The 56,044-nt window shown below is 66.0% G+C and carries 51 protein-coding genes, 7 tRNA genes, 1 pseudogene and 1 riboswitch (1 of these 60 cut by a window edge); of the genes and pseudogenes, 22 read left to right on the plus strand and 37 right to left on the minus strand.

Going from position 1 to position 56,044, the window contains the following annotated elements:
* Nucleotides 1–333 (minus strand): annotated as a pseudogene (locus AC1D1A_RS15105) (sulfonate ABC transporter substrate-binding protein); the annotation flags it as partial.
* A gap of 642 nt (nt 334–975) precedes the next feature.
* Between AC1D1A_RS15105 and AC1D1A_RS15110 the strand changes: the two are divergent.
* On the plus strand, nt 976–1,293 hold the full coding sequence (locus AC1D1A_RS15110; protein WP_476948059.1) for a recombinase family protein: 318 nt from the start codon (nt 976–978) through the stop codon (nt 1,291–1,293).
* 379 nt (nt 1,294–1,672) lie between these two features.
* Here the strand turns inward: AC1D1A_RS15110 and AC1D1A_RS15115 are convergent, their stop codons facing one another.
* The 7 genes from AC1D1A_RS15115 to AC1D1A_RS15145 all read right to left on the minus strand — a co-directional run bounded on the left by AC1D1A_RS15115 (nt 1,673) and on the right by AC1D1A_RS15145 (nt 9,616).
* The gene (locus AC1D1A_RS15115; RefSeq protein ID WP_476948060.1) at nt 1,673–2,557 is read right to left on the minus strand and encodes a PaaX family transcriptional regulator; all 885 of its coding nucleotides are present in this window, start codon (nt 2,555–2,557) and stop codon (nt 1,673–1,675) included.
* Nucleotides 2,558–2,720: 163 nt separating this feature from the next.
* Entirely contained in the window at nt 2,721–3,203 is a 483-nt protein-coding gene (locus AC1D1A_RS15120) for an acyl-CoA thioesterase (RefSeq protein WP_476948061.1), read from the minus strand.
* A gap of 18 nt (nt 3,204–3,221) precedes the next feature.
* Entirely contained in the window at nt 3,222–5,612 is a 2,391-nt protein-coding gene (locus AC1D1A_RS15125) for a bifunctional salicylyl-CoA 5-hydroxylase/oxidoreductase (RefSeq protein WP_476948062.1), read from the minus strand.
* A 14-nt stretch (nt 5,613–5,626) separates the two neighbouring features.
* Entirely contained in the window at nt 5,627–7,312 is a 1,686-nt protein-coding gene (locus AC1D1A_RS15130; RefSeq protein WP_476948063.1) for an AMP-binding protein, read from the minus strand.
* Between the two features lie 54 nt (nt 7,313–7,366).
* Nucleotides 7,367–8,239: an acyl-CoA thioesterase gene (locus tag AC1D1A_RS15135; RefSeq protein WP_476948064.1), complete on the minus strand. Its 873-nt coding sequence runs from the start codon at nt 8,237–8,239 to the stop codon at nt 7,367–7,369.
* A gap of 5 nt (nt 8,240–8,244) precedes the next feature.
* On the minus strand, nt 8,245–8,727 hold the full coding sequence (locus AC1D1A_RS15140) for a cupin domain-containing protein (protein ID WP_476948065.1): 483 nt from the start codon (nt 8,725–8,727) through the stop codon (nt 8,245–8,247).
* Between the two features lie 34 nt (nt 8,728–8,761).
* Entirely contained in the window at nt 8,762–9,616 is an 855-nt protein-coding gene (locus AC1D1A_RS15145; RefSeq protein WP_476948066.1) for a fumarylacetoacetate hydrolase family protein, read from the minus strand.
* A 149-nt stretch (nt 9,617–9,765) separates the two neighbouring features.
* Between AC1D1A_RS15145 and AC1D1A_RS15150 the strand changes: the two genes are divergently transcribed.
* From AC1D1A_RS15150 to AC1D1A_RS15195, 10 genes are all read left to right on the plus strand, one after another.
* Nucleotides 9,766–10,164, plus strand: a complete 399-nt coding sequence (locus AC1D1A_RS15150; RefSeq protein WP_476948067.1) for a RidA family protein — start codon at nt 9,766–9,768, stop codon at nt 10,162–10,164.
* 389 nt (nt 10,165–10,553) lie between these two features.
* Nucleotides 10,554–11,579: an Lrp/AsnC family transcriptional regulator gene (locus AC1D1A_RS15155; RefSeq protein ID WP_476948068.1), complete on the plus strand. Its 1,026-nt coding sequence runs from the start codon at nt 10,554–10,556 to the stop codon at nt 11,577–11,579.
* A 190-nt stretch (nt 11,580–11,769) separates the two neighbouring features.
* Nucleotides 11,770–12,825, plus strand: coding sequence for an ABC transporter permease (locus AC1D1A_RS15160; protein WP_476948069.1), 1,056 nt, complete (start codon nt 11,770–11,772; stop codon nt 12,823–12,825).
* Between the two features lie 47 nt (nt 12,826–12,872).
* Nucleotides 12,873–14,024 carry a sugar ABC transporter substrate-binding protein gene (locus AC1D1A_RS15165; protein WP_476948120.1) on the plus strand — a complete coding sequence of 384 codons (1,152 nt, stop codon included), beginning with the start codon at nt 12,873–12,875 and terminating at the stop codon, nt 14,022–14,024.
* An 8-nt stretch (nt 14,025–14,032) separates the two neighbouring features.
* Entirely contained in the window at nt 14,033–15,586 is a 1,554-nt protein-coding gene (locus AC1D1A_RS15170) for a sugar ABC transporter ATP-binding protein (protein ID WP_476948070.1), read from the plus strand.
* A gap of 23 nt (nt 15,587–15,609) precedes the next feature.
* Nucleotides 15,610–16,623 carry a succinylglutamate desuccinylase/aspartoacylase family protein gene (locus AC1D1A_RS15175; protein ID WP_476948071.1) on the plus strand — a complete coding sequence of 338 codons (1,014 nt, stop codon included), beginning with the start codon at nt 15,610–15,612 and terminating at the stop codon, nt 16,621–16,623.
* Entirely contained in the window at nt 16,620–17,837 is a 1,218-nt protein-coding gene (locus AC1D1A_RS15180) for an amidohydrolase (RefSeq protein WP_476948072.1), read from the plus strand. The genes AC1D1A_RS15175 and AC1D1A_RS15180 overlap by 4 nt, the downstream gene beginning before the upstream one ends.
* 177 nt (nt 17,838–18,014) lie before the next feature.
* Nucleotides 18,015–18,245: an arginase family protein gene (locus AC1D1A_RS15185; protein WP_476948121.1), complete on the plus strand. Its 231-nt coding sequence runs from the start codon at nt 18,015–18,017 to the stop codon at nt 18,243–18,245.
* 88 nt (nt 18,246–18,333) lie between these two features.
* Complete coding sequence (locus AC1D1A_RS15190; RefSeq protein WP_476948073.1) at nt 18,334–18,567, plus strand: hypothetical protein; 234 nt, start codon at nt 18,334–18,336, stop codon at nt 18,565–18,567.
* 701 nt (nt 18,568–19,268) lie between these two features.
* Complete coding sequence (locus AC1D1A_RS15195) at nt 19,269–20,486, plus strand: aminotransferase-like domain-containing protein (protein ID WP_476948074.1); 1,218 nt, start codon at nt 19,269–19,271, stop codon at nt 20,484–20,486.
* 260 nt (nt 20,487–20,746) lie between these two features.
* On the opposite strand, the gene AC1D1A_RS15200 is transcribed toward AC1D1A_RS15195, so the two are convergent.
* Together AC1D1A_RS15200 and AC1D1A_RS15205 are read right to left on the minus strand one after the other, a co-directional pair.
* Entirely contained in the window at nt 20,747–20,887 is a 141-nt protein-coding gene (locus AC1D1A_RS15200; protein ID WP_476948075.1) for a hypothetical protein, read from the minus strand.
* Between the two features lie 702 nt (nt 20,888–21,589).
* Nucleotides 21,590–21,671 (minus strand) — tRNA-Leu (locus tag AC1D1A_RS15205).
* Nucleotides 21,672–21,876: 205 nt separating this feature from the next.
* Between AC1D1A_RS15205 and AC1D1A_RS15210 the strand changes: the two genes are divergently transcribed.
* Nucleotides 21,877–22,482, plus strand: a complete 606-nt coding sequence (locus tag AC1D1A_RS15210; protein ID WP_018772478.1) for an ANTAR domain-containing response regulator — start codon at nt 21,877–21,879, stop codon at nt 22,480–22,482.
* Between the two features lie 143 nt (nt 22,483–22,625).
* On the opposite strand, the gene pyk is transcribed toward AC1D1A_RS15210, so the two are convergent.
* The 11 genes from pyk to hisI form a co-directional block, all read right to left on the minus strand.
* The gene (gene pyk, locus AC1D1A_RS15215; RefSeq protein ID WP_476860263.1) at nt 22,626–24,128 is read right to left on the minus strand and encodes a pyruvate kinase; all 1,503 of its coding nucleotides are present in this window, start codon (nt 24,126–24,128) and stop codon (nt 22,626–22,628) included.
* A 69-nt stretch (nt 24,129–24,197) separates the two neighbouring features.
* Nucleotides 24,198–25,655 (minus strand): glutamate synthase subunit beta, encoded by a 1,458-nt coding sequence (locus AC1D1A_RS15220; RefSeq protein ID WP_476851529.1) that lies wholly within the window; start codon nt 25,653–25,655, stop codon nt 24,198–24,200.
* Nucleotides 25,648–30,264, minus strand: coding sequence for a glutamate synthase large subunit (gene gltB, locus AC1D1A_RS15225; protein WP_476948076.1), 4,617 nt, complete (start codon nt 30,262–30,264; stop codon nt 25,648–25,650). The genes AC1D1A_RS15220 and gltB overlap by 8 nt, the downstream gene beginning before the upstream one ends.
* 268 nt (nt 30,265–30,532) lie before the next feature.
* A complete protein-coding gene (lgt, locus tag AC1D1A_RS15230; protein ID WP_476948077.1) occupies nt 30,533–31,879 on the minus strand; it encodes a prolipoprotein diacylglyceryl transferase in 1,347 nt (448 codons plus the stop codon).
* Nucleotides 31,880–31,882: 3 nt separating this feature from the next.
* Nucleotides 31,883–32,704, minus strand: a complete 822-nt coding sequence (gene trpA, locus AC1D1A_RS15235; protein ID WP_476948078.1) for a tryptophan synthase subunit alpha — start codon at nt 32,702–32,704, stop codon at nt 31,883–31,885.
* Nucleotides 32,701–34,065 (minus strand): tryptophan synthase subunit beta, encoded by a 1,365-nt coding sequence (trpB, locus tag AC1D1A_RS15240; protein WP_243179091.1) that lies wholly within the window; start codon nt 34,063–34,065, stop codon nt 32,701–32,703. The genes trpA and trpB overlap by 4 nt, the downstream gene beginning before the upstream one ends.
* Nucleotides 34,066–34,192: 127 nt before the next feature.
* A complete protein-coding gene (trpC, locus tag AC1D1A_RS15245; RefSeq protein WP_230009238.1) occupies nt 34,193–35,011 on the minus strand; it encodes an indole-3-glycerol phosphate synthase TrpC in 819 nt (272 codons plus the stop codon).
* Between the two features lie 2 nt (nt 35,012–35,013).
* Nucleotides 35,014–35,301: an HGxxPAAW family protein gene (locus AC1D1A_RS15250; RefSeq protein WP_230009236.1), complete on the minus strand. Its 288-nt coding sequence runs from the start codon at nt 35,299–35,301 to the stop codon at nt 35,014–35,016.
* Nucleotides 35,302–35,414: 113 nt separating this feature from the next.
* Entirely contained in the window at nt 35,415–36,119 is a 705-nt protein-coding gene (locus AC1D1A_RS15255; protein ID WP_476948079.1) for a Trp biosynthesis-associated membrane protein, read from the minus strand.
* Nucleotides 36,119–37,696, minus strand: a complete 1,578-nt coding sequence (locus AC1D1A_RS15260) for an anthranilate synthase component I (RefSeq protein ID WP_476851521.1) — start codon at nt 37,694–37,696, stop codon at nt 36,119–36,121. Before AC1D1A_RS15260 ends, AC1D1A_RS15255 begins: the two co-directional genes overlap by 1 nt.
* A gap of 122 nt (nt 37,697–37,818) precedes the next feature.
* Nucleotides 37,819–38,262, minus strand: coding sequence for a phosphoribosyl-AMP cyclohydrolase (hisI, locus tag AC1D1A_RS15265; RefSeq protein ID WP_476948080.1), 444 nt, complete (start codon nt 38,260–38,262; stop codon nt 37,819–37,821).
* 177 nt (nt 38,263–38,439) lie between these two features.
* Between hisI and AC1D1A_RS15270 the strand changes: the two genes are divergently transcribed.
* A complete protein-coding gene (locus AC1D1A_RS15270) occupies nt 38,440–39,084 on the plus strand; it encodes a TIGR03085 family metal-binding protein (RefSeq protein ID WP_028277041.1) in 645 nt (214 codons plus the stop codon).
* A gap of 108 nt (nt 39,085–39,192) precedes the next feature.
* On the opposite strand, the gene hisF is transcribed toward AC1D1A_RS15270, so the two are convergent.
* The 15 genes from hisF to AC1D1A_RS15345 form a co-directional block, all read right to left on the minus strand.
* Nucleotides 39,193–39,969, minus strand: a complete 777-nt coding sequence (gene hisF, locus AC1D1A_RS15275; protein ID WP_026536975.1) for an imidazole glycerol phosphate synthase subunit HisF — start codon at nt 39,967–39,969, stop codon at nt 39,193–39,195.
* Between the two features lie 84 nt (nt 39,970–40,053).
* On the minus strand, nt 40,054–40,896 hold the full coding sequence (hisG, locus tag AC1D1A_RS15280) for an ATP phosphoribosyltransferase (protein ID WP_028277039.1): 843 nt from the start codon (nt 40,894–40,896) through the stop codon (nt 40,054–40,056).
* A gap of 104 nt (nt 40,897–41,000) precedes the next feature.
* Nucleotides 41,001–41,264 (minus strand): phosphoribosyl-ATP diphosphatase, encoded by a 264-nt coding sequence (locus AC1D1A_RS15285; protein WP_018772463.1) that lies wholly within the window; start codon nt 41,262–41,264, stop codon nt 41,001–41,003.
* Nucleotides 41,265–41,430: 166 nt separating this feature from the next.
* Entirely contained in the window at nt 41,431–41,916 is a 486-nt protein-coding gene (gene ribH, locus AC1D1A_RS15290; RefSeq protein ID WP_476948081.1) for a 6,7-dimethyl-8-ribityllumazine synthase, read from the minus strand.
* Between the two features lie 45 nt (nt 41,917–41,961).
* The gene (ribA, locus tag AC1D1A_RS15295) at nt 41,962–42,624 is read right to left on the minus strand and encodes a GTP cyclohydrolase II (RefSeq protein WP_476873133.1); all 663 of its coding nucleotides are present in this window, start codon (nt 42,622–42,624) and stop codon (nt 41,962–41,964) included.
* A 46-nt stretch (nt 42,625–42,670) separates the two neighbouring features.
* Nucleotides 42,671–43,384: a 3,4-dihydroxy-2-butanone-4-phosphate synthase gene (ribB, locus tag AC1D1A_RS15300; protein ID WP_476851517.1), complete on the minus strand. Its 714-nt coding sequence runs from the start codon at nt 43,382–43,384 to the stop codon at nt 42,671–42,673.
* Nucleotides 43,381–44,067: a riboflavin synthase gene (locus AC1D1A_RS15305; protein ID WP_476948082.1), complete on the minus strand. Its 687-nt coding sequence runs from the start codon at nt 44,065–44,067 to the stop codon at nt 43,381–43,383. The genes ribB and AC1D1A_RS15305 overlap by 4 nt, the downstream gene beginning before the upstream one ends.
* A complete protein-coding gene (ribD, locus tag AC1D1A_RS15310) occupies nt 44,067–45,182 on the minus strand; it encodes a bifunctional diaminohydroxyphosphoribosylaminopyrimidine deaminase/5-amino-6-(5-phosphoribosylamino)uracil reductase RibD (RefSeq protein ID WP_476948122.1) in 1,116 nt (371 codons plus the stop codon). Before ribD ends, AC1D1A_RS15305 begins: the two co-directional genes overlap by 1 nt.
* A 131-nt stretch (nt 45,183–45,313) precedes the next feature.
* Nucleotides 45,314–46,012, minus strand: a complete 699-nt coding sequence (gene pnuC, locus AC1D1A_RS15315) for a nicotinamide riboside transporter PnuC (RefSeq protein WP_476857167.1) — start codon at nt 46,010–46,012, stop codon at nt 45,314–45,316.
* A 94-nt stretch (nt 46,013–46,106) separates the two neighbouring features.
* A riboswitch (FMN riboswitch) is annotated at nt 46,107–46,257 on the minus strand.
* Nucleotides 46,258–46,443: 186 nt separating this feature from the next.
* The gene (rpe, locus tag AC1D1A_RS15320) at nt 46,444–47,100 is read right to left on the minus strand and encodes a ribulose-phosphate 3-epimerase (protein ID WP_476860255.1); all 657 of its coding nucleotides are present in this window, start codon (nt 47,098–47,100) and stop codon (nt 46,444–46,446) included.
* Nucleotides 47,101–47,166: 66 nt separating this feature from the next.
* Nucleotides 47,167–48,768: an RsmB/NOP family class I SAM-dependent RNA methyltransferase gene (locus AC1D1A_RS15325; protein ID WP_476948083.1), complete on the minus strand. Its 1,602-nt coding sequence runs from the start codon at nt 48,766–48,768 to the stop codon at nt 47,167–47,169.
* Nucleotides 48,765–49,685, minus strand: a complete 921-nt coding sequence (gene fmt, locus AC1D1A_RS15330; RefSeq protein WP_476857165.1) for a methionyl-tRNA formyltransferase — start codon at nt 49,683–49,685, stop codon at nt 48,765–48,767. Before fmt ends, AC1D1A_RS15325 begins: the two co-directional genes overlap by 4 nt.
* Nucleotides 49,682–50,254 carry a peptide deformylase gene (def, locus tag AC1D1A_RS15335; protein WP_230011447.1) on the minus strand — a complete coding sequence of 191 codons (573 nt, stop codon included), beginning with the start codon at nt 50,252–50,254 and terminating at the stop codon, nt 49,682–49,684. The genes fmt and def overlap by 4 nt, the downstream gene beginning before the upstream one ends.
* Before the next feature lie 108 nt (nt 50,255–50,362).
* Complete coding sequence (locus AC1D1A_RS15340) at nt 50,363–51,208, minus strand: cytochrome (RefSeq protein ID WP_476948084.1); 846 nt, start codon at nt 51,206–51,208, stop codon at nt 50,363–50,365.
* Nucleotides 51,209–51,294: 86 nt separating this feature from the next.
* A tRNA-Val gene (locus tag AC1D1A_RS15345) sits at nt 51,295–51,366 on the minus strand.
* 380 nt (nt 51,367–51,746) lie between these two features.
* On the opposite strand from AC1D1A_RS15345, the gene AC1D1A_RS15350 reads away from it, so the two are divergent.
* The 6 genes from AC1D1A_RS15350 to AC1D1A_RS15375 all read left to right on the plus strand — a co-directional run bounded on the left by AC1D1A_RS15350 (nt 51,747) and on the right by AC1D1A_RS15375 (nt 52,781).
* A tRNA-Gly gene (locus tag AC1D1A_RS15350) sits at nt 51,747–51,819 on the plus strand.
* Between the two features lie 46 nt (nt 51,820–51,865).
* Nucleotides 51,866–51,936: transfer RNA gene (locus tag AC1D1A_RS15355), tRNA-Cys, on the plus strand.
* A gap of 39 nt (nt 51,937–51,975) precedes the next feature.
* Nucleotides 51,976–52,050 (plus strand) — tRNA-Val (locus AC1D1A_RS15360).
* A gap of 56 nt (nt 52,051–52,106) precedes the next feature.
* Nucleotides 52,107–52,179, plus strand: a tRNA-Gly gene (locus AC1D1A_RS15365).
* 38 nt (nt 52,180–52,217) lie between these two features.
* Nucleotides 52,218–52,292, plus strand: a tRNA-Val gene (locus AC1D1A_RS15370).
* A gap of 219 nt (nt 52,293–52,511) precedes the next feature.
* A complete protein-coding gene (locus AC1D1A_RS15375) occupies nt 52,512–52,781 on the plus strand; it encodes an antitoxin (protein WP_476948085.1) in 270 nt (89 codons plus the stop codon).
* A gap of 174 nt (nt 52,782–52,955) precedes the next feature.
* On the opposite strand, the gene zapE is transcribed toward AC1D1A_RS15375, so the two are convergent.
* Nucleotides 52,956–53,993 (minus strand): cell division protein ZapE, encoded by a 1,038-nt coding sequence (gene zapE / locus AC1D1A_RS15380; protein WP_476851509.1) that lies wholly within the window; start codon nt 53,991–53,993, stop codon nt 52,956–52,958.
* A 226-nt stretch (nt 53,994–54,219) separates the two neighbouring features.
* Here zapE and AC1D1A_RS15385 point away from each other — a divergent pair, with 226 nt between their 5' ends.
* The 3 genes from AC1D1A_RS15385 to ybaK all read left to right on the plus strand — a co-directional run.
* The gene (locus AC1D1A_RS15385) at nt 54,220–55,137 is read left to right on the plus strand and encodes a sulfurtransferase (RefSeq protein WP_476948086.1); all 918 of its coding nucleotides are present in this window, start codon (nt 54,220–54,222) and stop codon (nt 55,135–55,137) included.
* Between the two features lie 70 nt (nt 55,138–55,207).
* The gene (locus AC1D1A_RS15390; RefSeq protein ID WP_243179191.1) at nt 55,208–55,681 is read left to right on the plus strand and encodes a SufE family protein; all 474 of its coding nucleotides are present in this window, start codon (nt 55,208–55,210) and stop codon (nt 55,679–55,681) included.
* A 27-nt stretch (nt 55,682–55,708) separates the two neighbouring features.
* Nucleotides 55,709–56,044, plus strand: partial view of a Cys-tRNA(Pro) deacylase gene (gene ybaK / locus AC1D1A_RS15395; RefSeq protein WP_476851506.1) — the 5' portion only. It continues 162 nt past the right edge of the window; the window shows 336 of its 498 coding nt (coding positions 1–336); the start codon lies at nt 55,709–55,711; its stop codon lies beyond the right edge, outside the window.

A 56,044-nucleotide genomic window follows, 5' to 3' on the forward strand; every position in this document is an offset into this window, starting at 1 on the left:
CGCGGCCGGGCCGGCGTTGAACACCTGCGTGCTGAGCTTGGTCGCCCCGAGGTCCTTGGCGATGAACCCCTTGTTGACACCCACCAGGGCCGGAGCGTGGGTGATGTTGCCAAAGTAGCCGAGCCTGAGCTCCGTGGCCGGGCCGGCGTCCGCCGCTGCCGCTGCGGGGGCGGTTTCGGGGTTGCGGGACAGCGAGGATGCAACTGCTGCGCTGGCACCGATCAGGAGCACAAGGGCGGTGATGAGAGCGATCTTACGACCGCGGGGACGCTTGGCGCCTTGGGAGTCTCCCGCAACGATGCGGGTGGACCCTGGCTGGTCTTTGGATGTCATGGAAAAGTCCTTCAGAGAATGGGGGGATCCGAACGGGTCCGTGGCCGCTGTCCGGATCAGGGCGCAACGGCCGGGGACCGGGTGGTCACATGCCGGGACATGGCATGACACTACGGATCCGGCCCGATCCCAAGCAACGGCCGACGACACCAGGGGTCACCGGCGGAAATAGGAGGTAATCGAGGGACACGGGACGTCACGCCGCGCCTATTCTGTCACTGCGCCTCGGCCTGCGAAGGCCGCTCCGGGGCGGGAACCGTGGCCGCCCAGCAGCTCGACGGCCGCATCTAAAGCAAAGAAGTACCCGGGCAGACGCGCTAGGAAGCAGTGCGTAACCCCGGCGGAAGCACGCAGGCGTCTGCCGCCGTCCCGGGACACACGGGCTCCCTCGCGATGAAGGTCGGCAGTCCGCACAGCACGAGTGCAATCGGCACTGCTGCTCCTGGAGTGTGTTGACTGCGGCGACGAGCAACGACAGCGGAAGCTGTCAGAGGTTGACACGGCGCTCGTCAGCCGGTCCCCTACCGGGACACCATCCGACCGCACAGGCGCTGCGAGAAATCGGATACGGATACAGGAAACCTGGATTCGCGCATCCCCCGCCCCGCAAACTGTCCCGCTCAGGTTGGTCAATCGCGACAGTTGCACCAGCCCGCGCAGAACTTAGGCTATGTCCGGAATTTCACCAACGAAAAGGACCCGGCCGCGGCGCGCATGGCGCGTACGGGTCTGGGTGCCCCCGAGGGCCTGATCAATCGTGACCACGGTGCGGTCGGAGGGAACACAGAACGGCCCGCACTGCGGGAAATCCTACCGGCTGTCCGTCCCGGTGAGACTCTTCCCGTCACCAAGCCCGATAGGATCGCCCGGCCCTACCCGATGCTCAAGAACATCATCGAGGACATGACAAGAGGTTCCCAGGCGTTCCGGCTGCCGACCGGGATGAACATGAGGGTTTGATCCCCAAGTCTCAGCAAGTCATGCAGTTCCAAGCGCTCCCCGCCATGAATGAGTAAGCAGCAACACCGCTGTCCAAGCCAAGAGAAGGAGCCGCCAGACCGCAACAGCCCCAACAAAAATGGGCCCCGCAAGGGCCCCACAAAGGAGATTTATACACATTCAGCGGCCCCCAAGCCCCTGAACAGGGAAAACACAGTGCCCGAGGGACTCAAACTGCATTCCAGCCCCTGCCAACACTGGGCTCCCCCGGAAACTTAGGGAATCCAGCCCGATCCGGCACCAGTACGACCCGGCCCGACGCCTGAAGTTTGTACTTTGTACACACCCCGAATTCATAGCCTCCAAAGCCCAAATCTTCAAGCGGTCCGCGCCGGGGCAACTAGGCCACAGCTGGGTCGAGGGCTCCGGCAATGAGCTCGTGGGCGTGTGCCTCGGCCAAAGGCGCGGCCAGACGATGCACGAAGTGAAACGTCCGGCGGACTGCAGGCCCGTGCCACTCCGGGGGCAAATAGTCGGCCGGCAGGTTCGGGTCGCGGTACGGGAAGCGCCGCCACATGGTCAGCATGGGAACGTAGTAGCGGAAGGCGTCGCGCCGCAGTTCTTCCGTGGATCCCGCGAGCGCTGCCTCGGGGTCATCTCCCACAAGTTCAGACCATTGCTGCTCCGCGCCTTCGTAGACCTGAAGGAACTCGGTGAATTGCTCGTCGAGTTCCTTCAGGTCCCACCATTCGGAGATCTTGGGCCGCATGGGACCGTCGAAAATGTAGTCGCTGCGAAACAGATCCACGAACTGGATGAGCCCGCTGACGGTCAGGCGTTCCTTGGCTTGTTCCAGCTTCCGCGCGGGAGCGATCCAGACGCCCGATGCCACCGAGCCGAACCCCAGCCCGGACAGCTCCGAGCGCAGCTGGTGCCTGCGGTTACGCATGGACTCCGGTACCGAGAAGACCGCCAGGACCCACGTGTCCACGGGAGCCGGCTGCTCCGGCGCGAAGATTCTCCGGTCCCCTTCCCGAAAGACGTCGCTGATCGATTCCGAGATCTTGTACTTCGCAACGCCGCCCTCACGGACGCTCTTGAGGACACCTTTGGCTTTGAGCCTCGACACCGATGACCTGACACCCGGCGCGTCGTAGCCGAGCGTCCCCAGCATGGAAATCAGCACGGAGACCGGCAGCGCGTCCCCAACATCCCGGCCATACAGACCGAAAATGGTGACGATGAGTTGCTGGTGGCGAACCGGGGGTGCCGGGACGGCGAGCATTGAAGATTCCTCATTTCCGCGCCACAAGTCACGGCGCCATTGATGTTCATCATAGGGGTGGGAACTGTCCCATCCGTTCATGATCATGCCCAGGGCGGAGCTCAACTGAGGCTGCGGGCCGCCGGGACCCGAATGGAAACCGAGGTCCGTCCGTCGCGCCGCGCTACGGGCCCCGCAAAACGCGGACGAAATGCTCTGGCCAGGGCTGCGCAGTGGTGGCTCCAGCGGGAACGTGCGCAGTGGTGACCGTACCGAAAGCCGCCACAGCTCCGCTGTCCGAGGAGCCCACGTCGGGAGTATGACGATCGATGGCGTCCGGTTCGGTAGTGCCGCCTGCCTCGCTCCGAACCTCGAACGCCATGGTCAGCGAGGTTCGGCCGAGGGCTTGGATTTTCAACGTTGCGGTGACGCGCTGGCCGAACCACAGCTTGGCCTTGTAATTGACCACTTGCTGGACGCGGGGTGCAACCGGAAAGTACTCCGTCAGCTGCAGGTTCCGGAACAGCTCTGCCTCGGCAGCCTCAACCCAGCGCAGGACGGCCGAATTGTGCTGGTGGCCGGAGGCGTCAGTGTCCACCCATTCCACCGTGCGGTGGATGGTTGCCTGCGGATATTCCGGATGCCCCCGCGTCTCAGTGTGATCCATGATTCTCCTAGTGGACGACTACTTGGCCAGCACCGACGCGGCGGCGGACGCGGGCGTCCAGCGCAGGTGGGTGGTGGCTTCTTCAGCGTCCGGTTCCCGCAGCAGGGACAGGCGCGGACGTACGGCGTCGGTGCGGGAGCTCGGTGGCTTGCGGCGTCCTGCGCGGAACTGCGGAATCCACTGCGCGCCGGGGCCCTGATATTCCTGTTCAGCGGCGGCGTGCAGGGTCCACTGGGGGTCGTACAGGTGGGTGCGGCCCAGGGCGATGAGGTCTGCGCGGCCGGCGAGGAGGATGGAGTTCACGTCGTCGTAGCTGGAGATGGCGCCGACGGCGATTACAGCCACGCCCGCGGGGGCGGCGACTTCATGCCGGATCCGGTCAGCGAACGGCGTCTGGTAGCTGCGTCCGTAGGCGGGCTTCTCTTCCGTTGCCACCTGGCCCGTGGAGATATCCAGACCGGCAGCGCCGTGGGTGACGAAGGCCCGGGCAATCTCAACCGAATCGTCGGAGGTGTTTCCGCCCTCGATCCAGTCGGTCGCCGAGATGCGCACCGTCACAGGCTTGGCTGCGGGCCAGGCCGCGCGGACGGCGTCGAACACTTCCAGCGGGAACCGCAGGCGGTTCTCCAGGCTGCCACCGTATTCGTCTGTCCGGCGGTTGGACACCGGCGAGAGGAACGAGGAGAGCAGGTAGCCGTGGGCGGCGTGGATCTCGAGGAGGTCGAAACCTGCCTGCTCAGCCCGGAGCGTCGCGGCGACGAACTCTTCCTTGATGGCTTCCATGCCTTCACGATCGAGTTCCACCGGGGTCTGGCTGTCGGGACCGTAGGGCAGCGCTGAGGGGCCAACTGCCTGCCAGTTGCCGGACTCGAGGGGCTCGTCGATGCCCTCCCACATGAGCTTGGTGGACGCCTTGCGGCCGGAATGGCCAAGCTGGGCGCCGATCTTCGCGGTGGAGCGGGCGTGGACGAAGTCCACGATTTCCTTCCAGCTGTCGCGCTGGCCGTCTGTGTAGAGGCCGCTGCAGCCGGGGGTGATGCGGCCTGCCTCCGAGACGCAGACCATTTCCGTCATGACCAGGCCGGCTCCGCCAAGCGCCTTGGAACCGAGGTGGACCTTGTGGAAGTCGCCCGGAATGCCATCCACCGCGGAGTACATGTCCATGGGCGAGACCACGATGCGGTTCTTAACTTCCAACTCACCGATGCGGAAAGGCTGGAACATGGCCGGGGCGGTCTCTGCAAGGCCGTGGGCGCCTGCGAAGTTCCGGTCCACTGCCTCCGCGAACTCGGGGTCGCGAAGGCGCAGGTTTTCCTGAGTGATGCGCCGGCTGCGGGTCAGCAGGTTGAAGGCGAACTGCGTCGGCTCTTGGTCCTTGTACTGGCCGATGCGCTCGAACCATTCCAACGAGGCCTGGGCGGCACGCTGGGTGGACGCCACCACGGGCCGGCGTTCGGCCTCGTAGGCGGACAGCGCGGACTCGACGTCCGGGTGTTCGTGGAGGCAGGCCGCCAGGGCGAGGGAATCCTCCATGGCGAGCTTGGTGCCGGAGCCGATGGAGAAGTGCGCGGTGTGGGCGGCATCACCCACCAGCACCACGTTGTTGTGGCGCCAGCTCTGGTTGCGCACGGTGTTGAAGTTCAGCCACTTGGAGTTGTTGGACAAGACCGCGTAGCCGTCCAGTTCCTCGGCAAAGATCGAACAGATTTTGGCGATTGCTTTTTCGTCGGATACGCCGGGAGGAAAGACATCAGTGGCGGTCTCGTCGAAGCCGGCCGCCCGCCACACGTCCTCGTGCATTTCGACGATGAACGTGGAGCCCTCATCCGAGTACGGGTAGCCGTGGATCTGCATGACGCCCCACCCGGTTTCCTTCACAAAGAACTTGAAGGCTTCGAACACCTGGTCCGTACCGAGCCACATGTATTTGTTGGTGCGCGGGTCCAGATCGGGTCCGAAGGAGTCGGCGTACTTGGCACGGATCTGTGAGTTGACACCATCCGCGGCCAGCACGAGATCGTAGTTGGCTTCGAGTTCCTCGATATCCGGCGCCATGGTCTGGAAGCGCAGGTCCACGTTGAGCTCGGCGCAGCGGCGCTGGAGCAGCTCGAGCAGTTCCTTGCGGCTCATGGCGGCGAAGCCCTGGCCTCCCACGGTGATCATTTCTCCGCCGAAGTGGATGTCGATATCGGACCAGCGGGCGAACCGGCGGCCCATGTAGTCCGCCACCACGGCGTCGGCGTTGCCGATGCCGCCAAGCGTCTCATCGGAAAATACGACGCCGAAACCAAAGGTGTCGCTCGCAGCGTTCCGTTCCCAGAGGGTGATGTTGTGTGAGGGGTCCAGCTGCTTCATCAGTGCTGCGAAGTACAGGCCACCGGGGCCGCCTCCAACGATTGCGATTTTCATGGTTGCGCTCCTTCTCAAGCCTGGCTTTGGCCGGCGGGGGTAAGTTCTTGGGTTTCGCTCGTGGTATCGCCGCCGAGGAAGCTGTCACGGAGCTTGAAGTGCTGCAGCTTGCCGCTGGGATTGCGTGGCAATTCAGTGACGAACCGGATGTCCCGCGGATATTTGTACGGGGCGATGGTCTTCTTGACGAAGTCCTGGATGTCCTTGCGCTTTCCGGCGTCGCCTGTGACGCCTTCGCGCAGCACGATGAACGCGCAGACGATGCTGCCGCGCTCCGGGTCCGGGACGCCGATGACCGCGTTTTCCACCACGTCCGGGTGCTGGTCAATGGCGGATTCAACCTCCGGCGCACCGATGTTGTAGCCGGAGGAGACGATCATGTTGTCCGAGCGGGCCTGGTACGTGAAATAGCCGTCCTCGTCCTTGATGAACGTGTCCCCGGTAACGTTCCAGCCGTTGACGACGTAGTTCGACTGGCGTTCGTCATCGAGGTAGCGGCAGCCGGTCGGGCCAATGACCGCCAAACGGCCAACCTGCCCGGGGCCGAGTTCGTTGCCGTCGTCGTCGAGGATCGTTGCCCGGTAACCGGGAACTGCCCGGCCCGTGGTCCCGGGCCGGATGTCGTCGCCCGCTGCAGAAATGAAGACGTGCAGCATTTCGGTGGCGCCGATGCCGTTGACCAGACGCAGGCCTGTGGCCGCGTGTACGGCGTGCCATGTTTCCTGGGACAGGTGCTCGCCGGCGGAAACGGCGATGCGCAGGCTGCGGAGCAGTTCGCCGCGGTTCTCCTTCAGGATTGCCCTGTAGGCGGTGGGCGCCGTGAACAGGATGGTCGCACCGGCGGCGGCCGCATTTTCGGCCAACTCCACCGGCGCAGCGCGTTCGGTGAGCAGGGATGACGCACCGAACCGCAACGGGAACACCACCAAACCGCCCAGGCCGAACGTGAAGGCGAGCGGCGGCGAACCGGCGAAGACGTCGTCCGCCGTGGGCTGCAGGATGCAGCGGGCAAACGTGTCGGCGTTGGCCAGGATGTCCCGGTGGAAGTGCATGGTCACCTTAGGCACACCGGTAGTGCCCGACGTCGGCCCCAAGAGGGCGACGTCGTCCGCGGACGTGTCCACTGCCGTGAACTTCCCGCTCTTGGACTCACAGCGCGCGGTGAGATCGGCGTCGTCGCCGAATGCGTTTTCCGCTCCGTACGTTAGGACAGCGATGTCGTCCCCAGCGGCCGCGGCGAGCTCGTCCACAAAGCGGTAATCGGAGATCGCAACCACCGGCTTGGTGAGCTGGATCAGCGTAGCTACCTCGCCGGACCGCAGCATGGGCATGGTGGTGACCACCACCGCGCCCGCTTTCAGGACGCCAAGCCACGCGGCCACCATCCACGGGTTGTTCGGGCCTCGCAGCAACACGCGGTTGCCCGGGACCACGCCAAGGTCCTCCGTGAGGACTTGGGCTACTTGGTTGGCGCGCTGCTGCAACGCTCCGTACGTCCAGACTGTGCCATCAGGCGTCCGGAGTGCCGGGCGCTCCGGACCGTGTTCAGCGACGGCGTTGTCGATGAGCACGGCCGCTGCGTTGAGCCGCTCGGGGTACTGGAGTTCGGGCAGGGTGAACTCGAGCGCCGGCCAGGTGTTGGTAGGCGGAAGGTGCTCGCGCGTGAACGTGTCCACGTGGGCCGATGTCGTCATTGTCATGGCCGTTCCTTTCAGTGGTGCGTTGTTGAAGCTGCGGATGATGTTTTCAGGCGATTAGGCACCGGCACGGATCATGCCTTCTTGGGCGACGGTGGCGATGAGCCTTCCTTGCCTGTCGAAAAACCTGCCCATGGCCAGTCCGCGATTGCTCTGGCTAGAAACCGCTTCCTGGGCGTAGAGGACCCAGTCGTCGGCGCGGCCATCGCGGTGGAACCACATCGAGTGGTCGAGGCTGGCGGTGGCAAGGCGCGGGCTGGACCAGTTGAGTCCATTCAGGCGCAGGAGCGGTTCCAGAATGGTGTAGTCGCACACGTATGCCAGCGCGGCGCGGTGGAGGTCGGCGTCGTCGGGCAGGCTGTCGAAAGCCTTGACCCAAATGGCCTGCTGTGGCACCGAACCGCCCTCAACCTCAACATAGAGCGGCCCGGGAACATGCCGCATGTCGAAACTACGGCCTGTGGACCAATAGTCCGCGGCCGGGCCGGCGATTCCGTCCAGCACGTCTGCTGCGCTGCGCAGCGAGTCAGGTTCGACGGCGGCAGGGGCCTCAGGCTGGAAGTCCGGACCCTCCTCGGGAACCTGGAAGGAACCCATCGCCGCGTACACGGGCTTGCCGTTTTGGAAGCCGCGGACGGTGCGGGTGGAGTACCCGCGACCATCGCGCAAGCGCTCCACTTCGTAGCGAACGCTGGAACCGACGTCGACAGGCCGCATGAAGTAGCTGTGCATCGAGTGCAGATGCCGGTCAGCGTCCACCGAGCGCATCATGGCCGCGGCCGCCTGGGCCACCATGTCCCCGCCGTAAGCCTTGGGCCACGGCACATACTGCGTGCTTGCCTCATACGCTTCATCGTGGACCTCCGCGGCCACCGGCGTAAGGTCGACCGCCCGGAGGAAGGTCTCCGACGTCAAGGTTCCAGTGATCATGGCGGCTATGCCCTGCGGTAGTCGGCGAGGGTTTCGTCCGCAACGTCCTCGAGATTGACCACGAGGTTCTCGGGAGTGCGCGCGGTGAGCCACACAAGCTCCTCGGTGACGGACATGTTGGCCTCAACGTGCGGCATGAACGGCGGCACGAAAACCCAGTCCCCGTCTTTCATGTCGATGAAGTCCTGGTAGTTCTCGCCGAAGTAGATGCGTCCGTGTCCGCGCAGCACGTAGCCGCCAGTTTCGGCCTCGCCGTGGTGGTGCGGCAGCGAGCGGTAGCCGGGAGTGTTGGAGACCTGACCGAACCAGATTTTGGTGGCTGGCGTGTGCTGGATGCTGACGCCGGAGACGCGGATGCAGTCGCCGGACTGGGCGGTGTTGGTGTCTTCTGCACCGGCGCGGGTGACGACCGGAACTACTTTGCCGTCAGCCTGGGCGTAGATGGAGTTGTCGCCTTCAAGGCTGTATTCGGTGGCCGTTTGGCTCATGGTGGTCTCTCCTTCGAAGTGGTTGGTGCTGTTGTCAGGCGTTTGCGGTGACGGGTGTATGGATCCGGAACAGGTTTTCGAGCCTGCCGATCCCGTCAATCTCGGTGGTGAGGATATCGCCGTCGTTCAGGAAGCGCGGCGGGGTCATGCCCATGCCGACTCCCCCGGGCGTTCCCGTGAGAACGAGGTCGCCCGGACGCAGGATGGTGAACTGCGAAATGTAGGAAAGGAGCTGCGCCGGCCTGAATACCAGGGTGCTGGTGTTCCCTTGCTGCACAAGCTCCCCGCTGACGTAGCCGCGGACTTCGAAGTCACCGTCTGCTTCGTCCGCGGTCAGCAGGACCGGGCCCACCGGTGTGGTCCGGTCGAAGGCCTTGCCTTGGAACCACTGCAGGGTCCGGTTTTGCCAGTCGCGCATGGAGACATCGTTGGCAACGGTGTAACCGGCAATTGCCGCGCGGGCCTGGTCCTCGTCGGCGCGGAACAGCTCAGAACCAACGACCACGGCGAGCTCAGCTTCCCAATCGACGCGGACGCTGCCGTGGACTTCCACAGCGTCCGAGGCGCCGATCAGGGTGTCTGCATACTTCGCGAAAAGTGTGGGGTATTCGGGAAGCTCGCGTCCCATTTCCTGGATGTGGTCGCCATAGTTCAGTCCGCAGCAGATCACTTTGCCCGCCCGTGGAAGGAGGGGGCCGAAGTCTGCGTCGGCGCCGGAAATGACGACTAGATCGGTCGCAGCTGCAGCCCTTTCCACGATGGTCCGCCACTCCGGCTGGGCGAGTAGCGCACCGACGTCGTTGGCCGGCAGCGCCAGGTAAGAATCGGCGCCCGTGGCGAGCGCCGCCGTCGTACCTCCGCCGGCTGTCCGCAAGGTGGCGAGTTTCATGCGATCTGTCCCTTCGAGTGCTGCTTCTTTCAAATGCGTGTATCGATTTTTTTACGATCGTCACATATGCTCAACGTAGCACGAGCAGGAATGATCTGCACAGAGACATTTCAAAGATTTTGCAGACACCACAAACCAGGAGGAACAGCATGAGCCACAAGACGATCAACCCGGAATCGCTCCCCAAGCCCTCAGGTTTCGCGCACGGCATGCTCGCCGGCAACACGGTGTTTTTGGGCGGCCAGACAGCGCTCGACAAGGACATGAAGATCGTGTCCGGCGGCATCGTGCAGCAGTTCACCCAGGCGTTCTCAAACGTGCTCACGACGCTACGGGAAGCCGGCGGGCAGCCCGAGGACCTTGTCAACGTCACCATCTACCTCACGGACGTAGGCGACTACATGGCGAATGGCCGCGAGATCGGACGGATCTGGCGGGAAATGGCCGGCTCTCAGTACCCGGCCATGGCTGGCATCGGCGTGACGCGGCTATGGCAGAAAGAGGCCATGATCGAGATCCAGGGCATCGCGGTCATCCCCGAGCGGTAAAGGCAGGGTCGGTGACGTGAACTGAGACGGGCCCGTCGCGCATACGGCATGCAATAGCGTTTGAAGCGTCCGGGCACGGCATCGACCGGGGGTCCGCGCCCTCGAGCGCCGGGCGGCTATCGCTTCGGCCCTGGCTTGGTGCCCGCGTTCATCTCGTCCCAGAGCTAGCGCGCGAACAGGCGCAAGTTCGCGAGGCACGAGGCCGCATCGGCGGCCATGTCAAGGGTCGCCGCGACCTGGCAGTTCACGACCCTGCCCAAGGGATTTTTGGGGCGGTAAGGTGATGGATATTTGATGCGTTCAACGTCTGCAACCCTACGCACACGGGACAAGGCAGCCACAGGTGTCTCGCGGGATGACGGATCTAGTCTGCAAGTGGTCAGGTAATCGTGAATGAAGTGTTTGTTCCGGACGAGCTCGATCTGGCTTTGCTGGAGTCACTGCAGCGCGCGCCCCGCGCATCTTGGGCGCTGATTGCGCAAGCTTTGGACGTCGCACCCATCACGTTAGCTCGCCGATGGGACCGTTTGCGAGAAGCCGGACTCGCATGGGTGAGTGCTACGCCCGGCCCGGCTTTTCACGATGTTGGCGTGACGGCTTTCGTCTTGCTGAAGTGTCGGCCGCGGCTCAGGGGGAAGCTGACGGCAAGGCTACAGAACGACCCATCGGTGGCTACGTTGGAAATCACGGGTGGTTCGCCTGATCTTTCCATGACGGTTTTCGCCCGAAGCCTTCGTGCGCTTCAGGATGGGGTACTGAGCCGGCTGGCCGCGTACCCGGGTGTCGACTCAGTAGAAGTATCGATCGTGACAACGCTGTACGGGGAGGGGAGCCGCTGGCGGGTCCGCGCACTCGACACCCGCCAGGTGAACCGCCTCACTTCAGCGGCCCCGCGGGATGCGCACGCCCGCCCCGAAATACCGCAGCTTGATTCAGTGGACCGCGCCCTACTCGACGCGCTGGTGATTGATGGCCGGATGGCATTTCAGGAACTAGGGTCATACGCAAGCGTCACACCGGCGACGGCCCGGCGTCGTGTGGACCGGCTCATCGCCAGCGGCGTGACAAGGGTCAGATGCGATCTCGCGACGCCAGTGTTTGGCTGGCCCGTCTCTGCCACGATCTGGGCGAAAGTTCCTGCGAACATACTCCAGGAAGTATGCCGGAGCCTCGCGGGATCCCCTCAAGTTCGGGTCGCCGCAGCGACAACAGGAGCCAACAACCTTGTTGTGACCTATTGGCTTCACTCGCTGAGGGAATTCGAAGCGGTCGAGGCAGCCCTGCTGGAGCGGTTTCCCGCCGTCGTCGTTTCGAACCGGATCATCGACCTGCGGCCCGTCAAGAGAATGGGCAGAATTCTTGGAGACGACGGTCAAGCGGCAGGTGTGGTGCCGCTTCGGCCTTGGACCGACTGATGGACCACAGGAAAACGTTTTTCTACATTTCAGGCCTTGTTCCTGCAGAATTCGAACAAATTTATCCCTCCACTGGCAGGAGGCCACAAGCTTTTCCTAGGGCGCAATGATGCGCCAGCACAGTGTTAGATCCCTAGGAGTGGCAATGATGGCACGAATGCGAACAGGAATAGGGCAGGAGCCAGCGGCCATGCCCACAAGGTCCGGCGACAGCCCCGGCGGCACGGGTGAACCGCCCTTCCCCAAAGACATGCCGGGCACCCCCTTGGTCAAACCAGGGCCGAAAGCCCAGGACCGCTTCGCGCTAATCGGTTCGCGCTTCGGCCTGATCATCACATGGGGTTTGATGATCCTTGTCTTCAGCCTGCTCATGCCCGGAGTCTTTCTCTCGGGTTCGAACATAGGCTACATCCTCAGTTCGCAGGCCACGGTCCTCATTGTGGCGATCGCAGTCACCATCCCGATGGCCGCCGGCGAGTATGATCTGTCATCCAGCGGTGTGGTTGTCATCACCGTGGTCGCCGTCGGGTACCTCAACGTGGTCCAGCAATGGCCGCTCCTGCCAACAGTCCTCGTGGCGCTTGCCATTGGCTTGGTGGTTGGTTGCTTTAATGCGTTCTTTATTGTCCGCATCGGCATCAGCTCGCTGATCGTGACGCTCGCGATGACCTCGGTCCTCGTCGGCCTTGCCCTGGGCCTAAACAACCTGACCGTCACGGGCATCTCCGTGGATTTGATTGATGCTGCCCGAAGCACCGTCGGAGGGGTCCAGCTGGTCTTCTTCTACGCATTGGCTGCAGTTGTGGTGGCATGGTACATCTTCCAGCACACGCCCATCGGGCGCAGCCTGTACTTTACCGGTGCCGGACGCGAAGTGGCCCGGCTCTCCGGAATCCCTGTGGATACGATCCGCGCCGGGTCCCTCATCGTTTCCGGACTTCTCGGAGCAGTGGCGGCCGTTCTGCTGGCCGGCGTCTTGGGCTCTGCGGACCCCAATGTCGGCAGCAGTTACGCCCTTGCGCCCTTCGCCGCGGCGATGCTCGGGTCTACCAGCTTCACGCCTGGCCGGTTCAACATCCTGGGCACGACCGTGGCGACATACTTCCTCGCGACAGGCATCACTGGGCTCCAGCTCCTGGGGCTCGCAGGTTGGGTGACGCAAGTTTTCTATGGAGCGGCCCTGATCCTGGGCGTCGCCCTCTCGACATATGCAGCGCGCCGCAATGGCCGCGCACCCCGCGCGTAGCGCACATAACAAGCCGTCCTCGATCAACAAATTAGGTGACTCAAGTGATGAAACACAACCGCGCCGTCGTACTGCCCATCATGATTTCCGCTGCGCTCTTGGGACTGACCGGCTGTCAACGAGCCAGCGAGAACGCGGGCGCCACGTCCGTGCTTTCCGATCAGCAGAGCGTCGCATCAAAGGCACTGGCCGTTGACGTCGCTCCCGTGACCGGCGGGCCAACGCTTCCTCCGGTCAAGAACGGTTCTGCCTTGAAGGGCAAGAACATCAGGTTCATCGCAAGCGGCCTGAGCTTTCCATTCAGCCAAGACGTCCTGGCCGGGGTTAAAGAGGGTGCCGCGGTTGCCGGTGCCACAGTGACTGTTTCCGACAGTGAGGGCGATCCGCCTAAGGCAGCAGCCCTTGTGGATCAGGCCGTAGCTCAAAACGTCGATGTCATCCTGTTGCAGGGAACGCCCCCGAAGAGCGTCGCATCGAGCATCACGGGAGCAAAGCAACACGGAATCCCGGTGATCAGTGTCGGCAGCGACGCACCAGGCAAGGTCTCCCAGGAACTCGCCGACATCGGCCTGTTTGGCTATGCATCGGCAAGTAACGACGTGGGCACACGGCAGGCCAACTTTGTTGCGGCAGACTCATCGTGTCGCGACGGCGTTCTCTACTTGGGTTCTTCGACTTTCGGGACGTCGAGTTCTGATGTCGTAGACCAGTTCACCCATCGATTCGCCGAGCTCTGCCCTGACGTCAAGCCGACTGTCCAGGACGCGCCATTGGCGGCATGGACTGCGCTGCTGCAGCCTCAGGTCAACGCATTCTTGCAACGCAACCCCGATACCCGCTATGTAGTGAGCCTCGTCGACGACATGAGCCTCGCCATCAAGCCCTCGATTACGAGCCTCAGCGGCAGAAACATCCGCCTGGTGGGCTCCACGGCAATCATCGGGGCTCTAAGCGGACTTCGGGACAAAGCTGACGCGGGAGCTGCCACCGTCGGCACAAATCTCTACCAGATGGGCTGGGCGGCGGTGGACCAGTCCCTCCGCGCGGCGGCCGGTGAAGTGGCGGTGGCCGATGAGCGCGTCCCGAACCGTACGTTTACCCGGGCCAACATCGACACCATCGATCTCGCGAAGAACTCGGGCGATTGGTATGGTCCGTTCGATTTCCGAGCCTTCTACACCCAACTCTGGCGCAGGTGATCAGCACCATGACGTCAACCATTGTCGAACCCCTGCTCCATGCCGAGCATCTCACGAAGTCCTACGGCGCCCGCCCCGTCCTGAAGGACGCCTCCCTGAGCATCGCACGCGGAGAAATCCATGCGTTGCTTGGTGAGAACGGTTCCGGAAAATCCACGCTCATCAAACTCCTCGCCGGGCAGATTGCTCCCGACGGCGGCTACGCACCAAGCAGACCACCACGGGTCGTCGTCTCGGGACGGTCGGAAAACCTCCCGATCGACCCAAAGACGGCACAAAGCCTGAAGCTGGGATTCGTGCACCAGGACTTGGGACTGGTTCTTTCATCCACCGTCACCGAGACGCTCGGCCTGGGCAGATACCGGACCCGCTGGGGGATGGTCAACTGGCGCGCTCAACGCTCATACACAACCGAAATCCTGCAACGGTACGGACTCAACTTGTCCCCAGGGGCCATCGTCGGCTCCCTGTCGGCAGTGGAACGTGCCATGCTCTCGATCATCAGGGGCATCGAGTCCATCAGCGGCGACGAGCGTGGCGTGCTCATTCTTGACGAACCCACTGCGTACCTCCCGGGAGATGCGGTCCATAAGGTGTTCGACGTCCTCCGCAGGATCAGGGCAACCGGCAGTTCGGTCCTCATCGTGACTCACCGACTCGATGAAGTGAAGGAGATTTGCGATCGCGCGACCATCCTGAGGTCAGGGGAAGTCGTGGCGACCATGGACATCGCATCAGCCTCAACTGACGATCTTGTAACAGCGATCCTTGGCACGGAGCTAACGAACCTATACCCACAGGAACACACAAACGTGGCCGAACCCGTTCTCTGCGTGTCAAACCTCAGCGGAACCGAAACACGAGGCGTCTCCTTTGTGGCATCCCGTGGCGAGATCCTCGGGCTGACTGGCCTCGTGGGTGACGGATTCGAGGAGATCATCAGCCTCTGTTTCGGTGCAACCCGAGGTACCGGCGAGATCGAGATCAAGGGCGAGGCAGTGGAACAAGGCTGGCTTCGACCCCGGCGGGCAATGGGCATGGGCATGGCTTACATACCGGCAGACCGGACGACTTCCAGCGGGCTCATGGCAGCGTCGGCCGCCGAGAACCTCACGATGGCCACCATGGGACGTTATTGGCGATCGGGGCGCATGGCCTACGCGGACGAGCGCAAAGAGGCAATGGAAACAATGAGCCGTGTTGGGCTGCAGCCGCTCGATCCCGACCTGCCCCTGGGATCGTTCAGCGGCGGTAATCAGCAAAAGTTGATCCTCGCAAAGTGGCTGCTCACTCGTCCAAATGTGCTTTTCCTCCACGAACCCACCAACGGCGTCGACGTCGGAGCAAAGAAGACACTCTTTGAACTCATCAATCGTGCTGCGCAAGAGGGCTGCTGCGTGGTCATCGCAAGCAGCGAATACGAAGATCTTGCCCATCTCTGCAATCGAGTACTCATCGTCAAGAACGGCAGCGTCGCCAGGGAGCTATCGGGAAATCAGCTCACCACCGACGCCATCACACATCACTGCCTGACTTCCACTGCGGTCTCCCCCGCTGCGTGAATCCAACCTTTAGGACACTTGCAATGAACATTTTCGAAGTCGGCCCCCTCCGCGTGCCCAGTGGAGAAATTCGGCACGGGCGGCTACCAGCCACCTCGTCCGCCTCAGGGCAGGTCATCAGCGTGCCGGTAAGCATCGTCCACGGCACGGAGCCAGGTCCGGTGCTGCTGGTCACCGGAGCGACCCACGGCACTGAAATCACGGGCACACGGACACTCCTCAAACTCATCGACCGCATTGACCCCTCGAATCTGCGAGGTACCTTGATTTCAGTTCCGGTGACCAACCCCCTGGCCTTCGACCGGGGAACCTACGCCTCCCCCGAAGACGACATCCACCTGGGCATGCCGTGCTACTGGCCTAGTGACCCGACAGGTTCACCAACCATGCGGATTGGAGCCCAGGTTCGCAATCTCTTCGACGTGGCCACCCACTACATCGACCTGCATAACAACGCAGAGCCGGCTGTCACAATGTCCATGGAGTTCGCTGCACAGTGCTCCTCACCAGAGGTGCGCCTAGTACAGCGGACCATGGCGGAGGCCTTCGGCGTCACCCCGGTTCTCATGACCGACCCGGACGATGGCACGGCAGAGCGCGTGGGATCAGTCGATGGCCAGCCCGCCGCTGCAGCCTCAGCCCATGGCATTCCTGGACTGATGGTCGAGTTGCTCGACGAGCGCGGGCACCAGGGATACGAGGTCGGTATCCGCGGTGTTCTCAACGTCATGTCCGCGCTCGGCATGCTCGATGACCAGGCCCCGCAGCCGGTGGAGAGGCTCCGAGGCACCTTCACATATCACGGCGTACTCATGTCCAGTGAGTCAGGGGTGCTGTTCCCCGTGTGCGAACCAGGAACCATCGTGGAACAAGGCAGCGTTGTTGCGCACATTGTGGGCATGGACGGCACGGTGGTGGAAGAGGTCAAGATGCCCGTCACGGGATTCGTGTGGGCCTTCCTGACAACACCGGCAGGCGCGTCCTTTGCGGTAACTGAGGGCCATGCTGTCGGCTTCATCGCGGCGGTCGACGCATGAGCACCAACACTGCCGTCCCCGGTGGCGCACCGAAAACAATCAGCAAGGACGCCGAACTGCGCAACGAAATCAAGGCGGCAGTGCGGGATGCCATAGAAGCGTTCGGCGACCGGGCGATCAACCTCAGCCACCGCATTCACGGCACGCCGGAACTCGGCTTTGCGGAGTATTACTCAAGCCGGGAAGTGGCGAACGAGCTGCGTGACACTGGATTTTCCGTGACCGAGCGCGCCTACGGACTGGAAACCGCTATCTCGGGGGTCGCCGGCGAGGGTTCTTTCAAGGCTGTCGTGGTGGCGGAGTACGACGCCTTGCCAGAGCTGGGCCACGCCTGCGGCCACAACATCATCGCCGCATGCGCTGTCGCAGCTGCCGTGGGCCTGAAAAGTGTGGCAGCCGAGCTCGACCTCACCATCGAAGTCGTGGGTTCCCCCGCAGAGGAGACCGGCGGCGGCAAGATCCTGATGCTGGAGCAGGGTGCATTCGTTGAAGCCGATGTGGCCATGATGGTGCATCCGGCGCCATTCGAAGACGCGTCACCCGGCTTCCTTGCTACCAACGGGTTTTCCTTCGAGTTTTCGGGCAAGAGCTCCCATGCTGCCGCCTCGCCGTGGGAAGCAGCGAATGCCGCCGATGCATCGACGCTTGCCCAAGTCGCGGTGGGGTTGCTTCGTCAGCAGCTTCCCATCGAAACGCGTGTCCATGGTGTGGTCACGAATGCCGGCACCGCTGCCAATGTCATTCCCGGGAAGTCCGGCGGCGTGTACGCGATTAGGGCCGAAACTCTGGCGGATCTGGAGGATGTGGCTCCACGTATCGAAGCATGCTTCACGGGGGCAGCCATGGCGACCGGCTGCACCGTGGAGCTGGAATGGGAGTATCCGGCCTACCCGAACGTCATCCAGTCGGCGCAGCTTGCGGCCTTTTACCAACAAAATGCCGAGGCCTTGGGCCGGAGCTTTCCCAACGATGCCGAAGCCCGCGCATTCAGAGCATCCACCGATTTCGGCGCGGTCTCCCAGGTTGTCCCTAGCCTTCACCCGCATGTCAAGATCTGTGATTCTCCCGTGTCAAACCATCAGTCCGCATTCACTGAAGCTGCAGTCTCGGAGCGCGCCGATCGTGCACTGATCGAAGGCGCGATCGCCATGGCCTGGACGGTTGTGGACGCAGCGCTGTCACGAGACACCTCGGCCGACGATACCGAGCATTAGCCGCGCCTCGTCAACCACAAAGCAGATACATCCATGAACTACCACCCATGGCCATGTCGCCCTCCCGGGATCAAGGCACAACTCGATGCCCAGTCCTACATTGGCGTGCCGACATTTCGGGCAACGACCGTACCTTACGGAACCTGAGCAGCTCGACGATGGCGTCCGGATGTCGCCATCGTCGGAACACCGTGGGATGGCAACACCACAAACCGCCCGGGCGCACGGTTTGGTCCGCGGGCAATGCGCGCCAACGCCTACAACCCGGGCGCGTACGACCTTGATCTCGGCATCGAAATCCAAGTTCCTGGGCAGCATGGATTGGAAACCGGTGGCGTCCAAGGGCGAGTCCACCGGTTCCGTGCGTGGGAGGTCCGTGGCAACGTGGCCATGAGGAGACGGAGGTGACGTAACAGCGGTAACCGCAGCTAAATATTCAACCGCCACACAGTTGACAACGATGAGGTTGGCACCAAAGCCAAGAGAGTAAGGACTTATGACCATCCAAGCAACGCCCGATTGCCTCTTCATAAACGCTCAAACGCCAAGGGAACTGGACGCCGCTCTGGACAAGGCGCTGGAAATCCTGAAGCCCACGGCCATGGCCGAACGAGTCGGCATCCTGGTAACACGGCTCGCCCCGGGCCGTTACGAGGCCCGGCTGGACGGTGAGCTGCCGCCGGGCACGATTTGGGAAAGCTGGGGCACGTCCTCCGATGAACCACGATAGGGGCGGGATCTCCGGCGAGACGACCGACAGCTTGATGCTAGTGGCATGCCCGGCGGCCGGCCAAGCTCCGTGTTCGCTGCGGAAGGCGGCTGCGAAATTCGCGTCAGAACGAAAAGGGCCGAAAGACTTCCTCTCAGGATGTGAGGTCGAAGACTTCCTGTTACTTGCGCCGGGGCACCGGGTCGTTGTCCTGGATCACGAAACCGGTGAAGTCTGGCGCGGGTCGGTCGACGAGCCTTTTCCGCAACAGGGGTTTGTCTGGGTGTTCACGGAATTGGGCGAGCGGAAGCTGTTCGACATTGCCCTGCACACGGTCTGGCGATCGGGTACGCCTTAGGTCTGGGTAGTCAGCCCTAGGCATCCGTCAACACCCGGTACCGAAATAGCCGATAGCGGATCCTGGCGAAAATGCAGCTTGGCGTGATGACCCCGGTCGTGCGTCACCCGGTCGCAAAACATACCAGCTAGTGCCGACCTCCGCCGGGCTTCCCTTCGGCGGGGTCACGAACAGGGGCGTCGGGCGGGAATTAGGCCCGCTGTGACTTTCACGGTCCTCTTTCGTAGCAACGACTACAGCATCCCTAGCGCCCCATCCAGGTCGCCACCGTCATCCTGCTTCGTTTCCCGGCGGCACAGTAGCAAAGAACAAAGACCATCATCGGGGCGCACCGTCGCGTCCCGCCAACCCTCAAAGGACGATCATGACCACCACAACAGAACTGTCCCATATTGAAAAGATGGCCAGGCGCGCAGCCGGTTTCCAGCCTTCCCCGGTGCGTGCAGTTTTCGACGTCTCCATGAAACCGGGCATGATCTCGCTGGCGGGAGGCAACCCCTATCTGCCCGTCCTCCCCATGGATGACATCGCCGCCGTGGCAGGCTGCGTCGTTGCCTGCCGCGGTCTGGAGGCTCTGCAATACGGCCCCGGTGCCGGGACTGAGGAACTGCAGGCCCTGATCTGCGAGGTCATGGAGCTCGAAGGCATCAAAACGTCTCCGGAAAACGTACAGATCACAGCCGGCTCGCAGATGGCGCTGGAACTGGTAACCAAACTCTTCTGCGACCCGGGCGACGTCGTGATCACGGAGGGACCGACCTATGTCGGCGCCCTCGGCGTGTTCGAAGGCTTCCAGGCGGAAGTGGCGCACGTCACCATGGACGACAAGGGCGTCGACCCAGACAGCCTCCACGAGGTCATCTCCGGGCTCAAGGCGGCCGGCAAGACCATCAAGTTCTTTTACACCATCCCCAACTTCAACAACCCATCCGGCATCAGCCTCTCTCCTGAGCGGCGGCAGCGGGTGGTAGACATCTGCCGGGCCGAAGGTGTGCTGATTGTCGAAGACAACCCCTACGGCCTCCTGAGCTTCGACGGCACGCTCAAGCCCGCCATGCACACGCTGGACCCCGACAACGTTTTCTATCTGGGCTCGTTCTCCAAGATCTTCGCCCCCGGGCTGCGTGTGGGCTGGGTGGTAGCGCCGCGGGACGTGCGCGGTCGCCTCCAGATCGCCTCCGAAGCGACCACCATCTGTCCCTCCACGCTGAGCCAACTGGTAGTGGAGCAGTACATCAGCAGCTTTGATTGGCGTGGCCAGATTGCCGTCTACAGTGCCGTCTACGCAGCGCGGTGCCAGGCCGCCCTTGATGCCCTGGCAGCACACATGCCCCAAGGAACCCTGTGGACCACGCCCACCGGGGGCTTCTTCACGTGGGTCACGCTCCCGGAAGGCAGCAACACCGATCGCGTACTTGCAGAGGCCATAGCAGCGGGAGTTGTGTTTGTGCCCGGGAGCGCCTTTTTTGYAGACGGGAGCGGCACCAATCAACTTCGCATCGCCTTCTCATATGCCACCTTGGAAGAAATCACTGAAGGAATCAAACGCTTGGCAAAAGCCATCAACATACAGCTGGGGTGAGAGCAGGCCTTCGACGAGCGGATTCCGACCATGATAACTACACCAACTGCTGCCAGGACTCGGGTCCGCCCAACAAACCGCGGATGAATGCGTTGGTGTAGGTAGGCCGACCTTCGTGACGGAATGGGCACCACCTCCCCGGGTGCCGCTGCCCGCGCCGCAGCGGACGGGCCGGAGCAGGACCCCAGGCCCGGCGCCGTTAGGTCGGCGCTGCTCACGTCACGCATCGTTGCCCCGACGATCAGGTCAGACACGGACGCCTACGCCTCGGGGCCTCCCGCAGCCAGGAAGGCTGCGCGGACCTGGTCGGCCTCGATGAAGTACGGAGTGAACGCGGCGCCCTTACGCGTGGCCGGCGTCTCGTCCGGCCACGGGTACAGGCTCCCCAGGTAACCACCCATCCTCATGCTCCCGTACGGATTCGTCCGGACACCGGAGTGCTCGTGGCTGCCGCCGGTGTGCAAGGTAGACGAGCAAGCTCGGCAGTCATGTCGAAAACCATCCTCCCGCTTTATGGACAGGTAATGACTGATCAACAACGGAACACGTCCCCGTCCCGCACAACCCCATTCTGGGACATCTGTGACACAGTCCGCGCAGTCCAGAGCGGGCATCCAGCCTCGCATGCGAAAAGTCATGTCACGCAGACTTCATAAATGCATGAACTCGTGTCAGCAGAATAAGCACGGAGGGAGTCACCCACCAACGGCAGGCATCACGTGGATACGGGTGTGGACACTGTACACGCCGCCTTTGGCCGGACAAACAGCCACCAGCTTCTCCCCAGGCTCCAAGAAGCAGCGGATCGAGGCCAAGCATCTGGAAAGAATCTCGTGGAGGTCATGTCATCACCACAACCCCAACGCATGAATAGGTACAAGGCCAACCAGGTCTTCCAGGACCAGTCAGAAAGGAGCAAAGGATGACCCCACATCCCAGCACGCGGAGGACCACTAGCCAGGGCGCTTGACCCCGCCACCCAGACAACTTCACAGGCCACCGCGGCGGCCAGGCACCAGCCGCGACACAGCGTCAGAGGGACCCGGGCAGGGTCAATGTACACACCTTAAAGCAAAAACCCCCTCTGACGAGGGGGAATGCTGTGCCCGAGGTGGGACTCGAACCCACACACCTTTCGATACCGCATTTTGAGTGCGGCGCGTCTGCCAATTCCGCCACTCGGGCGCGGAGTACACCGGTGTAACAATCAGCCTGCCACAGTGCTGTGAGCAACGCGATCGCTTCCAGTGCGCGAAATTACTCTACATGCAGATAGGCTGAATTCCAGAATCGCGCCAGTGACGCCGCATCGAACCAAACCGGTCCAAGTACATCGGCGGACAAAACCTATGATGGTTGAGTTCCCGCCGTACCTTTCCAAGGAGTTCCCGTGTCAGAACAGACGGAGTCAACCCCCACTTCCCAGCCGGCGCGCCGCGTTGTCGTCGCCGAGGATGAGACCCTCATCCGCCTGGACATCATCGAGATCCTGCGGGGCGAAGGCTACGACGTCGTCGGTGAGGCGGACAACGGCGAAAAGGCCGTCCAGCTTGCCGAGGAGCTCAAGCCCGACCTGGTCCTGATGGACGTCAAGATGCCGGTCATGGACGGCATCTCGGCCGCCGAGAAGATCGTCAAGGCCCGGATCGCCCCCGTGGTCCTGCTCACCGCGTTCAGCCAGAAAGAACTCGTGGAGCGCGCCCGCGACGCCGGCGCCATGGCGTACGTGGTCAAGCCGTTCACCCCGGCGGACCTCATCCCGGCTTTGGAGATCGCACTGTCCCGCCACGAGGAAATCAAGGCCCTCGAGAGCGAGGTCACCGACCTGCAGGAGCAGTTCGCCACCCGCAAGCTCGTGGAGCGCGCCAAGAGCCTCCTGACCACCAAGATGGGCCTGACGGAACCGGAAGCCTTCCGCTGGATCCAGAAGACCTCGATGGACCGCCGCCTCAGCATGCGCGAGGTGGCCGAAACCATCATCAACCAGGTCAACTAGCGGCCGGCGGTTCCGGCCGCGCTCCGCGGCCGCCAGCCGCGCACTCGAAGCACCAAGCACCAAGCACCAAGCACCAAGCACCAAAAAGGGAGGATCCCCGCCAGCCGGCGGGGATCCTCCCTTTTGCATTCAAGCTTTCAGAACTAGGCCTGGACCCGGTTCTTCTTCTTCTTTTCCGGCCACGGGCCCAGCTTGTCCTTGGCCACGGCCGCTTCGCCCTGGCCGCCGATGTCAGCGAGGTCACCCACCTTGTGGACCTTCAGCAGGTTCGTCGAACCGGCCTTTCCGGGAGGCGAACCGGCGGCGATGACCACCAGGTCGCCGTCCTCGACCACGTCGAGTTCCAGCAGGCTGCGGTCAACCTGGGCCGTCATCTCGTCGGTGTGGCCCACCATCGGGACCAGGACCGGCTGGATCCCCCAGGTCAGGGCGAGCTGGTTCCAGACGTGCTCCACCGGGGTGAAGGCGAAGACCGGCTTGATGGGGCGCAGCCGGGAGAGGCGGCGTGCAGAGTCACCGGACTGGGTGAAGGTACAGATGTACTTCGCATCCAGCTGGTCGGCGATCTCGACGGCGGCCCGGGTGATGGCGCCGCCGCGGGTCTTGGGCTTGGTGCCGAGCGGGGGGACGCGCTCCAGGCCGTGCTCCTCGGTGGACTCGATGATCCGGGCCATGACCTTGACGGTCTCGATCGGGTACTTGCCCACGCTGGTCTCGCCGGAGAGCATGACCGCGTCGGCGCCGTCGAGCACCGCGTTGGCGCAGTCGGAGGCCTCGGCGCGGGTCGGGCGCGGGTTGTCGATCATGGACTCGAGGACCTGCGTGGCCACGATGACCGGTTTGGCCCAGCGGCGTGCCAGTTCGATGGCGCGCTTCTGCACGATCGGCACTTCCTCGAGGGGAAGTTCCACGCCGAGGTCGCCACGGGCCACCATGATGGCGTCGAAGGCGTCGATGATCTCGGGGAGCTGCTCCACGGCCTGCGGCTTCTCGATCTTGGCGATCACCGGCACGCGGCGGCCTTCTTCGTCCATGATCTCGTGCACGCGGACGATGTCCGAGGCATCCCGGACGAAGGACAGGGCAACCATGTCCACGCCGCGGCGCATGGCCCAGCGCAGATCGTCCTCGTCCTTTTCGCTCAGCGCGGGAACGTTGACAGCAACGCCGGGCAGGTTGATGCCCTTGTTGTTCGATACCCAGCCGCCAACGATCACCTGGGCGACCACCTTGACGGCGTCGACGTCGATCGCGCGGAGGGCGACCTTGCCGTCGTCGATCAGCAGGGCATCACCGGGGTTGACGTCCTCCGTCAGGCTCTTGAGGGTCGTGGAGCAGATGTCCTTGGTGCCGGGAACGTCCTCGGTGGTGATCGTGAACGTGTCACCGACCTCCAGGAGGTGGGGACCGTCGACGAAACGTCCGAGGCGGATCTTCGGGCCCTGCAGGTCGGCCATGATGGCCACGGCCTTGCCGAGCTGTCCCGCAGCCTTGCGGACGTTCTCGTACGTGTTGTCGTGCACGGAATAATCGCCGTGGCTCATGTTCATGCGTGCCACGTCAACGCCGGCTTCCAGCACGGCCAGCGTGTTGTCAAAGCTTGCGATTGCCGGTCCGAAAGTGGCCACGATTTTAGCGCGTCTCATATACCTACCCTACTGGTGTGTTGCATGGATTAAGTTGAAGTGCGGATGAATCCCGGAGGTCCTGTGGGACTACAGAACAGCCATCGCACGGTCGGTCGGCGCCACGGGTGCCGGCAGAATGGTGCTGCCCATCAGGAACTTGTCCACCGCGGCCGCGCAGGCGCGCCCTTCGGCGATGGCCCAAACGATGAGCGACTGGCCGCGGCCGGCGTCGCCCGCGACGAAGATGCCTTCAGTGTTGGTCATGTAGTAACCGTCGCGTGCCACGTTGCCGCGCCCGTCAAAGTCGGCCTGGACCTGGTCGGTGATCCCGGCCGGCTCGGCGCCGGTGAAGCCCAGGGACAGGAAGACGAGGTCCGCCGGAATGATCCGCTCGGTGCCGGCCTTCGGCAGGCGCTTGCCGTCGACGAATTCCGTCTCCGCAACCTTGACGCCCGTGAGTTTGCCGTTTTCCCCGACGAACTCCACGGTAGAGGCGAGGTAGGTGCGTTCGCCGCCTTCCTCGTGCGCGCTGGCGACCTCGAACAAGGTGGGGAATGTCGGCCAGGGCTGGTGGCCGGCCCGCTCGACGGGCGGCTGCTTGCCGATCGCCAGTGTGGTCACGGACGCGGCCTGGTGACGGTGCGCGGTGCCGAGGCAGTCAGCGCCGGTGTCGCCGCCGCCGAGGATGACCACGTGCTTGCCCGCGGCATTGATCTGGTTCTCCACGGTCTCCCCCGCCACCACCCGGTTGGCCGGCACGAGGTAGTCCATGGCGTAGTGGACGCCGTCGAGGTCGCGGCCCGGGATCGGCAGGTCACGCGGGACGGTGGCCCCCGTGGCGACGACGACGGCGTCGTACCGGCGGCGCAGCTGCTCCCACGTCACGTCGGTGCCGACGGCCACCCCGGTGCGGAACCGGGTGCCTTCGGCCTTCATCTGCTCCAGCCGGCGGTCCACCTGCTCTTTTTCCATCTTGAAGTCGGGGATCCCGTAGCGCAGGAGGCCGCCGATCTTGTCGTCGCGCTCGTACACGGCCACAGTGTGGCCCACCCGGGTCAGCTGCTGGGCGACGGCGAGCCCGGCGGGGCCGGAACCGACGACGGCGACCGTCTTGCCGGTCAGGCGCGCCGGCGGCAGCGGATTGACCCAGCCGTTCTCGAAGGCCTGGTCCACGATGGACACCTCGACCTGCTTGATGGTCACGGCGGGCTGGTTGATGCCGAGTACGCAGGACGCCTCGCAGGGGGCCGGGCACAGCCGTCCGGTGAACTCGGGGAAGTTGTTGGTGGCGTGCAGCCGCTCCATCGCTTCCTCGCCCTTGTCCCGCCAGACGAGGTCGTTCCATTCCGGGATGAGGTTGCCCAGCGGGCAGCCCTGGTGGCAGAACGGGACGCCGCAGTCCATGCAGCGGCCGGCCTGGCTCTTCAGGACACCCTTTTCCTGGGCCTCGTAGACCTCTTTCCAGTCCATGATGCGGACCGGGACGGGACGGCGCGGCTGGGTTTCACGCTGACGTACTTTCAGAAATCCGCGTGGATCAGCCACCGGTCACCTCCAGGATTCGAGACCAAACTTCTTCGCCGTCGGGGTCCAGGCCCTCTTCGATGGCGTCAAGACGGGTTTGCAGGACGGCCGCGTAGTCGCGCGGCAGCACCTTGGTTATGCGGGCTGCGGTGTCATCGAAGTTTTCGAGGAGCCGTGCCGCGAGCAGCGACTCGGTTTCCTCGAGGTGCTTGACGAGCAGCCCGTGGACGATGTCGCGGTCCTCGGCGTCGAGCTCGCGCAGCTGCAGCTCGCCTGACTCGAGGGCCTGCTTGTTGACGCGCTCGGTCTGCAGGTCCAGCACGTAGGCCGTGCCCCCGGACATGCCGGCGCCGAAGTTGCGGCCGGTGCGGCCGATGATGAGCGTCTGGCCGCCGGTCATGTACTCGCAGCCGTGGTCCCCGATGCCTTCGACCACCGCGGTGGCGCCGGAGTTGCGGACCAGGAAGCGTTCGCCGACCTGGCCGCGGAGGAACAGCTCGCCGGTTGTGGCGCCGTAGCCGATCACGTTGCCGGCGATCACGTTGCGCTCGGCCGGGAACACGTTGGTGCGGTCCGGCCGGACGATGATGCGGCCGCCGGAGAGTCCCTTGCCGACGTAGTCGTTGGAGTCGCCGAACATGCGCAGGGTGATGCCGGCCGGCAGGAACGCCCCGAGTGACTGGCCCGCGGTGCCATTGAGCGTGATGTCAATGGTGTCGGTGGCCAGGACGTCGGTGCTGAAGGTCTTCGTCACGACGTGGCCGAGCATGGTGCCGACGGAGCGGTCCGTGTTGATGACGTTCACGGAGATCTTCACCGGTGTGCGGTCGCTCAGCGCTTCGGCCGCCATGGCGATCAGGCGCTGGTCGAAGTGCTTGTCGAGTTCGTGGTTCTGGCCGGTGAGGTTGCGCAGCGGCGCGTCGTTGTCGAACTCGAGCCCGTGCAGGATCGGATCCAGGTCCAGCCCTTCGGCCTTCCAGTGGTTGATCGCGTCGCGGGAGTCGAGCATCTCGGCATGGCCGATCGCCTCCTCGATGCTGCGGAAACCCAGCTCGGCGAGGATTTCGCGGACTTCCTCGGCAAGGAATTCGAAGAAGTTCACCACGAATTCGGGCTTGCCGTTGAACCGGGAGCGCAGCTCGGGGTTCTGGGTTGCGACGCCCACCGGGCACGTGTCCAGGTGGCAGACGCGCATCATGATGCAGCCCGAGACCACCAGCGGGGCGGTGGCGAAACCAAACTCCTCGCCGCCGAGCAGCGCGGCGATCACGACGTCGCGGCCGGTCTTGAGCTGGCCGTCGACCTGCACCACCACACGGTCGCGCAGGCCGTTGAGCATAAGCGTCTGCTGCGTCTCGGCGAGGCCGAGTTCCCACGGGACACCGGCGTGCTTGAGCGAGTTCAGCGGCGAGGCGCCGGTACCGCCGTCGTGCCCGGAGACCAGCACGACGTCGGCCTTCGCCTTGGTGACGCCGGCCGCCACGGTGCCGATCCCGACCTCGGAGACGAGTTTGACGTGCACCCGGGCCGAGGGGTTGGCGCGCTTGGCGTCATAGATCAGCTGCGCGAGGTCCTCGATCGAGTAGATGTCGTGGTGCGGGGGCGGCGAAATGAGGCCGACGCCGGGCGTCGAGTGCCGCGTGCGGGCCACCCAGGGGTAGACCTTCTGCGCCATCAGCTGGCCGCCTTCGCCGGGCTTGGCACCCTGGGCCATCTTGATCTGGATGTCGTCCGCGTTGGACAGGTACAGGCTGGTGACGCCGAAGCGGCCGGAGGCGATCTGCTTGACCGCGGAACGGCGGGTGGGATCGAGCAGCCGGTCCACGTCCTCGCCGCCTTCACCGGTGTTGGACTTGCCGCCCAGCCGGTTCATGGCGATCGCGAGGGTCTCGTGGGCTTCCTTGGAGATGGAGCCGTAGCTCATGGCGCCGGTGGAGAACCGCTTGACGATGCTGGAAACCGGTTCCACTTCCTCGAGCGGCACGGCGGGACGCGAACCGGCCTTGAACTTCAGCAGACCGCGCAGGGTCATGAGGTTCTCGGACTGGTCGTCAACGCCGCGGGTATAGGCCTTGAAGATGTCGTAGCGGCGTTCACGCGTGGCGTGCTGGAGCCGGAAGACGGTCTCGGGGTTGAACAGGTGGGGTTCGCCGTCACGGCGCCACTGGTACTCGCCGCCGCCTAGCAGGGGCTGGTGCGGCAGTTCGATGCCGTTCTCGGGGTAGGCCATGCGGTGCCGGGCCAGGACTTCGGCAGCAATGACGTCGAGGCCGACGCCGCCGAGCTGGGAGTGCGTGCCGGAGAAGTACTCGTCCACGAGGTCCTGGCCGAGGCCGAGGGCTTCGAAGGTCTGGGCACCGGTGTAGGAGGCCACGGTGGAGATGCCCATCTTGGACATGATCTTCAGGACGCCCTTGCCCAGGCCCTTGATCAGGTTGTAGACGCCGTCCTGCGGGGTGACCCCCACGACGTCGCCGGAGGCGATGAGCTGTTCCACGGATTCCATGGCCAGGTACGGGTTCACGGCGGAGGCGCCGTAGCCGATGAGCACGGCGACGTGGTGGGTCTCGCGGACGTCGCCGGCTTCCACCACGAGCGCCGTTTTGGTGCGGTTGGCGCTGCGCAGCAGGTGGTGGTGCACGGCGCTGACCAGCAGCAGGGACGGGATCGGGGCCCACTGGGCGTTCGAGTCGCGGTCCGAGAGCACCACGTACTGGACGCCGCGGTTGATGGCGCCGGAGACCTGTTCGCAGATTTCGGTGAGCCGGGCCCGGAGGGAGTTCTCGCCGCCTTCGGGGCGGTAGAGTCCGCGGACCTTCATGGCGACCTTGCCGCCGTCGGCGCTCTCGATGTTCGCGATCTTGGCGAGCTGGTCGTTGTTGATCACGGGGAACGGCAGCGAGACCTGCGGCTGCCGGACCTGCTTGGTGTCCAGCAGGTTGCCGTTCGGGCCGATTGCGCACGTCAGGGACGTGACGAGCTCTTCACGGATGGCGTCCAGCGGCGGGTTGGTGACCTGTGCGAAGGACTGCACAAAGTAGTCGAAGAGCAGCCGCGGGCGTTTGGACAGCACGGCCACCGGGGTGTCCGAGCCCATGGCACCGAGCGGTTCGGCGCCGGTGCGGGCCATCGGGCCCAGCAGGATTTTCAGTTCCTCGGTGGTGTAGCCGAAGGTGCGCTGGCGGATGTTGACCGAGGCTGCGGTGTGCACGACGTGCTCGCGTTCGGGCAGGTTCTTGAGGTCGATCAGGTTGTCCTTGACCCATTCGGCCCAGGGGTTCGCCGCGGCGACCTCGGCCTTGACCTCGGCGTCGTCGATGATCCGACCGGCCCCGGTGTCCACCAGGAACATCTTGCCCGGCGAGACGCGGCCCTTCTTGACCACTTTGGAGGGTTCGACGTCGATCACGCCGACTTCGGAGGCGAAGACGATCAGGCCGTCCTCGGTGATCCAGTACCGGCCCGGGCGCAGGCCGTTGCGGTCCAGCGTGGCGCCGACCAGGTTGCCGTCCGTGAAGGAGACGGCCGCCGGGCCGTCCCACGGCTCCATGAGCATCGAGTGGTATTCGTAGAAGGCGCGGCGGGCCGGATCCATGGTGGCGTGGTTTTCCCACGCCTCCGGGATCATCATCATGATCGAGTGCGTGATGGGCCGGCCGGAGAGCCAGAGCAGTTCGGCGACCTCGTCGAAGGAGGCCGAGTCCGAGGCGCCCGGGGTGCAGATCGGGAACAGCTCTTCGGGTGAGTCCCCCAGCAGCGGGCTGGCGAGCTGCGACTGCCGTGCCCGCATCCAGTTGCGGTTGCCCTTGACGGTGTTGATCTCGCCGTTGTGCGCGATGGTGCGGAACGGCTGGGCCAGCGGCCAGGACGGGAAGGTGTTGGTGGAGAAGCGCGAGTGGACGATCGCGAGCTTGGTCTTGAAGCGCTTGTCCGACAGGTCCGGGTAGAACGGCTCGAGCTGCGCGGTGGTGAGCATGCCCTTGTAGACGATGGTCCGGGAGGAGAGCGACGGGAAGTACACGCCGAACTTGTTCTGGGCGCGCTTGCGGATCCGCCAGGCGCGGGAATCGAGCTCGTTGCGCTCGAGGGTTTCCCCGGTGCTGGAGGCGAAGAACGGCTGCGAGAAGTACGGCATGCAGGCCCGGGCCATGGCCCCGACCAGGTCGGCCACGATCGGGACTTCACGCCAGCCCAGGACGGTCAGGCCCTCGTCCGCGGCGAGGCCTTCGATGCCGGCGCGGGCGGCGTCGGATTCGCGCTGCTCGGCGGGCAGGAACGCGGTTCCCACGATGTACTGGCCGGGGGCCGGAAGTTCGAAGTCCGTGACTGCGCGGAAGAATTCGTCCGGCACCTGCATCAGGAGGCCGGCGCCGTCGCCGGTACCTTCATCGGCGCCCACGGCACCGCGGTGCTCGAGGTTGCGCAGGGCGGTCAGGGCGGCGTCGACGATGTCGTAGCCAGGCTCACCGCGGAGCGTGGCGATGATGGCCAGGCCGCAGGCGTCCTTCTCGTTTTCCGGGTTGTAGAGTCCGGCAGCGGCCGGAATCGCCGCGAAGCGGCTGAAGGGTGACGCGGCAGCCGAGGGCTGGTCCGGATCGGACCAGCTGGGGCTGTGAAGAGTTTGGGTCATTGGAGACGTCCTTCCTCCTGATCGTGCGTATGGGAGGGACAACATTGGCCCCACTCGGCACGCCGGTGTGTGACGGGCGCAACAGAGTGTTTTTCTAACTGGAATTGTAGGCCAGCCCGGCCTCCTGTACTAACAGTTACGCAGGTGCTGGCCCGGGCTTGCATGGACAGCTTCGATCTGCTGTCCACGGCAAGCCCTCTTGCCACGACGCTGTGGAGTCGGGTCCGGTGAGCGGTGGCTCCGGTCAACCCGAAGTGCCGGCGCTGAGCTACTTGGTGCCCTCAGCCTCCGGCGCGGTTCCAGTTCCCTGGCGGCCGGAAACTCCGGCTGCCGGAGCTCCATTGGCGGGCGCGGTGCCGCCCGTGGAGTCCCTGCCCGCATCCTCGGATGCGCGAACTGGTCCGCTTTGGTTATTCCGGAGATTAGCACGGGATTCACTATCTGAGACAGCGGCGTCCGAATGGCGGATGGTTGCCGCGTCTGCGGGGACGGTGGCGCGGTCAGCGTGGGCGGCACTGTCGGCGCCTGTGGCGCGGTCAGCGTGGGCGGCACTGTCGGCGCCGGTGGTGCGGTCAGCGCTGGTGGTGCGGTCAGCGCTGGTGGCCTCGGTCGCGTCGGCGACCGGCTTTGACTCTGCCGACTTTGCCTCCGCCGACTTTTCCTCAGCCGGCGTAGTCTCCACCGGCTGGGTCCCTGCCGGCTGTGTCTCTGCCGGCGCGCGGCCGGGGAGGAACGGGGTGTCCGGCTCGGAGCGCTTGCGCAGGCCGAGGAGGATGAAGGCGAGCAGGGCTCCGGCGAAGACGATGATGCTGGTCCAGACATTGAGCCTGGTGGTGAGCCCGAAGAGGGTGATCTGTTCGGCGTCGTCGATCCGCATGGCCTCGATCCAGACGCGGCCCAGGGTGTAGTACATGGCGTAGACGCAGAAGAGGCGGCCGCGGCGGAAGCTGAATTTGCGGTCGAGTGCCAGCAGGATCAGCACGCCGGCCAGGTTCCACAGCGACTCGTAGAGGAACGTCGGGTGGAAGAGCGTGTCCGTCGGCATGCCGGCGGGGAAGTTCGGGTTGTTGGGATCGATCTGCAGCCCCCACGGAAGCGTGGTGGGGCCGCCGAAGAGTTCCTGGTTGAAGTAGTTGCCCCACCGGCCAATGGCCTGGGCCAGCAGCAGTCCGGGGGCCGCGGCGTCCATGAAGGCGCTCAGCTTCACCCCGGCACGCCGGCACCCGATCCAGGCGCCCACGGCGCCGAGCACGACGGCGCCCCAGATGCCCAGGCCGCCGCGCTGGATCTGCGGAATCAGGGACAGGTCCCCTGTGCCGTCGAATCCCGGGCCGAAGTAGGCGTCCGGAGAGGAGAACACGTGGTACAGCCGTCCGCCGATAATGCCGAACGGGATGGCCCAGATGGCGATGTCCCAGACGCTGCCCTCGGGGGCGCCGCGGCGTGCCCAGCGGACCGAGGTCAGCCACAGGCCGGCAATAATGCCGGCGAGGATGCACAGGGCGTAGGCGTGGATGCGCAGGGACCCCCACGGCAGCGGGATGTCGAATCCGGACCAGCTGGGGCTCGGAATGCTCGCGGGAATCATCGCCGCCGCGTGGAGGACTGACTGCATTGCTTAGGCTTCTTCCTTGGTAAGGCCGGTGCTGAGGTCTTTCGTCAAGGAGGCTACCGCATCCACGCCGCCGTCCCGGATCGCCGCGACGAGGGCGGTGCCGACAATCACGCCGTCGGCGTACTCGGCGATTTCTCGGACATGGCTGGCGGTGGAGACGCCGAGGCCCACGCAGACGCGTTCGGCGCCCGCGGCGTGCGCGGCGGCGACGACGTCCCTGGCCGCGGAGCTGACCGAGGTCCGGGCGCCGGTGACGCCCATGATGGAGACGGCGTAGACGAAGCCGCGGCTCGCATCGACAGTGCGTTTCATGCGTTCGGGCGAGGACGAGGGAGCCACGAGGAACACCCGGTCCAGGCCGTACTTGTCCGAGGCCGCCATCCATTCGGCGGCCTCGTCCGGAATGAGGTCGGGCGTGATGAGCCCGGCTCCCCCGGCCTCGGCCAGGCGGCGGGAGAACTCGTCCACGCCCATCCGGACCACGGGGTTCCAGTACGTCATGACCAGCACGGCGGCGTCGGTCTTGCTCGTAATGCCGCGGACGACGTCGAAGACCTCCCGGACGTGGAAGCCCTTCGCGAGGGCTTCCGTCGTGGCGGCCTGGATGACCTGGCCGTCCATGACCGGGTCCGAGTACGGGATGCCGATCTCGATGAGGTCGGCGCCGTTCTCGGCCAGGGCGATGCCGGCGGCGATGGTGTCTTTAACGCTCGGGTAGCCGGCGGGCAGGTAGCCGATCAGGGCCGCCCGGCCCTGGGCGCGGGCGCGGTCAATGGCCGCGGCCGACTTGCTGGCGTGCTGGTTGCCGTCCTGGCTGGTGCTCACAGCTGTTCCCCCTCTTTGGCGATTTCGGCTTCAGGTGAATCCTTGTCCAGCAGGTCGAACCATTCCGCGGCCGTGGCCACGTCCTTGTCGCCGCGGCCGGAGAGGTTCACCATCACGATTTTCTCTGAGGCGTCTGTTGCCTTGCCTGCGGCCGCGTCAGCGGCGAGCCGCTGACCCACCTTGATGGCGCCGGCGAGGGCGTGGGCGGACTCGATGGCGGGGATGATGCCCTCGGTGCGGCACAGGAGGCGGAAGGCCTCCATGGCCTCGCTGTCCGTGATGGGCTCGTAGCTGACCCGGCCAATGTCGGCCAGGTAGGAATGCTCGGGGCCGACGCCGGGGTAGTCCAGGCCGGCGGAGATCGAGTGCGACTCGATGGTCTGGCCGTCGTCGTCCTGCATGAGGTACGAGCGGGCGCCGTGCAGTACGCCGGGTTTGCCGAGGGTGATGGTGGCTGCGTGGCGTCCGGTTTCGACGCCCTCGCCGCCGGCTTCGAAGCCGTAGATCTTGACCGAAGGGTCATCGAGGAAGCCGTGGAAGATGCCAATGGCGTTGGAGCCGCCGCCGATGCAGGCACAGACGGCATCCGGCAGCCGGCCGGTCTGGTCCAGGATCTGGGCGCGGGCTTCCTCACCGATGACCTCGTGGAAGTAGCGGACCATCGCAGGGAACGGGTGTGCTCCGGCGGCGGTGCCCAGCAGGTAGTGCGTGTTGCCCACGTTGGCCACCCAGTCGCGCAGGGCCTCGTTGATGGCGTCCTTGAGCGTCTGGGATCCATTGGTGACCGGGATGACCGTGGCGCCGAGGAGTTCCATGCGGGCCACGTTGAGGGACTGCCTGCGGCAGTCCTCGGCGCCCATGTAGACCACGCATTCCAGGCCCAGCAGGGCTGCGGCCGTGGCGCTGGCCACGCCGTGCTGGCCGGCGCCGGTTTCGGCGATGACGCGGGTTTTGCCCATTCGCTTGGCGAGCAGCGCCTGGCCCAGGACGTTGTTGATCTTGTGCGAGCCGGTGTGGTTGAGGTCTTCGCGCTTGAGGAAGATCCGCACCCCGCCGGCGTGCTCGGCGAAGCGCTTGGCCTCGGTCAGCAGCGATGGCCGGCCCGAGTAGTTCTTGTTCAGGTCGGCGATCTGGGCCGTGAACTCCGGATCGGCCTTGGCCTTCTCGAAGGTGTCCTCGAGCTCGTCCAGGGCCGCGATGAGCGACTCTGGCATCCACCGGCCGCCGTAGTTCCCGAAGTAGGGCCCCGGGGCGTGGCGCAGGGACGGTTCGCCCTGCGCGGGATGCTCCGCGGGGCGGCCGCCCTGCAGGAACGCGTCCACGGTACTTTCGTCAGAGCCGGCTGCTGGTGCATCGACCATCAGTCTCACCATCCTGTTCCACTGCTAGCTTTGGGGATCTGCTGATGAGATCCGCTCATTGGTCCGGGCAAAATCGCGGGCCCGGCACCGCTCACGGTCCGGACGGAGGCGCCAGGACCGGCCGGCCTCAGGCGCGCGCGGCGATTGCCGTCGCGCCGGCAGCCATGAATTCGGCGATCCGCTCGCGGGGCGTCGCGTCACTGACCAGCGCCTCGCCGACCAGGACCGCGTTGGCTCCGCGGGCCGCGTAGTGCTTGACGTCCTCGACGTCGCGCACACCGGATTCGGCGACCACGAGCGCGCCGGCGGGAATGCCGCCGGTCAGCGCCGCGAAGACGGAACGGTCGACGTCGAGCGTCTTGAGGTTGCGTACGTTGACGCCGATAATCCGGGCCTCCGCGGCGACTGCACGCTCGATTTCCTCCGCCGTATGGGTCTCGACCAGCACGTTCATGCCGAGCTCGCGGCTGAGGGCCGTGAACTCACGCAGCTGGGCGTCCGAGAGCGAGGCCACGATCAGCAGGATCAGGTCGGCGCCGTGCGCCCGGGCCTCCCAGATCTGGTACTCGTCAACCATGAAGTCCTTGCGCAGCAGCGGAATGTCCACGGCGGCCCGGACGGCGTCGAGATCGGCCAGGGAGCCGCCGAAGCGGCGCTCCTCGGTCAGGACGCTGATCACGGCGGCCCCGCCGTCGGCGTACTGTGCGGCGAGGGACGCGGGATCGGCGATGTCCGCGAGCTGGCCCTTGGACGGGCTGCGGCGCTTGACCTCGGCAATCACCTTGAGCTGGTCCCGGGTGCCTGAGGTCCCGCCGAGGGCGGCCCAGGCGTCACGGGCGGGCGCCGCCGCGGCGGCACGCTCCTTCAGCTCCGCGAGCGTAACCAGACGCTGGCGCGCCTGCATATCCTCCCTGACACCGGCATTGATGTCGTCGAGAACGCTCACGCTCAGTGGCCGGAGTTCTTCAGCTTGCTGCCGCCGACGCCGTAGCCGGCCTTGCGCATGGCCCAGCCGGCGAGCAGGCCAATCACCATGACCGCCGCACCCGCGACAAAGATCGGGGTGTTGGCGATGACGAAGGCGATGGACGCAATGAGGGCGCCGATCAGCATCACGATCACGCAGGTCCACGCGGCCGGGCTGTTGCCGTGACCCTGGGGTTCGCTGTGGTCGACGTCGTCGTAGACGCCCTTCGGCGCAGCGGACGTGGATGCGGAAACAGTGGCTTTGCTCATTGAAATCTCCTCAGGATGAATACTGCTTACATTCTGCCATTTTTTGCTGTGTTATTTGGCCGCGTTGCTGTCGCGTTACCGGTCGCGTTGCCGGTCGCGCCCGCGGCATCGGCTCAGGTGGGGTCGTCACCGCGGGACAGCCGGTCCCAGCTGTCAATCTCGTCCGCGGGGGCGGCCGGCGCATTACCGCCGGCTGCAGTGCCGCCGGCGGCGGGCCCGGCGGCGGCCGCGTCATATTTGGTGCGGGTCTTCCAGTAGCGGCCGGCCGGCACGATCGCGAGGGCGCTGAGTCCCAGCAGGGCTCCGGCGACGACGGCGAGGACGGGGAACACTGTTACGTCCACCTGTACGCTGCTGCCGCTGATTCCGGTGGCGGCCGCGATCGATCCCTGCGCCGCGGCCAGCGGGTCCGCCATCACGACGGCTGCCGCGGCGACGATGCCCGCGGCCGCGAGGAGGATGATCGCCGTGATCACCCAGCGGGCCACGCGGCCGGCGATGGAGGCCGCGAGGCCGCCTGCGAGGGCCACAAGCGCCAGGGCTGTCACGGTGGTGGCAGCCTTGCTGCCCTGGACCTGCAGGCCGTCCTGGCTGGCCACGGCCGCGCCGAGCTGCGTGGGATCGAGATGCACGGTGAGCCAGGTCTGGGTGGTGGTCCCGAACACGGCAAGGGCCAGGGCAGCGATCACCAGGACCAGGGTGGACTTGCGGGCCCAGCCCGGGACGGCGGCCCCCCCGGGGCTCTTCACAGTGCTCTTCACAGTGCCCTTCACGGTGTTCTTGGCGGTGTTCTTGGCGGTGGCTTCCGGCTCCCCCATCAGGACTCGGCTCCTGCGTCGGGCGCTGCGTCAGTGACTGCGTCAACGGTGATGTTGTGCAGCGACCTGGCGGTGTGCACGGCGCGCAGCGGGGCGGCGGCCTTGTTCACGGTTTCCTGGGCCTCGGTCGGGTTCACCGAATCTGCGACGATCCCGCCGCCGGCCTGGACGTACGCGCGTCCCTCACGGAGCAGGGCCGACCGGATGGCGATCGCCATGTCCATGTCCCCGGCGAAGTCCAGGTACCCCACCACGCCGCCATAGATGCCGCGTCGGTGCGGTTCAAGTTCGTCCAGCAGGCGCAGGGCCCGCGGCTTCGGGGCGCCGGAGAGGGTGCCGGCCGGGAACGTGGCCTTGAGCACGTCGTAGGCCTTGGCTGCCGGGGCGAGCTCTCCGACCACGGTGGAGACCAGGTGCATGATGTGGCTGAAGCGCTCCACTTCCATGAATTGCGTGACGTCGACGGATCCTGCCACGCAGACCTTCGAGAGGTCGTTGCGGGACAGGTCGACCAGCATCAGGTGCTCGGCGCGTTCTTTCTCGTCCGCCAGCAGTTCCTCGGCCAGGGCCTTGTCCGCCTCGACCGTCTTGCCGCGCGGGCGTGAGCCGGCGATGGGGTGGGTGATGACTTCGTCCCCGGTCACGGTGACGAGGGCCTCCGGCGAGGAGCCGACGATCGTGTATTCGCGGCCGGCGGCGTCCTCGAAGCTGAAGAGGTACATGTAGGGGCTGGGGTTGGTGTTCCGCAGGACCCGGTAGACGTCGAGGGGGTCGGCGCCGCACTCCATTTCGAAGCGGCGGGAGATCACCACCTGGAAGACCTCACCGTCCACGATCGCCTCCTTGCCGCGGTCCAGGGCGGCCAGGTACTCGGTTTCGTCCCAGCGCTCCTGCACACTGGACGCGAAATCCAGGGCGGCCGTCTCCAGCACGGAGACCGGCTGCTCCACAGGGCGGCTGATCTTTTCGAGCAGGGCTTTGACGCGGGCGACGGCGTCATGCCAGGCGTCGTCGACCCGTTCGGTGCTGTTGTCGAAGTTGATGGCGTTGGCGATCAGCAGGACGGTGCCGTCCATGTTGTCGTGGACCGCCATGTCGGTGACCAGGTTGAGGGCCATTTCCGGCAGTTGGAGGTCGTCCTCCGGCGGGCTGGTCAGTTTCTCCCAGTGCCGGACGGTTTCCCAGCCCAGGAACCCGACCAGTCCCGAGGTGAACGGCGGGAGGCCGTCGAAGCGCTCGGTCCGCAGCGCCGCGACGGTGTCGCGGATGGCGTCCACGGGGTTGCCGTCCAGGGGCACACCGACCGGGGGCTCGCCCAGCCAGTGCGCGCTGCCGTCCTTGGTGGTCAGGGTGGCCCGGGAGCGGGAGCCGATGAAGGAATAGCGCGACCAGGCGCCGCCGACCGCCGCCGATTCCATCAGGAACGTTCCGGGCTGGCCATGGGCGAGCTTGCGGTAGAGCCCGATCGGGGTTTCGGCGTCAGCCAGCACCTTGAGCCGGACGGGGATGACGCGGCTGTGGCCTGCGAGTTCGCGGAACTCTTCGAGGCCGGGGCTGATGATTCCAAGGTCCTGCATGGCTGTGCTTTCCGCCTGTTCTTTAGGTGGACCTGCGACCGGATCCGGTCATGGGATCCTGCCTGGGGTCCGGTTCGTGAAGCTGTGGAAGCGCCGGGGCGCTCTGCCGGTGTGCCGGGCGCCTAGCCTCCGTGGCCGACGACGGCGTCGAGCTCGCGGCCGTCGAAGCACGTCCGGGTTCCGGTGTGGCAGGCCGCGCCGACCTGGTCGACCCGCACCAGCAGCGCATCGCCGTCGCAGTCCATGGCGAGCGACTTGACCCATTGCACGTGCCCGGAGGTGTCTCCCTTGCGCCAGTACTCCTGGCGGGAGCGCGAAAAGAACGTCACGCGCCCGCTGGTCAGGGTGCGGTGCAGCGCTTCGTCGTCCATCCAGCCCAGCATCAGCACCTCGTGGGTGTCGAATTGCTGGACGATGGCGGCCACCAGGCCGGCGCTGTCGCGCTTGAGCGCGTCCGCCAGTCCGGCCGGGAGGGGGCTGCCGCTGACGGAACTGCGATCGACGGCGCTGCCGTTAATGGCGCTGCCGTTGGTGGGGCTGGGGGCGGAGGCGGGCTGCTCAGACATCAGATCAAGTCTAGTGCCTCCGGGCCGGTCGCCGGCCTGCGGACAGGTCCCGCCGCTTAACACTGGCGCGCCAATCGGCCCGGCGCCGCGGTCCGGCCCTGCATCATGCGGCCGGGCGGGGTCGCGGCGGCGATTCCTGTGCCCACGCACGGCCGTCTCGTGCTAGTTTCACAAGTGATGCATTTCGTCGAACCGTCCCGAGAAGTCCTGGCCGAAACCCTGCTGGCGGCCGGCCCTGATGCCGCCACGCTCTGCACAGGTTGGCTCACCCGCGATCTTGCCGCGCACCTGTACCTGCGCGAGCGGAAAATCGCCGTGGGACTGGGCCTGCTGATCAAGCGCCTGTCCAAGGCCTCGGACCAGGCGACGGCCGAACTGGCGGGCACCCTGAAGACCACCGAGGACTACGCCAAGCTGGTCAACGACTTCCGGGCCGGTCCCCCGGCGCTGTCCCCGCTGCGGATCAAGGCGCTGGACGAAAGCTCCAACCTGATCGAGTACTTTGTGCACACAGAGGACGTCCGCCGCGCCGTGGACCGCTGGGCCCCGCGCGCCCTGGACCAGGCCTACTCGGACGCGCTGTGGGACGAGCTCGTCAAGCGGGCCGCGATCCTGTACCGCGGCGTGGATCTGGGCATCGTGCTGGTGAGCCCCTCGGGTCCGCGGCATGTCGCCAAACGCGCCCCCGTGTCCGTGGCCATYGTCGGCGAACCGGGCGAGCTGCTCATGCACGCCCACGGCCGGACCCGCCACGCCCTCGTGACCTTCGAAGGCCAGCCGGACGCCGTCGCGCTCCTGCAGTCCGCCGAAGTCGGCCTCTAATCCCCACCCGCTCCCTAAAAAAAATAAAGCAACGCGGGGTCACTTACGGCCCATAATCCCGTCCGGGATGGGCGGTAAGTGACCCCGCGTTGCTTTAAGCGGTGGGGACTAGCGGACTTCGAAGCCTGCGTCGCGGATCGCGGCCTTGACCTGCGCGATCATGTCCAGCGGGCCGAAGTGGAAGACCGACGCCGCCAGGACGGCGTCGGCGCCCGCTGCCACGGCCGGCGGGAAGTGCTCCGGCTTGCCGGCGCCGCCGGAGGCGATGAGCGGGACCTTGACCCCCGCCCGCGCCAGGCGGATCAGTTCCAGATCGAAGCCGTCCTTGGTGCCGTCAGCGTCGATCGAGTTGAGCAGGATTTCACCCACCCCGCGGTCGGCCGCTTCCCGCGCCCAGGCGATCGCGTCGATGCCGGTCCCCTGCCGTCCGCCGTGCGTGGTGACCTCGAAGCCGGACGGGGTGGGCTGCGAGCCCGGACGGGTCCGGCGCGCGTCGAGGGAAAGCACCAGGACCTGGGAGCCGAAGTGCCGGGTGATCTCGTCGATCACGTCCGGCCGGGCCACGGCTGCGGTGTTGATGGCGGCCTTGTCCGCGCCGCAGCGCAGGAGTTTGTCCACCTCGGCCACGCCACGGACGCCGCCGCCGACCGTCAGCGGGATGAAGACTTCCTCGGCGGTGCGGCGGACGACGTCGAACGTGGTCTCCCGGTTGCCGGAGGACGCCGTGACGTCAAGGAAGGTCAGCTCGTCGGCGCCGCTGTTGTCGTAGCGGTGCGCCAGTTCCACCGGGTCCCCGGCGTCGCGGAGGCCCTCAAAGTTGATGCCCTTGACCACGCGGCCGGCATCGACGTCGAGGCACGGGATGACGCGCACGGCAACAGTCATGACTTCTCCTGGTACTTGCAGGCGGGTAATTGCTGCAGGGTGATTGCTGAAGGTGTTCCTGGCGGGACCCGGCGGGTGTGGCGCCTAGATGCGGCAGGCGTGGATGCTGCTGACCAGGATGGCGCGGGCGCCGAGGTCGTAGAGCTCGTCCATGATCCTGTTGGTTTCCCGCTTGGGCACCATCGAGCGGACGGCCACCCAGTCCGAATCGCGCAGCGGCGACACGGTGGGCGACTCCAGGCCGGGGGTGAGCCCGGCGGCCTGCTCGACGAGTTCCTTGCGGATGTCGTAGTCCATCAGCACGTACTGCCGGGCCACGAGGACGCCCTGGAGCCGGCGGATCAGGACCTCCGTGGCAGGGTTCTGCTCGCCCTTGCGGCCAATCAGCACGGACTCCGAATTCAGGATCGGCTCGCCGAAGATCTCCATGCCGGCGGCCTTGAGCGTGGTGCCGGTCTCGACGACGTCGGCAATCGCGTCGGCGACGCCGAGGCGGACGGAGGATTCCACGGCGCCGTCAAGGCGGACCACCTTGGCGTTGATGCCGCGCGCGGCCAGGTAGCCGCGCAGCAGTCCGTCGTAGCTCGTGGCCAGGCGCTTGCCCTCGAGCTCGGCGACCGTGGTGAAGTCGCCGACCGGGCCGGCGAAGCGGAAGGTGGAAGCGGCGAAGCCCAACGGCAGCAGCTCCTCAGCCTCGACCTCCGCGTCGAGCAGCAGGTCGCGGCCGGTGATGCCGACGTCGAGCGTTCCCTGGCCCACGTACACAGCAATGTCGCGCGGGCGGAGGAAGAAGAACTCAATGTCGTTGTCCGGGTCCACCATGACAAGCTCGCGGGTGTCGCGGCGCTGGCGGTAGCCTGCCTCGGCCAGCATGGCCGCGGCAGCTTCGGACAGGGATCCCTTGTTCGGGACGGCAACTCTAAGCATGGGAAAAGTCTCTCTTGGGTGTGGAAGTCTCTGTTGGGGCACATCGGCCACGCGGTGCACGGGCTCCGCCAGCGAAGTCATGGCGGTGTCCGGTGCGGGCGCGGCTACAGATGCTTGTAGACGTCTTCCAGGGTGAGTCCTTTGGCGAGCATCAGAACCTGCAGGTGGTAGAGCAGCTGGGAAATTTCCTCGGCGGCGGCCTCATCGGATTCATACTCCGCAGCCATCCAAACCTCGGCTGCTTCCTCCACGACCTTCTTGCCGATGCCGTGGACTCCGGAATCCAGTTCGGCGACGGTGCGGGAGCCCTCCGGGCGGACGGCTGCCTTTTCACTCAGTTCTGCGAACAGCGACTCGAAATTCTTCACGCCCCCAAGCCTACTTGCTCCCGGCGCGGGAACGCCCGCCGGGGCGTTGCATGACGGCGGAGATGTGAGGCACTGCATATCCAACACGGCCGGCGAGGCCGGCACACTCAGCCGGCGCGGGCGGCCAGGGAGGCGCCCGCACCGGCTTTGGCTGCGGCCTGGCGGCTCAGCCGAACTGCTTGAGCGTCACTGCCGTGGCCAGGGCAGCGGTAACGGCCTCGTGACCCTTGTCCTCGGTGGATCCCGGCAAGCCTGCCCGGTCGATCCCCTGCTGCTCGGTATCGCACGTCAGCACGCCGAAGCCCACGGGAACCCCGGTGCGGACGCTGACCTCGGTCAGGCCCAGGGTGGCCGCCTCGCAGACATATTCGAAGTGCGGGGTGCCGCCCCGGATGACGACGCCGAGCGCCACGACGGCGTCGAAGTGCGGTGCCAGCCGGGCGGCCGCGACCGGGAGCTCAAACGTGCCCGGCACGCGCAGGACGGTCGGCTCATTGATGCCGGCGTCCTTCGCGGCGCGCAGGGCGCCGTCGAGCAGTCCGTCCATGATCTGGATATGCCAGCTCGCGGCCACAATGGCCAGCTTGAGCCGTGAGGTTTCTTCCGGCTTGAAGGTGCTGAGGTCGATCTGGGGGGCGCCGTGGCCGCTCATAGGGTATTCCTTGCTGTTGAGTCTGGTGGTCGTGTTGCTGCCCGGTCAGTCCTGGTCGTGCTCGAATCCGGACAGGCCGGCGGCCGGAGCCGGTTCAACGTCCAGGACCAGGCGGTGGTCCATCCGGTCCTTCTTCGTCTGCAGGTAGCGGATGTTCTGCTCCCGGGAGGGGACCTCCGTGGGGACCATCTCCACCACCTTGACGCCTGCCTGCGCGAGCCGGTCCTGCTTGTCCGGGTTGTTGCTCAGCAGCCGGATCTCGTGAAGCCCCATCTCCGCGAGGATCTGGGCCGCGGCCTTGTAGCAGCGCGCGTCGACCGGCAGCCCGAGCTGTTCGTTGGCCTCCACGGTGTCAAAACCGGCCTCCTGCAGGGCGTAGGCCTTCATCTTGTTCGCCAGGCCGATCCCGCGGCCCTCCTGGCCGCGCAGGTACAGCAGGGTGCCGCCGAGTTCGTTGATCAGCTCGAGCGCATAGGCCAGCTGCTCGCCGCAGTCGCAGCGGTAGGAGCCAAACACATCGCCGGTGAGGCACTCCGAATGGAGGCGGACCAGCGGTGGCTGGCCGTCAACCGGCGCCATCGGTGAACTGACGGCCAGGTGCTCCGCGCCGGTGGCGAGGTCGGTCCAGGCCTGTGCCACGAAGTCGCCGAAGGCGGTGGGCAGCTGGACGATGGGTCCTGCGCTGACCGGATGCGGTTGACGGGCCATGGCCGTCTCTTCTCGGGTCTCCGAAGTCGTCACTGTTTCTCCTCCATCAGACAGGGTCCGCTGCGTGGCTGCCGTGCTGTTCCGCTTCAAGATACGCCACCAGATCCGCAATCGAAATCAGGGGGCAGCCATGCTCGATGGCGAAGCCGCGCAATCCGTCCAGCCGCATCATTTCTCCGTTGTCGTACACCAGCTCTGCTATCACGCCCACGGGCTCCAGGCCCGCGAGCCGGCACAGGTCCACGGCCGCTTCGGTGTGGCCGGGACGTTCCCGCACTCCCCCCTTAACGGCGCGGAGGGGAAAAACATGCCCGGGACGGGTCAAGGAATTTGGCCGGCTTTGCGGGTCGGCCAGGATCCGGGCCGTCAGGGCGCGGTCCGTGGCGGAAATTCCGGTGCTGACGCCCACGGCGGCGTCGCAGGACACGGTGTAGGCGGTGCCCTTCGCGTCTTCGTTGATTGCCACCATTGGCGGCAGCGCCAGGGCGTCGGCCCTGTCGGCGTCGAGCGGTACGCAGATCACGCCGGAGCTGTAGCGGACTGTCCAGCCCATCAGCGCGGGGGTGGCGTGCTCGGCGGCGAAAATGATGTCGCCTTCGTTCTCGCGGTCCTCGTTGTCCACCACCAGGACGGGCCGCCCGGCTGCCATGGCGCTGATGGCGTCCTCGATCGGATCGAGGCCTGCACGCCCGGTGCCGGCAGCGGCGGTACGGAGCACCGCGGCCACATCATGGCCGGGCTGGTCCGTGACCCGGCTCATTTCGCGGCCCCGTCCGTGAGGGCGGCTTCTCCGGCGGAACCTTCGGCTGCCCTGTGCGCGGCGGGCGACGAACCGCCGGCAAAGGACAGCAGGCGTTCGGTGTACTTCGCCAGGACATCGACTTCGAGGTTTACATGGCCGCCGGGTGTCTTCTGGCCCAGGCCGGTCTCGGCCAGGGTGGTCGGGATGAGCCCTACTTCAAACCAGGGCGCCGGATCGTTGGCCGGGCTGACTGCCGTGACGGTGAGGGAGACGCCGTCGACGGCGATGGATCCCTTTTCGGCGATGTACCGGGCCAGCCCGGCCGGCACCGCGAACCGCAGCCGGTCCCAGTTGCCAAGTCCCTCGCGCTCCACGAGCTGGCCGACGCCGTCGACGTGGCCCTGGACCACATGGCCGTCCAACCGTCCCCCGGCGGGGACGCAGCGTTCCAGGTTGACGGGATCGCCCGCAGTGAGTTCTCCGATCGTGCTGCGGACCAAGGTCTCGCCCATAACGTCAACGCTGAAGTCCCTGCCGTCGATCTGCGTGGCGGTGAGGCAGACGCCGTTGACCGCTATGGAACCGCCCAGGGCGAGACCGTCCGTGGTGCCGGGTGCGTGGAGCCGTACGGTGGCGCTGCTGTCCCCGTTGCGCTCAATGGACAGCACCCTTCCCTGCTCGGCGATAATTCCGGTAAACATCAATTGCCTCCTGCGGCGGTGTCCGCGCCGGTGCGGTGCGGGGTGGTATCGGATGAAGTAGGGGTGGCGGCCGGGGCGGCCGGGGCGGCCGGGTCAGCCTCATCGGCCGGGGCGGCCGGGCGAAGATGGAGCCGGAGGTCGCGGCCGAGGACCTGGACGGCGCCGCCGGATGCCGAGTCCCATTCCCAGCGCTGGGCATCGGCCAGGGTCGTGATACCGAGGTCGTCCAGGGCGGCGGTGCCGGAGCCGAGCAGTGTGGGCGCCAGGTAGACGATGAGTTCGTCGACCAGGCCGACGGCCAGGAAAGCGCTCAGGATCCGGGAGCCGCCCTCCACCATGAGGTGCCGGACGCCGTGTGCGAACAGCTGGTCCAGGGCCTCGCGCGGGTCGCGGGTGGCCAGGTGCAGGACGTTGCCGTCGGCTCCGTGGATGGCGGCGTCGTCGGGAATGCCCCGGTACCCCATCACGGCGCGGAGCGGCTGTTTGCCTTCTGCTTCGCCGTCGCCGTTCCGGGCGGTGAGCCGGGGGTTGTCGATCAGGACTGTCTGGGTGCCCACCAGGATGGCGTCTATCCGGCCGCGCAGGGCGTGGTTGTCGGCGAGCGATTCCGGGCTGGATATCCACTGGCTGGTGCCGTCGCTGGCGGCGATGCGGCTGTCGAGGGTCTGGGCGATATGCAGGGTGACGAACGGCCGTTTGGCGGCGACGGCGTCGAACCAGCGCCGGTTCAGGTCCAGCGCCGCCTCGGCCGCCAGCCCGGAGCGGACGCGGACGCCCGCGGCCCGGAGCGTCACGGCGCCGCCGGCGGCCGGGTCGTGGGGATCGTCGACGGCGTAGATGACGTCGGTGATGCCGGCGTCGATGATCGCCTGCGCGCAGGGCCCGGTGCGCCCACAGTGGTTGCAGGGCTCCAGCGTCACCACGATTGCCGCACCGCGGAGGTCCCGGCCCGCCGCCTTCGCCTGGCCGATGGCGTCAGCTTCGGCGTGGGCAGTCCCGGCTCCGCGGTGGTAACCGGTGGCGAGGTGCGTCCCGTCGGCCCCGACGACGACGGCGCCGACGAGCGGGTTGGCGCCCCGCGGGCCCTGCGCCGCGGCGGCCAGGGCAGCCTGCATCGCAGCATTCTCGGCAGCGTTGAACCCGGCAGCGCCGGACGGGGCAGCGCCGGACGGGGCAGCGCCGGACGGGGCAGCGCCGGACGGCGCGGCGCTGAATCCGGCGCTCACGCCGGCGGTGTTGAGGGCACTCACTTGGCCACCACAGGGTCGGGGAAGGCGGTTTCGACCGTGACAGGCCGGTTCGCCAGCCTGGAGGCACGCCACCAGACAAAGAACCCGGCCAGGGTGAAGAAGCCGTAGAAGAGGTACATGACGGCGCTGGCGTAGTAGCCGGCGCTGAACAGCAGTGGCACACCGACGATGTCCACCGCCACCCAGATGAGCCAGAACTCCGTCCAGCCCCGCGCCATGCCGTAGGTCGCCAGCAGCGAGCCCATGAACGTCCACGCGTCGGCCCAGACCGGCGGGTAGGAGCCGAGGGAGTCGAAGACGGGGGTAAGCGCCATGGTGCCGGCCACGAGGCTGAGGGCCAGAATCACCCGGGTCTGGTTGCCGGCCCAGCGCGGCGCGACGGCAGTCCCGCCGCTGCCGGACTTCCTGCCCTGCTGCCAGCGGTACCAGCCGTAGAGGGCGACGCCGATGAACATGACCTGGCGTCCGGCCTGGCCCCACAGCGTGGCCGGCGTGGCGGAACCGAAGACGTTGCCCAGGAAGACCGTCAGGAGCAGCAAGTTGCCGGCGATGCCGACGGGCCATGCCCAGACCCGGCGGCGCATGCCGCCGACGGCGCTGGCGAGGCCAAAGATGTTGCCTAGCACTTCACGAAGAATCAGGACAGATCCGCCTACGGGGATCTGCGCTTCGAAGAGCCATCGCAAGGGGTCCATGTGTGTGTCGTTCCTTCCCTCAAGAACCGCGATGGCTCCGGGGGTATACGACAGCGCAATTATGCGGCGCCGTTGGGGCGCCGCAGTAACAGCTGTACGTGCTTCTCTCATCCAGACTTTAACTGTCGGTACCGGAATTTCACCGGTTCAACCGTCTGCCGGCTTCCTCCCGGGGGAGGGCGCTGGCGCGCGGGTCGCGGACTGTCACCGCCGGTTCGGACTTACACCGACCCCGGAGCACGTATGTGTGTTGTTATTCTGACACAACTGCGGCCCTGCCCGGGCTATTCCCCGGATGCCGATGTTACGCCCGGCGTCATCTTCGCAGCAGTTCCCTGCCGGGACCGCGCGTCAGCGGGACCCCGCGTCAGCGGGACCCCGCGTCAGCGGGACCCCGCGTCAGCGGGACCCCGCGTCAGCGGGACCCCGCGTCAGCGGGACCCCGCCGCCCGGAGCCTTTCGACAGCCTCCGCCGGATCCGCGGCGCCGTAGACGGCTGACCCCGCAACAAAGACGTTCGCCCCCGCCTCTGCCGCGCGCACGATCGTCTCCTCGGTGATGCCGCCATCCACCTGCAGTGCCACCGCGACGCCGGAGCCGTCAATGGCAGCGCGGGCCCGCCGGATCTTGGGCAGCGTCAGGTCCAGGAAAGACTGCCCGCCGAAGCCTGGCTCCACCGTCATGATCAACAGCAGGTCCAGTTCCGGGAGCATGTCCAGATAGGGCTCCACGGGAGTGCCCGGACGCAGCGCCATGCCGGCTTTGGACCCACGGGCGCGCAGTTCCCGGGCGAGTTTGATCGGCGCGATCGAGGCTTCGGCGTGGAACGTCACCGAGGCCACCCCGGCGTCGGCGAAGCCCGGCGCCCAGCGGTCCGCGTCGGCGATCATCAGGTGGGCGTCCAGCGGCACCGGGCTGACGGCCTGGATGCGCTGCACCACAGGCAGCCCAATGGTCAGGTTGGGCACGAAATGATTGTCCATGACGTCCACATGAACGGCATCGGCATTACTGATACGGCGCAGTTCGGCCTCAAGGTTGACGAAGTCAGCCGAAAGGATGCTCGGGTTGATGCAGCACTGGGCCATGGATTTCCTTCTCGTTCGTACTTAGCTGGTTCGTTTTTGGTGGCAGTGCCCCAGTATCAGCGAAACTCAGGCCAACTTGCGAATCAGCGCCAGGAACATGGCGTCCGTCTGGTGCACGTGCGGCCAGAGCTGGGCGGTGAGCTCGTGCCCGGCCTCGAGGTGGCCAGTGAGGCTGACGCCGTCCAGCACGGCGCCGGCGTCGAGGAGCTCGAGGTCCTCGCGCTTGCGCAGGGCATCACTGACGACGGCGGTGGTCTCTGCCGGGTGCGGCGAACATGTCACGTACGCCACCACGCCGCCGGGCTTGACGGCGTCGATCGCGGAGTTGAGCAGCTGGCGCTGCAGCGGGCCAAGGTCCACGAGGTCCTTGGGCGTGCGCCGCCAGCGCGACTCCGGGCGCCGGCGCAGGGCGCCCAGGCCGGTGCACGGGACATCCACCAGGACGCGGTCGAACGACTCCGGCTGCTCGGCGCCGATGTCGCGGCCGTCCCCGGTCCTGACCTCCCAAGCCTCCCGCGGGACCGCGGACAGGGCCTGCCGCACGAGTTTGGCACGGTGCGGGGCGGATTCGTTGGCCAGCAGGTGGGCGCCCCGCTGCCGGGCGAGGGCTCCGAGCAGGGCGGCTTTGCCGCCGGGACCGGCACAGAGATCCAGCCAGCGCTCCCCCGCGCCCCCGCCGTCCGTCCCCGCTTCGCCGCCAGATTTTGTGTCGGGGTCTGCGCTGATGTTGTTGCCGGGCCCGGCGCCGGGGGTTGTGCCGAGGTCGACGGCGGCCATGGCGCGGGCCACGAGCTGCGAACCGACGTCCTGGACACGGGTGCTTCCGTCACGGACCGAGGCGAGCCGGCCGAGGTCCCCGCCGCTGGAGAGCGCGGATCCCTCGACGAGCTCGCCCGGGGTGGCCCCGCCTTCCAGGGCCTCGTCGAGGCTGCCGACGCCGGGCAGCGCCACAAGGTTCACCACTGGCGCGGCGTTGTCGGCTTCGAGGAGCGCGTCAATCTCAGAAACCGCCCGGCCGTGGGCCACGAGCGACTGGCGGAGCGCGCGGACGATCCACTCCGGGTGGGCGTAGCGGATGGACGCGATCTTGATGGCATCCGTCTCGGTGCTCAGCAGCAGGTCGAGCCACTCGTCGAGGGTGCGGGCGGAGACTTTGCGCAGGACGGCGTTGATCAGTGCCGAGGGCCCGGCCCCGATCACGGCGCGGGCCAGCCCCACCGTCTGGTCCAGGGCGGCGTGAGCGGGCACGCGCATGGCGAGCAGCTGGTGCACCCCGATCCGCAGGGCATCCAGGATCGCGGGATCCAGCTCCTCCAGCGGACGGTCCACGCACCGGGCCAGGATGGCGTCGTACGTGCCCTGGCCGCGGAGGGCGCCATAGCTGAGTTCGGTGGCGAAACCGGCGTCGCGCTTGTCCAGCCCGTGGTGCCGGATCCGGGCCGGGAGCACCAGGTTCGCGTAGGCGTCCTCGGCGGCCACGGCGCGGAGCACTTCAAAGGCAACCAGCCGGGCCGGATCGGCGCGGCGGGTCCGCTGGGACGGGGCGCTCTCGGTGAAGCCGCGCTGCGGGCCGCGGTTGCGTTCCCGGCCCTGGGCGTTCCGCCTGCTGCCGCCCCCGGCGCCCTGGCCACTGCCTCGGCTGTTGCCGTTGGTCCCGGAACCGCTCATTCGAATACCACGCTTTCAAGTGTTGCCTGCCCACGCGCCCAATCAGCGGCGGCCATCATTTTCTTGCCCGCGGGTTGCACCCGCGTCAATTCCACCGGGTGCGATCCCGTACCGACGAGAACCCGTTTTCCGTCCAATGCCAGCTGTCCGGGCCGGAGCGCCGCCGAGTCCGCTGCCGGCAGCACTGGCTCCAGTTTGATCCGCTGGCCCTCCAGCAGGGTCCAGGCGCCCGGCTCCGGCGTGACGCCGCGGGCACGGCGGCCGATCGCCAGGGCGGGCTGCTGCCAGTCGAGCCGGCCGTCTTCGAGACTGAGTTTCGGTGCCAGGCTGACGTCGCCCTGCTGCGGGAGCGCGACGGCCTTGCCGGCGTCGATGGCGGACAGCGTTTGGGCCAGCAGGACCGCGCCGCTGTGGGAGAGGCGTTCGAGCAGGGCCCCGGCGGTGTCGGCGGGGTGCACGGTCTCGGTGAGGGTCCCGAAGACCGGACCGGTGTCCAGCCCCTCCTCCAGGCGGAAGGTGACGGCACCCGTGACGTCGTCGCCGGCGATGACGGCGCGCTGCACGGGAGCTGCGCCGCGCCAGGCCGGCAGCAGGGAGAAGTGCAGGTTCACCCAGCCGTGGCGGGGGACAGCGAGAGCCGCAGGGGGAATCAGCCCGCCATAGGCCACGATCGCCGCGACGTCCGGTGCTGCGGCGGCAATGCGGGCGGTGACCCCGGCATCGACTTTGGCGGCGTGGATGATCTCAATGCCGAGCTCGGCGGCCCTGGCGGCCACGGGCGACGGCGTCAGGACGCGTTTGCGTCCCAGCGGTGCGTCCGGGCGGGTGAGGACAGCGACGACGTCGAACCCGGCGGCAACAAGGGCGTCGAGCGACGGCACTGCGACAGCGGGGGTCCCGGCGAAGAGAACCCTCACGGGGTGATTCCGAAACTGGACCCGCCGAAGCTCGTCCCGACGCTCTTCGCGCGCTTGGTGGTTGTCTGTTCCGTGATGGCGTCGTAGTTGGCATTGCGGATGGCGCGCAGGGCGGCCTTTCGGTCTTCGCCCTCGAGCCGGTCGGTATAGAGAATGCCGTCCAGGTGGTCGGTCTCGTGCTGGAAGCAGCGCGCCAGCATGTCTTCGCCCTCCACGGTGACGGGGTTGCCGTGCAGGTCCACGCCGGTCACCCGGGTTTGGCGGTACCGGCGGACGGGGAAGCCCAGGCCCGGGATGGACAGGCATCCCTCGACCTGGTCCGGCTGGAAGTCCTCGCTGTTTTCCAGCACGGGGTTGACGATGTGACCCTCGACGCCGCCGATCCGGTAGGTGAAGACGCGCAGGCTCACACCGACCTGGGGCGCGGCCAGGCCGGCGCCCTCGACATCCTCCATGGTTTCGGTCATGTCGGCGACGAGCTTTGCCAGTTCAGGCCCGAATTCCGTCACGGGATCGGCGACTGTGCGCAGCACAGGATCTCCGATGATGCGGATATTCAAAATGGCCATGTGCAGTCTGTCCTCACGGTGGGCGGCTAGGGGTCCAGTCCAGTTTAGTTGCAGCTGCCCGGCTTCTGTTCGGCGCGTCTGGTCGGTGCTTCTGGTCAGCGCTTCTGGTCAGCGCTTCACGGGCGGCGCCAGCGGGAGCAGTGCTGCTCCGGCGGTTGCCGTGTCGGCGGACATCTCCCACACGCGGCGCAGCGCACAGAATTTCCACCAGTGATGCTTCAGGACCTCGGGGTTGGCCCGCTGCGGACGGACCTCGGTCTCGCCGACCGCCACGGCCAGGAGGATCGGGGACTCGCCGTGCTGCCAGGCCTCCCACTCCCCCGCGACGGGATCCACGAGGCTTTCCTCCGCCTTCATGCCCGCCACGAGCTGCATGACCACCTTGTCATCAAGCGGTTTGACGGTGCCGTCCCGGCTGGTGCCCTTGGTCTTGTAGTCGATAAGACAGGTCCGGCCGTTGATCCGTGCGACGAGGTCCAGGGTGCCGGCATAGCCGACCGTCTTGTTCCACACCGTAATTTCCGGGGCGATGGGCTCAACCTGGAAGAGCTCCCACCATTCGTCGAAGCGTGCCGCGAAGGCTTCMTCGCCGTTGGCGGCCAGCGCCTCCCGTGTTTCCTTCATCTGGTGCGGCCGGCCGAGCGCACGCAGCGCAACCTGCTCGCAATAGTTGTGGACCCGGTCGCCGCGTTTGGCGGCATCGTCCCGGTACGACTCCGCCGCCTTGGCGGCCCGGCTGACCGCCTGCCGCAGTTTGGCCGGGCTCCCCAGGATGCCGGGGAGCTCGGGATCCTGGGCCAGACTGTTGGCGCCCATGTACCCGAACCAGCCGTCCAGGCCGTGTGGCTGCTGGCCGATCACCGTGGTGATGGAAGGGACAGAGAACTGAGCCGACGTGGAGCGGGCGTACATGCGGCCATGGTCCGTGGCGTGGGCGAGGAGTGGAGCGGTCATATGAAGACTCTTTCACGGGGGTCAGACAACGATGAAAAGCAAAATGGCCCGCCCCGCTGAGTCAGCGGAACAGACCATTTCGTTAGTGGGCGATACTGGGTTCGAACCAGTGACCTCTTCGGTGTGAACGAAGCGCGCTACCACTGCGCCAATCGCCCTAACGACATTGAATGCTAGCCCACCCGGGCGGATTTTAGAAATCGGCCCGGGGGAACCTGGCCGCGGCGGGAATGCGGCCCAATACTCCCGCGCAACAGGCCCCGTGCACGGGCAGTTCCACCAGCCCTCCGCCGGCCGTTCCAGTCGTCCCCCTCAGAAGGCCCGCTCAGTAGTCCCGGCGCCACTTAGGGCCACGGCTGAACACCGACGCTAATTACAGCGCTGTAATTAGCAAAATCCCCTAGAACTCGGGGAAGTAGGGCCATGGAACCCGGGCCAATGGGTCTCGATTTGTAGATTCCCAGAACCTCCTATAGAGTTCTTACTCGTTGGAACGCGAGGAAATGCCGAATGCGGCAAGGAAATGCACACCAACAATGCGGACGTAGCTCAGCTGGTAGAGCACCACCTTGCCAAGGTGGATGTCGCGAGTTCGAATCTCGTCGTCCGCTCGCAGGACACTGTCACGGCAAAGGTTCTTCGGAATCCTGTCTACACGGTGGGTTGGCCGAGAGGCGAGGCAGCGGCCTGCAAAGCCGTATACACGGGTTCGAATCCCGTACCCACCTCGGTGAAAACCCTGGTTTCCGGTTTCGATCGGATGCAAGGGGCGATTGGCGCAGCGGTAGCGCGCTTCCCTGACACGGAAGAGGTCACTGGTTCGATCCCAGTATCGCCCACCAGAGCAAGGCAACTTGCTTGATGCAGTACCACCGGCCCAGCCGGCATGGACTAAAATGCGGACGTAGCTCAGCTGGTAGAGCACCACCTTGCCAAGGTGGATGTCGCGAGTTCGAATCTCGTCGTCCGCTCTCTTCATTACAACTCCACTCCGGATCCTTCCGGTTGAGGGCGATTGGCGCAGCGGTAGCGCGCTTCCCTGACACGGAAGAGGTCACTGGTTCGATCCCAGTATCGCCCACCACAAGAGCAGCTCCCCCGGAGCTGCTCTTTTTTGTGCACTGCGGGTTGGTGCACTGCGGGTTTGTGCACTGCGGATTGGTGCACTCCGGGCCCTTCTACCCTGTGCACCTGGCCTTCCATCTTTTATCCTCTGGGCGGACACCCTTGGCACCCCCGCCACCTCCCGCTAGGGTAGAAAACGCAAGGAGCGATCTGGCTCCGCGACCGAAGGGAGGTGCCCGTGGGTTTACTTGACGATCTAAAGGGCAAGGCTCAGCAAGTTATTGGTGGCAACGAAGAAGCCATCAAGGACGGCATCGAAAAGGCAGGCGACTTCGTCGACTCCAAGACCGGCGGAAAGCACGCCGGCACGATCGATGCCGTGCAGCGTGGCGCTTCCGACTTCGTGGACAAGGCGAACGACCGGCCGAATTCGGCCCCGGCCGCCGATCAGACTCCCGCAGCCGGTGAGCCCCCCGTAGCCGGGGAACCCCGCCAGCCAGGCCTCTGACCCAGATCCGTCAGCGAGGTGCCGGTCCCGCCGAGAGGCGGCGCCGGCACCTCCGGCATTTAAGGGCGACTCCAACCAGGCAACGCGGGGTCAGTTACGGCCCATCCGGTGCATCCGGATGGGCCGTAACTGACCCCGCGTTGGATTTGGCGTTGTACTTGGAGGGGCTGGCGGCTAGGACGGTTCGTGGTTTTGGCCCTCGCGGGCCAGCGCGGTGAGCCTGGAGACGGCGCGGAAGTACTTCTTCATGTACCCGCCGGTCATCATTTCCTCGGTGAAGAGCTGGTCGAACGGCACACCGCTGGCAAGGATGGGCACGTCCTTGTCGTACAGCCGGTCAGCCAGCACCACGAAGCGCAGCGCAACGGCCTGCTCGGTAATCGTGTGCACGTTCTTCCAGACCACGCCCTCGATCCCCTCCAGCAGCTGGCGGTAACGGCTCGGGTGCACGCCGGCCAGGTGGTTGATCAAGGTGCTGAACTCATCGCGGGCCACGGTCTTGCCGTCGAACTCGGCATGCATGTGGTGGGTCAGGTCATCATTGCGGAGCGGCGACGGCGCGGCCGGCAGGCCACGGTGGCGGAAGTCCTCGCCGTCGATCCGCACGACGTCGAACTGGTCCGCCAGCACCTGGATTTCGCGGGCAAAGTCGACGGCGGCGAAGCGCCCGTCCCCGAGGGACCCCGGCAGCGTGTTCGATGTGGCGGCAAGCTTCACGCCGGCGTCGGCGAGTTCGCGCATGAGCCGGGACATGAGCACAGTGTCGCCCGGATCATCGAGCTCAAATTCATCGATGCAGACCAGCTTGTAGTGGCTCAGGGCCTCAACGGTCTTGCGGAAGGACAGCGCACCGACGAGGTTGGTGTATTCGACGAACGTGCCGAAGGCCTTGGGCCCGGGGGCGGCGTGCCACAGCGATGCCAGCAAGTGGGTCTTGCCCACACCGAATCCGCCGTCGAGGTAGATCCCGGCCCGCGAAGTGTCCTTCTTGCCGAAGAGCCGCTTGAACAGCCCGTCGCCGTCGCGTGCGCCCACGCCCGCCGCAAAATGCTGCAGGGCATGGACCGCCTGGGCCTGGCTGGGCTGGGCGGGATCGGGCCGGTAGCTGGAAAACGACACCTCGCCGAACCGCGGCGACGGATAGAACCCATTGAGGAGTTCATCCACGGAAACTGCCGGTGTGCGGGCGGCGAGCTGTTCGATCTGTACCAAGGTGGTCCGTTCTGCTGGTCTCTTGTCCCCAGCAAGAATACCGGCAAAGCCTGGCCGGCCCGCGTGCGCGACTGTGGACCCGCGGCCGGCGTGAGGAAGACCACATTTCCCCGTGTGAACCCGGTGGAGCATTCCCACCGGCCCGTGACTAGTGTTGTAACAGGCCCGGCGCGGCGCACGCTTTCGGCGCCCGGCCTCCTGACCGTTCAAGTGAAAGGCCATCGCAATGACCTACCCCGTTGAGCAGAACGAGAAATTCGCCGCTTACGCCCACCCTGACCGCCTGGTGTCCACGGAATGGCTGGCCACGGCGATCGAGGACGGCGCCCTCGACGGCGGCAATCTCGTGGTGGTCGAATCCGACGAAGACGTCCTGCTTTACGAGACCGGGCACATTCCGGGAGCCGTGAAAATCGACTGGCACACGGACCTGAACGACGAGGTGACCCGCGACTACGTCGACGGTGAAGCCTTCGCCGCGCTGGCCGCGTCCAAGGGCATCTCCCGGGACAGCACCGTGGTTATTTACGGCGACAAGTCGAACTGGTGGGCCGCGTACGCCCTGTGGGTGTTCACGCTCTTCGGCCACGAGGACGTCCGGCTCCTGGACGGCGGCCGGGACAAGTGGATCGCGGAAGGCCGGGCGCTCTCCACCGTCACGACCGTCGCCACCCCCGCCGACTACCCCGTCGTGGAGCGGGACGACGCCCCGATCCGCGCCTTCAAGGATGACGTCCTGGCCCACTTCGGCAAGCCGCTGATCGACGTCCGCTCGACCGAGGAGTACACCGGCCAGCGCACCCACATGCCCGCCTACCCGGAAGAGGGCGCGCTGCGCGGCGGCCACATCCCCACGGCGGCCTCCATCCCCTGGGCCCGCGCAGCGGCCGGCGACGGCACGTACCGGAACCGCGGCGAGCTCGAGGCCCTCTACCTCGGCGAGGCTGGATTGAACGAAGGCGACGACGTCGTGGCGTACTGCCGGATCGGCGAGCGGTCCAGCCACACCTGGTTTGCGCTGAAGTACCTGCTGGGCTTTGAGACCGTGCGGAACTACGACGGCTCCTGGACCGAATGGGGCAACGCCGTGCGCGTCCCGATCGTCAAGGGTGCCGAACGCGGCGCGGTTCCGGCCGGCCGTTAGCCGCGGCGACCGTGGAGCGGGACCGGTCCTGACAGGGACACAATCGGCGCGCCTGCGTAAGCTGGGAGTGATGAATACTTCAGCCCTCCCCGCCGCACTGGCGGACATTGTCGACGATTTCCAGGCCCTGACCGAAGCAGAGCGGCTGCAGCTGCTCCTTGAGTTCTCGCAGGGGCTTCCGGAACTTCCGGAGCGGCTCCGGGACCACCCGGAGCTGCTCGAGCAGGTAGTGGAGTGCCAGACGCCGCTGTTCCTCACCGTCGAGACGGAACAGGCCGACGGCGACGCGCCTGAGCGCGTCCGGCTCTACTTCAAGGCACCCAAGGAAGCCCCGACCACCCGCGGCTTCGCCGGAGTGCTCCACGAAGGACTCGACGGGCTCAGCGCCGCGGAAATCCTGGCCGTCCCCGACGACATGCCCGAACTGTTGGGCCTGACCCGGGCCATCACTCCCCTGCGCATGCGCGGAATGACCGCCATGCTGGGCCGGATCAAGCGCAAGGTCGTCGCCTCCGGAGACCGCCAGCCGTCGGCGCAGTCCTGACCTTCGGCGCCCGGACAGCCAGAGAACATGGCCCGCAAGCACGCCTCGCAGGGAACTCCGGCCACCGCGGCACTCGCGGCCGCCGGGGTTCCCTTTGTGGCCCACCCCTACACCCATGACCCCGCGGCGGCCAGTTATGGCCTGGAAGCGGCGGAAGTGCTCGGCGTCGACCCTGACCGGGTCTTCAAGACCCTGATGGTCGACGTCGACGGCCGGCTCGCCGTCGGCGTCGTGCCGGTCAGCGGCAGCCTGGACCTCAAGGCGATGGCCGCGGCTTTAGGCGGCAAGAAAGCAGAGATGGCCGATCCGGCCGCGGCGCAGCGGCGGACCGGATACGTTCTCGGCGGCATCTCACCGCTCGGC

This window comes from Arthrobacter sp. P1_B9, assembly GCF_056406495.1.

What these genes read in the sequence shown, in the direction of transcription:
- AC1D1A_RS15115 (WP_476948060.1), bottom strand. Translation starts at nt 2,557, where the DNA reads ATGCTCGCCGTCCCGGCACCCCCGGTTCGCCACCAGCAACTCATCGTC.
- AC1D1A_RS15120 (WP_476948061.1), bottom strand. Translation starts at nt 3,203, where the DNA reads ATGGATCACACTGAGACGCGGGGGCATCCGGAATATCCGCAGGCAACC.
- AC1D1A_RS15125 (WP_476948062.1), bottom strand. Translation starts at nt 5,612, where the DNA reads ATGAAAATCGCAATCGTTGGAGGCGGCCCCGGTGGCCTGTACTTCGCA.
- AC1D1A_RS15130 (WP_476948063.1), bottom strand. Translation starts at nt 7,312, where the DNA reads ATGACAATGACGACATCGGCCCACGTGGACACGTTCACGCGCGAGCAC.
- AC1D1A_RS15135 (WP_476948064.1), bottom strand. Translation starts at nt 8,239, where the DNA reads ATGATCACTGGAACCTTGACGTCGGAGACCTTCCTCCGGGCGGTCGAC.
- AC1D1A_RS15140 (WP_476948065.1), bottom strand. Translation starts at nt 8,727, where the DNA reads ATGAGCCAAACGGCCACCGAATACAGCCTTGAAGGCGACAACTCCATC.
- AC1D1A_RS15145 (WP_476948066.1), bottom strand. Translation starts at nt 9,616, where the DNA reads ATGAAACTCGCCACCTTGCGGACAGCCGGCGGAGGTACGACGGCGGCG.
- AC1D1A_RS15150 (WP_476948067.1), top strand. Translation starts at nt 9,766, where the DNA reads ATGAGCCACAAGACGATCAACCCGGAATCGCTCCCCAAGCCCTCAGGT.
- AC1D1A_RS15160 (WP_476948069.1), top strand. Translation starts at nt 11,770, where the DNA reads ATGCCCACAAGGTCCGGCGACAGCCCCGGCGGCACGGGTGAACCGCCC.
- AC1D1A_RS15165 (WP_476948120.1), top strand. Translation starts at nt 12,873, where the DNA reads ATGAAACACAACCGCGCCGTCGTACTGCCCATCATGATTTCCGCTGCG.
- AC1D1A_RS15170 (WP_476948070.1), top strand. Translation starts at nt 14,033, where the DNA reads ATGACGTCAACCATTGTCGAACCCCTGCTCCATGCCGAGCATCTCACG.
- AC1D1A_RS15175 (WP_476948071.1), top strand. Translation starts at nt 15,610, where the DNA reads ATGAACATTTTCGAAGTCGGCCCCCTCCGCGTGCCCAGTGGAGAAATT.
- AC1D1A_RS15180 (WP_476948072.1), top strand. Translation starts at nt 16,620, where the DNA reads ATGAGCACCAACACTGCCGTCCCCGGTGGCGCACCGAAAACAATCAGC.
- AC1D1A_RS15190 (WP_476948073.1), top strand. Translation starts at nt 18,334, where the DNA reads ATGACCATCCAAGCAACGCCCGATTGCCTCTTCATAAACGCTCAAACG.
- AC1D1A_RS15200 (WP_476948075.1), bottom strand. Translation starts at nt 20,887, where the DNA reads ATGGGTGGTTACCTGGGGAGCCTGTACCCGTGGCCGGACGAGACGCCG.
- pyk (WP_476860263.1), bottom strand. Translation starts at nt 24,128, where the DNA reads ATGAGACGCGCTAAAATCGTGGCCACTTTCGGACCGGCAATCGCAAGC.
- gltB (WP_476948076.1), bottom strand. Translation starts at nt 30,264, where the DNA reads ATGACCCAAACTCTTCACAGCCCCAGCTGGTCCGATCCGGACCAGCCC.
- lgt (WP_476948077.1), bottom strand. Translation starts at nt 31,879, where the DNA reads ATGCAGTCAGTCCTCCACGCGGCGGCGATGATTCCCGCGAGCATTCCG.
- trpB (WP_243179091.1), bottom strand. Translation starts at nt 34,065, where the DNA reads ATGGTCGATGCACCAGCAGCCGGCTCTGACGAAAGTACCGTGGACGCG.
- AC1D1A_RS15250 (WP_230009236.1), bottom strand. Translation starts at nt 35,301, where the DNA reads ATGAGCAAAGCCACTGTTTCCGCATCCACGTCCGCTGCGCCGAAGGGC.
- AC1D1A_RS15255 (WP_476948079.1), bottom strand. Translation starts at nt 36,119, where the DNA reads ATGGGGGAGCCGGAAGCCACCGCCAAGAACACCGCCAAGAACACCGTG.
- AC1D1A_RS15260 (WP_476851521.1), bottom strand. Translation starts at nt 37,696, where the DNA reads ATGCAGGACCTTGGAATCATCAGCCCCGGCCTCGAAGAGTTCCGCGAA.
- hisI (WP_476948080.1), bottom strand. Translation starts at nt 38,262, where the DNA reads ATGTCTGAGCAGCCCGCCTCCGCCCCCAGCCCCACCAACGGCAGCGCC.
- hisF (WP_026536975.1), bottom strand. Translation starts at nt 39,969, where the DNA reads ATGACTGTTGCCGTGCGCGTCATCCCGTGCCTCGACGTCGATGCCGGC.
- hisG (WP_028277039.1), bottom strand. Translation starts at nt 40,896, where the DNA reads ATGCTTAGAGTTGCCGTCCCGAACAAGGGATCCCTGTCCGAAGCTGCC.
- ribH (WP_476948081.1), bottom strand. Translation starts at nt 41,916, where the DNA reads ATGAGCGGCCACGGCGCCCCCCAGATCGACCTCAGCACCTTCAAGCCG.
- ribA (WP_476873133.1), bottom strand. Translation starts at nt 42,624, where the DNA reads ATGGCCCGTCAACCGCATCCGGTCAGCGCAGGACCCATCGTCCAGCTG.
- ribB (WP_476851517.1), bottom strand. Translation starts at nt 43,384, where the DNA reads ATGAGCCGGGTCACGGACCAGCCCGGCCATGATGTGGCCGCGGTGCTC.
- AC1D1A_RS15305 (WP_476948082.1), bottom strand. Translation starts at nt 44,067, where the DNA reads ATGTTTACCGGAATTATCGCCGAGCAGGGAAGGGTGCTGTCCATTGAG.
- ribD (WP_476948122.1), bottom strand. Translation starts at nt 45,182, where the DNA reads ATGCAGGCTGCCCTGGCCGCCGCGGCGCAGGGCCCGCGGGGCGCCAAC.
- pnuC (WP_476857167.1), bottom strand. Translation starts at nt 46,012, where the DNA reads ATGGACCCCTTGCGATGGCTCTTCGAAGCGCAGATCCCCGTAGGCGGA.
- rpe (WP_476860255.1), bottom strand. Translation starts at nt 47,100, where the DNA reads ATGGCCCAGTGCTGCATCAACCCGAGCATCCTTTCGGCTGACTTCGTC.
- AC1D1A_RS15325 (WP_476948083.1), bottom strand. Translation starts at nt 48,768, where the DNA reads ATGAGCGGTTCCGGGACCAACGGCAACAGCCGAGGCAGTGGCCAGGGC.
- def (WP_230011447.1), bottom strand. Translation starts at nt 50,254, where the DNA reads ATGGCCATTTTGAATATCCGCATCATCGGAGATCCTGTGCTGCGCACA.
- AC1D1A_RS15385 (WP_476948086.1), top strand. Translation starts at nt 54,220, where the DNA reads ATGACCTACCCCGTTGAGCAGAACGAGAAATTCGCCGCTTACGCCCAC.
- AC1D1A_RS15390 (WP_243179191.1), top strand. Translation starts at nt 55,208, where the DNA reads ATGAATACTTCAGCCCTCCCCGCCGCACTGGCGGACATTGTCGACGAT.